We start from the raw sequence: 57671 nt of genomic DNA, 5'->3' as shown, positions 1-57671 counted from the left end.
AATTACCATCCTTGCTAAAAATACAGCCGTTGCCTACAACGGAACTCGTATTAACATCATGGACACACCAGGACACGCGGACTTCGGTGGAGAAGTTGAGCGTATCATGAAAATGGTTGACGGTGTTGTCTTGGTCGTAGATGCCTACGAAGGAACAATGCCACAGACTCGTTTTGTATTGAAAAAAGCCTTGGAACAAGATCTTGTCCCAATCGTGGTTGTTAACAAAATCGATAAACCATCAGCTCGTCCAGCTGAAGTAGTGGACGAAGTCTTGGAACTTTTCATCGAGCTTGGTGCAGATGACGACCAGCTTGATTTCCCAGTGGTTTATGCTTCAGCGATCAACGGAACTTCTTCATTGTCAGATGATCCAGCTGACCAAGAAGCTACTATGGCACCAATCTTTGACACGATTATCGACCATATTCCAGCTCCAGTAGACAACTCAGATGAGCCTTTGCAGTTCCAAGTATCACTTTTGGACTACAATGACTTCGTTGGACGTATCGGTATCGGTCGTGTCTTCCGTGGTACTGTTAAGGTTGGGGACCAAGTTACCCTTTCTAAACTTGACGGTACAACTAAAAACTTCCGTGTTACAAAACTCTTCGGTTTCTTTGGTTTGGAACGTCGTGAAATTCAAGAAGCTAAAGCGGGTGACTTGATTGCCGTTTCAGGTATGGAAGACATCTTTGTCGGCGAAACCATTACTCCGACAGACGCAATCGAAGCTCTTCCAATCCTACACATCGATGAGCCAACTCTTCAAATGACTTTCTTGGTCAACAACTCACCATTTGCTGGTAAAGAAGGTAAATGGGTAACTTCTCGTAAGGTGGAAGAACGCTTGCAGGCAGAATTGCAAACAGACGTTTCCCTTCGTGTTGACCCAACTGATTCACCAGATAAATGGACTGTTTCAGGACGTGGAGAATTGCACTTGTCAATCCTTATCGAAACAATGCGTCGTGAGGGATATGAACTTCAAGTATCTCGTCCAGAAGTTATCGTAAAAGAAATCGACGGTGTCAAATGCGAACCATTTGAACGTGTTCAAATCGACACTCCAGAAGAATACCAAGGATCTGTTATCCAAAGCCTTTCTGAACGTAAGGGTGAAATGTTGGATATGATTTCAACTGGTAACGGTCAAACTCGGTTGGTCTTCCTTGTTCCAGCGCGTGGGTTGATCGGTTACTCAACTGAGTTCTTGTCAATGACTCGTGGTTACGGTATCATGAACCATACCTTCGACCAATACTTGCCATTGATTCCAGGGGAAATTGGTGGTCGTCACCGTGGTGCCCTTGTTTCTATCGATGCTGGTAAGGCTACAACTTACTCAATCATGTCTATCGAAGAACGTGGTACGATCTTTGTCAACCCAGGTACTGAGGTTTATGAAGGAATGATCATCGGTGAAAACTCTCGTGAGAACGACTTGACAGTTAACATCACTAAGGCGAAACAAATGACCAACGTTCGTTCAGCTACTAAGGACCAAACAGCTGTTATCAAGACACCTCGTATCTTGACCCTTGAAGAATCTCTTGAGTTCTTGAACGACGACGAGTACATGGAAGTAACGCCTGAGTCTATCCGTTTGCGTAAACAAATCCTTAACAAAGCAGAGCGTGAGAAAGCTAACAAGAAGAAAAAATCAGCTGAATAAGAGCTAGAAAGAGAGAAAGATGGTCTATTTAGTCCTAGGGATTTTACTGCTCCTACTCTATGTATTTGCGACACCAGAAAGCATTAAAGGGACAGTCAATATCGTCGCTATGGTATGTATTTTAGTGGCACTTTTGGTTTTGTTGGCTCTATCTTTTCTGAAAATTTTTCAATTACCAACAGAAATATTCCTAGCAATAGCCATGTTAATCCTAGCTTACTTTAGTGTGAGAGACATCACACTCATGCCAGTCAAAAAAAGTAAAAGAAGATAAAAAGAGAGTTTCGGCTCTCTTTTTTTGGTAGGGATTTTACAATAGTTTGAATTGTTTTTTTACTATAACATCACCTCTTTTGCTTGGATAATATGAATGGGAAAAACTTGAATAAAATTCGTTAATGACATCTATTTTTAAGGGAACTGTAAAATTCTATTACTAATGATATTTTAGCAAAATATATTGACAGATTATATAGAAAGTGATATATTTACGGTATAAGAAACCGATTTCAAAATAAGAAAGGATTAAATTTATACTCAATGAAAATCAAAGAGCAAACTAGGAAACTAGCCGCAGGTTGCTCAANNGAAGTCAGTCACATATATAATCCAAGGCGACGTTGACGTGGTTTGAAGAGATTTTTGAAGAGTATTGTTGTCTTGTTGTTCAGGGTGTGATTGATTAAACTAGGAAAATAATTCTAAGAATTTATAAAAGATAAAATCTTTTTCTATAGGGTTATTCTCTTATACAAGGAGTCTACTATGAAGAAATTATTCATATTACTATCAACTTTTTTTCTCAGCTTCTTCCTTGCTTGGATTATTGTCTTACGTGCGCCACAATATTTATATGCAAGCTATGATTCCGTCACCTTACTTCGTGTCAAAAAGGATACTCAGGAGTCGACGCGTGAGGTATTTGAACAGGAATTGGAGAATTTTGCAAACTCAGAACAGAGTTTAATAGCTAGAAGAATTGTAGAGCCGAGTAAGGATGGGACGACTCACTTTACTTATGCAACTTATGGTCAGGGAACTTTACCAAAAGAATTCCAAGAAGCTAGCCAAGAAAGTCGTGAACGTAGTGATCCGCTAAATAGTTATCTCCTTTTGTCAGGCTCCTTGACGAAAGAAAAGCTTGCCGATAAATTAGGAGATTTGGGTTATAAAGCAATTGCTGACCGAAAGACACCTCCCTATACTCTTGCTTTTCGAATATTACTAAATCCACTTATTTTAATTAGTTTAGCAATATTTAGCTTATCTTTCTTTGCTTTAGTGATTATCACTCGGATTAAGGAAATGAGAGCAGCAGGTATAAAACTCTTTTCTGGTCAGACTCTCTTATTCATTATGGGGCATTCTTTATCTACTGATATTAAGTGGCTCCTTCTATCAGCCCTCCTTTCCTTCCTAGGTGGGGGAGTCGTTCTTTTTAGTCAAGGTTTGTTTTATCCTATCTTGTTAGCCACCTATGGTTTTGGGATTAGTTTCTATCTGTTGTTTTTATTGGGTATTTCAATTTTACTAATGCTTCTTTATCTAATGAGTTTGAGTTACAAAGCATTAGTTCCTGTTATTAAAGGGAGATTACCCCTTAAACGCCTGATGATTTTAACCCTATTGTGTCAGTTGGTTGCTGTCTTTACAGTGGGATACGCTGTTAAGACAGGTTTGACGTCTTACCAACGATTGAAAGAACTTGAAATTTCAAAACAAGCATGGCAGGACAGAGCAGACTATTACCAGATTTTCTTTGGCTTAGGTGATAGAGTAAAAGATACAGAAAATCAGAATAAGTGGTATGCCTTTGCCAAGGAAGCAATCGAAGAAGAACAGGCTCTATTTGTAAAAGATAATCTCATTCATTTTGCAAATCCTCAAGGAAAAAATGAACAGGGAGAGACACTGGATACCTATAGTCCAGATGCTAATGTTCTCTATGTCAGCCCAAGTTATTTGGACAAGGAAAAGGTCGTGGTAGATGCTGAGACCAAACAGAAGTTAGTCCATCTTCAAAAAGGAGAATTTGGACTCTTACTACCAGAATCTCTTCGTTCACAGGAAGCAGAACTTAAGAAAGCTTTTGAAGAAAGTTTGAACTATTACGGGCAATCAAGTGAGGAGGCAAGTGCTCCTTTAGAGTATGAAATGAGAGCGATTGTTAGCTATCTTCCAACTGGAGAAAAGCGATTTATTTATAATAACGGTGAAAGTCCAGTATCCATCCAGTACTTAACCGACCCGATTTTAGTTGTATTTACTCCAACATCTACAGGTGATAGTTTCATTTCAAAATCTGTTTGGTCTATCAATGCTGGAAAACAACTCTTTATCAAAGGATATGAGAGTGGGCTAGAACTCTTGAAGAAAGCTGGAATTTATGAGCAAGTATCCTATCTTAAAGAAGGAAGAAGTGTTTATCTAACTCGTTATAATGAAGTTCAAACTGAAACAGCAACTTTAATCTTAGGAGCTATTGTGGGGATAGCTAGTTCCTTGTTACTCTTTTATTCTGTCAATCTTCTATATTTCGAGCAATTCCGTCGAGATATCTTGATTAAACGAATTTCAGGTTTACGATTTTTTGAAACACATGCTCAGTATATGGTTAGCCAATTTGCCAGTTTTGTATTTGGTGCTAGTTTCTTTATTTTAAGCAGTCGAGACTTGGTGATTGGCTTGCTCACTTTATTAGTCTTTCTAGCTAGTGCAGTTTTGACGCTTTACCGTCAAGCTCATAAAGAATCTCGTGTTTCTATGACAATTATGAAAGGAAAATAGGATGATTGAACTAAAGAATATATCTAAAAAATTTGGAAGCCGTCAGCTATTTTCAGATACGAATCTTCATTTTGAAGGTGGGAAAATTTATGCCTTAATTGGTACAAGTGGCTGTGGTAAGACAACACTCTTGAATATGATTGGACGATTAGAGCCATATGACAAAGGGCAAATCATCTATGATGGTACTTCTCTTAAGGACATCAAGCCTTCTGTTTTCTTTAGAGATTACTTGGGATACTTATTTCAAGATTTTGGCTTAATTGAAAGCCAAACCGTCAAAGAGAATCTCAATCTGGGTTTAGTTGGTAAAAAGTTGAAAGAAAAAGAGAAAATGTCTTTGATGAAACAAGCTCTAAACCGTGTTAACCTCTCTTATTTAGATTTAAAGCAACCTATCTTTGAATTATCAGGAGGAGAAGCACAACGTGTTGCACTAGCGAAGATAATTTTAAAGGATCCACCTTTGATTCTCGCAGATGAACCAACCGCTTCACTAGACCCCAAAAACTCTGAGGAATTACTTTCTATCCTAGAATCTTTAAAAAATCCGAATCGAACCATTATTATTGCGACCCACAATCCTCTGATTTGGGAGCAAGTGGACCAAGTCATTCGAGTTACCGATTTATCACATAGATGATATGGTAAGATTCATACTCAATGAAAATCAAAAAGCAAACTAGGAAGCTAGCCGCAGGCTGTACTTGAGTACGGCAAGGCGAAGCTGACGTGGTTTGAATTTGATTTTCGAAGAGTATCAGTTAGAAGAAAGAGTCACAAACACACTTTGTGGCTTTTTTATTTCCATAAAAATGGTAAAATAGTAAGAGTAGAAATGGAGTTTGAGACATGAAAGTAATAGATCAATTTAAAAATAAGAAAGTCCTTGTTTTAGGTTTGGCCAAGTCAGGTGAATCTGCAGCTCGTTTGTTGGACAAGCTAGGTGCAATTGTAACAGTAAATGATGGGAAACCTTTCGAGGACAATCCAGCTGCGCAAAGTTTGCTGGAAGAAGGAATCAAGGTCATTACAGGTGGCCATCCTTTGGAACTCTTGGATGAAGAGTTCGCCCTCATGGTAAAAAATCCAGGCATTCCCTACAGCAATCCCATGATTGAAAAAGCTTTGACCAAGGGAATTCCAGTCTTGACTGAGGTGGAATTAGCTTACTTGATTTCAGAAGCACCGATTGTTGGTATCACAGGATCAAATGGAAAAACAACTACAACGACCATGATTGGGGAAGTTTTGACTGCTGCTGGTCAACATGGCCTTTTATCAGGAAATATCGGCTATCCAGCTAGTCAAGTGGCCCAAACTGCGTCAGACAAGGACACGCTTGTCATGGAACTTTCTTCTTTCCAACTCATGGGCGTTCAAGAATTCCATCCTGAGATTGCGGTTATTACCAACCTCATGCCAACTCATATCGACTACCACGGTTCTTTTGAGGAATATGTGGCAGCCAAGTGGAATATCCAGAACAAGATGACAGCGGCTGATTTCCTTGTCTTGAACTTTAACCAAGACTTGGCAAAAGAATTAGCTACTAAAACACAAGCTACAGTTGTACCATTCTCAACACTTGAAAAGGTTGATGGAGCTTATCTGGAAGATGCTCAACTCTACTTCCGTGGGGAAGTTGTCATGACAGCGAGTGAAATCGGAGTTCCAGGTAGCCACAATGTGGAAAATGCCCTTGCGACTATTGCTGTAGCCAAGCTTCGTGGTGTGGATAACCAAACCATCAAAGAAACTCTTTCAGCCTTTGGAGGTGTCAAACACCGTCTCCAATTTGTGGATGAAATCAAGGGTGTCAAATTCTATAATGATAGTAAATCAACCAATATCTTGGCTACCCAAAAAGCCTTGTCAGGATTTGACAACAGCAAGGTCATCTTGATTGCAGGTGGTTTGGACCGTGGTAATGAGTTTGACGAATTGGTTCCAGATATTACTGGACTCAAGAAGATGGTCATCCTGGGTCAGTCTGCAGAACGTGTTAAACGGGCAGCAGACAAGGCTGGTGTGGCATATGTGGATGCGACTGATATTGCAGATGCGACCCGCAAAGCCTATGAACTTGCGACTCAAGGAGATGTAGTCCTTCTCAGTCCTGCCAATGCCAGCTGGGATATGTATGCTAACTTTGAAGTACGTGGCGACCTCTTTATCGACACAGTAGCGGAGTTAAAGGAATAATATGAAAAAAATTGTCTTTACAGGTGGGGGGACGGTTGGACACGTTACCCTCAACCTTTTGTTGATGCCCAAGTTCATCGAAGATGGCTGGGAAGTCCACTATATCGGAGATAAACGTGGCATCGAACACCAAGAAATCCTTAAATCAGGTCTAGATGTAACCTTCCATTCCATTGCGACTGGCAAATTACGTCGTTATTTCTCTTGGCAAAATATGCTGGACGTCTTTAAAGTTGGCTGGGGAATTGTCCAATCTCTCTTTATCATGTTGCGACTTCGTCCACAGGCTCTTTTTTCAAAGGGAGGCTTTGTCTCAGTACCGCCAGTTATTGCTGCGCGTGTGTCAGGAGTACCTGTCTTTATTCACGAATCTGACCTGTCTATGGGCTTGGCCAATAAAATCGCTTATAAATTTGCGACGAAGATGTATTCAACCTTTGAACAAGCTTCAAGTTTGTCTAAGGTCGAGCATGTGGGAGCAGTGACCAAGGTTTCTGACCAAAATACTCCAGAACCAGATGAATTGGTGGATATCCAAACCCACTTTAATTCCAAATTGCCAACTGTATTGTTTGTCGGTGGTTCTGCAGGTGCTCGTGTCTTTAACCAATTGGTGACAGACCATAAGAAAGAGCTGACAGAGCGCTACAATATTATCAATCTAACTGGAGATTCTAGCCTGAATGAGTTGAGCCAAAATCTCTTTCGTGTTGACTATGTGACCAGTCTCTATCAACCCTTGATGGAATTGGCTGATATTGTTGTGACACGTGGTGGTGCCAATACGATTTTTGAGCTCTTGGCCATGGCAAAATTACATGTTATTGTGCCACTTGGTCGTGAAGCTAGTCGTGGAGACCAGATTGAAAATGCAGCCTACTTTGTCAAAAAAGGCTATGCAGAAGAGCTTCAAGAAAGCGATTTGACCTTGGACAGTTTAGAAGAGAAGCTTTCTCACTTACTAAGTCACAAGGAATACTACCAGACTAACATGAAGGCATCTAAGGAATTGAAATCTCTAGCAGATTTTTATCAATTGTTGAAAAAAGATTTATCATAAGGAAAGTAAATGTCAAAAGATAAGAAAAATGAGGGCAAAGAAATCCTCGAAGAATTTAAAGAGTTATCAGAATGGCAGAAACGAAACCAAGAATACCTAAAAAAGAAGGCTGAGGAAGAGGCGGCCCTAGCTGAGGAGAAGGAAAAGGAAAGACAAGCTCGAATGGCTTCAAAATCTGAAAAGTCAGATGCAACCGAGGAGCAAGAGAGTGAATCTGATCCAAAAGACTCAAAATCAGCTAAGGAAGATGCTAAAGAAAAAGTAGAAGAGTCAGAAGACGTCAAAAAAGAAGTACCCAAAGAAGAACCAAAATCCAAAGAGCCAAAGAAACAGAATAAACAGGATAAAAAAATAGAGAAAAAGCCTGTAAAGGAAAAACCGGTCAAACCGAAAATCCCAGGAGTTCATATCTGGCGGGCTATCTCGATTTTGTTTCTCAGTCTGCTTTTATTGGTTGTCTCTGCATACTTGCTCAGCCCTTATGCGACCATGAAGGATATTCGTGTTGAGGGAACAGTGCAAACTACAGATGATGATATTCGACAGGCTTCAGGCATTCAGGATTCGGATTATACGATTAACCTTCTGCTAGACAAGGCAAAATATGAAGAGCAGATCAAGTCTAACTATTGGGTTGAATCAGCTCAGCTTGTCTATCAATTTCCAACCAAGTTTACAATCAAGGTTAAGGAATATGATATTGTGGCCTACTATGTTTCTGGAGAAAGTCATTATCCAATCCTTTCAAGTGGTCAGCTTGAGACCAGTTCGGTGAGCTTGGTGAGTCTGCCAGAAACTTATATATCAGTTTTCTTTAATGACAGCGAACAAATCAAGACCTTTACCTCAGAACTTTCTCAAATTAGCCCCGAACTCAAATCTGCTATCCAAAAGGTGGAACTAGCCCCAAGCAAGGTCACATCAGATTTAATTCGATTGACTATGAATGATTCGGACGAGGTCTTGGTTCCTCTATCTGAAATGAGTAAGAAACTGCCATATTACAGTAAGATTAAGCCACAATTGTCAGAACCGAGTGTGATTGACATGGAAGCTGGAATTTACAGTTACACTGTGGCGGATAAATTAATTATGGAGGCTGAGGAAAAAGCCAAACAAGAGGCTAAGGAAGCTGAGAAGAAACAAAAAGAGGAAGAGAAGAAAAAACTGGAAGAACAGCAAAATAAACTAGAAGAGGAAAGGAAAAAGCTGGAGGAAGAGGGCAATCAAAACCAAACGACCCGGCGTTCATCGCGTCGATAGGTTTAGCTTTTCTCCTATAGCTCTTTAGTGACCAAGTTTTTACTTGACAAGTGTTAGTAGAAATAATAGAATAGTAAAAAACCTTTAAAGCAGTCCAGAGAGGCAGCTAAGGTTAGACGGTGAAAGGGTGGAGACTACCCATTTTTCGTGGAACCTTGCTGTTGGCAGGTTCCTTTTTTCGTGGCTTCTTGTGGCCAGACTCTCTTACTAGCAAAGGTAAAAGGAGAAACCTATGCGAGAACATCGTCCAGTCATTGCTCTTGATTTTCCTAGTTTTAAGGCGGTCAAGGAATTTTTAGCTCTTTTCCCAGCAGAAGAAAGCCTTTATCTAAAGGTAGGGATGGAGCTTTATTACGCAACGGGGCCTGAGATTGTGTCTTACTTGAAAGGCCTGGGGCACAGTGTCTTTTTGGATCTCAAGCTGCATGACATTCCCAATACAGTCAAGTCAGCCATGAAGGTCTTATCTCAGCTTGGTGTGGATATGACTAATGTTCATGCTGCTGGGGGTGTAGAGATGATGAAGGCTGCGCGTGAAGGTCTTGGAAGTCAAGCCAAATTGATCGCAGTCACGCAACTCACATCAACGTCAGAAGCCCAGATGCAGGAGTTCCAAAATATCCAAACCAGTCTGCAAGAGTCTGTGATTCACTATGCCAAGAAGACAGCTGAAGCTGGCTTGGATGGTGTTGTTTGCTCGGCTCAGGAAGTACAAGTCATCAAGCAGGCTACCAATCCAGATTTTATCTGTCTGACACCAGGGATTCGTCCAGCTGGTGTTGCAGTTGGAGATCAAAAACGAGTCATGACACCTGCTGATGCCTATCAAATCGGCAGTGACTATATCGTAGTGGGACGTCCCATTACCCAAGCTGAGGATCCTGTTGCAGCTTATCATGCCATCAAGGATGAATGGACACAGGACTGGAATTAAAGAACTAGCTTAGAAAAATAAAAGGAGAAGACCATGACACTTGCCAAAGATATCGCTAGCCACCTCTTGAAAATCCAAGCCGTTTACCTCAAACCAGAGGAACCCTTCACTTGGGCATCTGGTATCAAGTCACCGATTTACACTGATAATCGTGTGACACTATCCTATCCAGAAACTCGTACCCTAATTGAAAATGGCTTTGTGGAAGCTATCAAAGAAGCCTTTCCTGAGGTAGAAGTCATTGCAGGAACTGCAACAGCAGGGATTCCTCACGGAGCCATCATTGCTGACAAGATGAACCTGCCATTTGCCTACATCCGTAGCAAACCAAAAGACCACGGAGCTGGTAACCAAATCGAAGGTCGCGTAGCTCAAGGTCAAAAAATGGTAGTGGTTGAAGACCTTATTTCAACGGGTGGTTCTGTTCTTGAAGCCGTAGTAGCAGCTAAACGCGAAGGAGCAGATGTACTTGGAGTTGTAGCGATTTTTAGTTACCAATTGCCAAAAGCAGATAAGAACTTTGCAGATGCTGGTGTGAAATTGGTGACGCTTTCTAACTACAGTGAACTCATCCACCTAGCCCAAGAAGAAGGCTATATCACGCCAGAAGGACTCGACCTTCTAAAACGCTTTAAGGAAGACCAAGAGAATTGGCAAGAGGTGTAAAAAATCAAAAGACTAAAAGGTTAAAAATTATACTATTCTGTCATATCAGGTGTATGAATGACAAGATTCAAGTTGTTAATGTTTTTTACGTCAATTGTTTCAGTTTTAGATTTGCTTGGCTTGCTCTTATATAAAAAGTAGCACACGTCATGAAAGTTACAAGGGTTAAAGTATAATCCATAAATATTGTCAGATCCCTTTTCTGATATTTTGGAATTTCTTGCTTATCCCAGTCTTTTCAGTGATTTGGCTCAGTAATCTTAGCGTCAAGTTCTTTTTAGTTTTGAAAGATTATCCGTGAATTTCTTGCTTATTTATGATAAAATGGGAGTATCGCAAAAAATGACTCATCGTATTCAATTTTGAGTAAATCTAGGAGGATCCCATGTCAACAGAACATATGGAAGAACTAAATGACCAGCAGATCGTTCGCCGTGAAAAAATGGCTGCGCTCCGTGAACAAGGAATCGATCCCTTTGGAAAACGCTTTGAACGCACTGCAAATTCACAAGAATTAAAAGATAAATTTGCTGACCTTGATAAAGAACAATTACATGATAAAAACGAAACAGCTACTATCGCAGGACGCTTGGTAACCAAACGTGGTAAAGGTAAAGTAGGTTTTGCCCACCTTCAAGACCGCGAAGGCCAAATCCAGATCTACGTTCGTAAGGATGCTGTCGGTGAAGAAAACTACGAAATCTTCAAAAAAGCAGACCTTGGTGACTTCCTTGGTGTCGAAGGCGAAGTGATGCGTACAGATATGGGAGAACTCTCTATCAAGGCTACTCACATCACACACTTGTCTAAGGCTCTTCGTCCTCTACCAGAGAAATTCCATGGTTTGACAGACGTTGAAACAATTTACCGTAAACGTTACCTTGACTTGATTTCTAACCGTGAAAGCTTTGAACGCTTTGTCACTCGTTCAAAAATCATCTCTGAAATCCGTCGTTACCTTGACCAAAAAGGTTTCCTTGAAGTGGAAACACCTGTTCTTCACAACGAAGCTGGTGGTGCCTCTGCCCGTCCATTTATCACCCACCACAATGCCCAAAACATTGACATGGTGCTTCGTATCGCGACTGAGCTTCACTTGAAACGCCTTATCGTGGGTGGTATGGAACGCGTCTATGAAATTGGCCGTATCTTCCGTAACGAAGGAATGGATGCTACTCACAACCCTGAGTTTACTTCTATCGAAGTCTACCAAGCTTATGCTGACTTCCAAGATATCATGGATTTGACGGAAGGCATTATCCAACATGCTGCTAAATCAGTTAAGGGCGACGGTCCAGTCAACTACCAAGGAACTGAAATAAAAATCAACGAACCATTTAAACGTGTTCACATGGTGGATGCTATCAAAGAAATTACTGGTGTCGATTTCTGGCAAGACATGACTTTGGAAGAAGCTAAAGCTATCGCTGCTGAGAAAAAAGTTCCTGTTGAGAAACACTATACTGAGGTTGGTCACATCATCAATGCCTTTTTTGAAGAGTTTGTTGAAGAAACTTTAATCCAACCAACCTTTGTCTATGGACATCCAGTAGCTGTATCTCCACTGGCTAAGAAAAATCCTGAAGACCAACGCTTTACTGACCGTTTCGAGCTCTTCATCATGACTAAGGAGTACGGTAATGCCTTTACTGAGCTCAACGACCCAATCGATCAGCTTAGCCGTTTTGAAGCCCAAGCTAAAGCTAAAGAACTTGGTGACGATGAAGCGACAGGTATCGACTACGACTACATCGAAGCCCTTGAATATGGTATGCCACCAACAGGTGGTTTGGGAATCGGTATCGACCGTCTCTGCATGCTCCTCACGGATACAACTACTATCCGTGATGTATTGCTCTTCCCAACAATGAAATAAGCTCTTATCCTCTGGTACTTGCCAGGGGATTTTTTGATGAAAAAAGAGACTGAATTTAAGGAGAAAATGAAGTATAGTGTATTGAAGTTGAAATAGTACACTTTGACTTCTAAGACATTGTTAGAAATTGGTTTAAATTCCCTAATCAATTTGCGCATGTTTTATTTCATTTTACGATAGTATGCTGAAACTTTTCAAAAAGTACTAGAAATTGACTTGGATTCTCCAATTGATTTGTTCAGATTCACTATAAATAAAAATTAATAAGTGGGATAGGAAGTTAGCGTCAACTAGGATAGTATCTTGCTTAAACAGTATATATGGGATTGATATAAGTCCCTAGGCCCTATTAGAGGATGTTCTGGTGTCTTATTCACTTGTTTTTTATAGCATTAGTAGATAGAATCAGCAAATAAAAAAGTAGTTCAAATGCCTGGTAGCAAAAGATCTCAACGATTCACTTAATGTAGACTAAAGTTTAGAGTTTAAGGAAAGTAGGGATAGTATATTGTATGAAAAAATAAGATGGTTTTTAAGCAAAACTCTTGAAAATGATTGAAAAAAGAGTTATTATAGTTGTATAGTAAAAAGCAAACGCTTACTTAATCAAGGAGGACAGTTTATGTCATACAAAACAAGCAATGCAGAAGGTCATGTAGATTTCATCAATACCTATGATTTGGAGCCAATGGCGCAACAAGTGATCCCTAAAGCAGCCTTTGGTTATATCGCTAGTGGGGCGGAAGATACTTTCACTTTAAGAGAGAATATCCGCGCCTTTAACCACAAACTCATCGTTCCTCATACACTTTGCAATGTAGAAAATCCAAGTACAGAGATTGAGTTTGCAGGCGAAAAATTGTCTTCACCAATCATTATGGCGCCTGTTGCGGCTCATAAATTAGCGAATGAACAGGGTGAAGTGGCGACTGCGCGTGGTGTGCATGAGTTCGGTTCTCTTTATACAACCAGTTCTTACTCTACTGTTGACCTTCCAGAGATTTCTGAAGCCCTTCAAGGGACACCTCATTGGTTCCAATTTTACTTTAGTAAAGATGATGGCATTAACCGCCACATCATGGATCGTGTGAAGGCTGAAGGTTATAAAGCGATTGTCTTGACAGCAGATGCTACTGTAGGGGGCAATCGTGAGGTGGATAAGCGTAATGGCTTTGTCTTCCCAGTTGGCATGCCGATTGTTGAAGAATACCTGCCAGAAGGTGCTGGTAAATCAATGGACTTTGTTTACAAATCAGCTAAACAACGCTTGTCTCCACGCGATGTAGAATTTATCGCTGAATACTCAGGACTTCCTGTGTATGTCAAGGGACCACAATGCCGTGAGGACGTTGAACGTTCGCTTGCTGCGGGAGCATCTGGTATCTGGGTAACCAACCACGGTGGACGCCAAATCGACGGTGGACCAGCTGCCTTTGACTCACTTCAAGAAGTAGCAGAAGCAGTTGATAAACGTGTGCCAATTGTCTTTGACTCTGGTGTTCGTCGTGGTCAACATGTCTTTAAAGCCTTGGCTTCAGGAGCAGACTTGGTAGCTATTGGTCGCCCGGTTATCTATGGCTTGGCTCTAGGCGGTAGTGTTGGTGTGCGTCAAGTCTTTGAACACTTGAATGCGGAATTGAAGACAGTTATGCAGTTGTCTGGAACTCAGACCATTGAAGATGTTAAACACTTCAAACTCCGTCACAACCCATACAACCCAACTTTCCCAGTTGACCCTCGTGACTTAAAATTGTATTGATAAAAGAGATTGCCTCCACTGAATGTGGAGGTTTTTCTTCGTGTATTGGAAGAATAAATCGCTATCAAAAACTATATAAAGATATTTTTCGGTCAAATATCTTGCTAGAGCTTTCATTTTTTGCTATACTGGTGCAGTAATTAAATAATAGAGACATTTGGGGTGCTTTAAGCTGAGATGATACCCATTGAACCTGATACAGTTAAGACTGGCGAAGGGAAATGTGAAACGTTTTTTCGTATGGCGAAATGAACGATCTAATCTTGTAAGTCAACTCTAATTCTTGATTGTAATTGGAGTTTTTTTGTTTATATAAACTGGATAGGTTTGTTTAGGTAGCTCTCTGCAAATGCCCTCAATGTTCTTTAAAAGGATCAAGTGGAATTAGGATTTTACTTGGTATCTCTTGGTGTTTTATTGATTACTAAGGAGTAAAGAGAGGAAAAAATAAATATGGAAACACAGGTTTATGCATTTGAGCCAGGTTTGACTGTTGGAGAATTATTAAAAAATAGTCAGAAGGATTGGCAGGCTGCAATCAATCATCGTTTTGTCAAGGAACTTTTTGCGGGGACAATTGAGAATAAGGTCTTAAAAGACTACCTGATTCAAGATTATCACTTCTTTGATGCCTTCTTATCTATGCTGGGTTCCTGTGTAGCCTACGCAGACCAGCTTGAATCCAAGCTTCGTTTTGCCAAGCAACTAGGCTTTCTTGAAGCAGATGAAGACGGTTATTTCCAAAAGGCTTTCAAAGAGTTAAAAGTATCTGAGAATGATTATCTGGAAGTGACCTTGCACCCTGTAACAAAAGACTTTCAGCAGCTTATGTATTCTGCTGTGTCTTCATCAGACTATGCCCATCTTTTGATCATGTTGGTCATTGCGGAAGGTCTCTATTTAGACTGGGGTTCTAAAGATTTGGCTCTACCTGAAGCCTATATTCATTCGGAATGGATCAATCTCCACAGAGGTCCTTTCTTTGCAGAGTGGGTTCAATTTCTTATTGACGAACTCAATCGTGTCGGGAAAGGTCGAGAAGATTTGACAGAACTTCAGCAACGCTGGAATCAAGCAGTTGCTTTAGAATTAGCCTTTTTTGATATTGGTTATGACGCCTAGAGAAAGTTTAGGATATTTACAAATTTGATGAGGTAAATCATTCAATGTAAATGAAAAAAATTTCTTAACAAAAGATAGAGATAAATCGAAATCAGTATATCGTATAAAGTGAAAAGGAAGGATTTCAATATGACAAGTTTAAAATTATTAAAAGAAAAAGCACCTTTGGTCATTTGCATAACCAATGATGTAGTAAAAAATTTCACAGCAAATGGATTAGTAGCACTGGGTGCCTCACCAGCTATGAGCGAGTACCCAGCAGACTTAGAAGATCTATTAAAATATGCTGGAGGATTATTGATTAACATTGGGACTTTAACGGATGATAATTGGAAATTATACCAAGCTGCTCTGAAAATTGCCGAGAAATATAATGTCCCAGCAGTTTTAGATCCTGTAGCCTGTGGAGCAGGAGAATATAGAAAAAAAGTAGCAGATGATTTAATCAACAATTACAAACTAGCTGCGATTAGGGGGAATGCTGGAGAGATTGCTTCTTTAGTAGGTATAAATGTGGCATCTAAAGGAGTAGATAGTGCTGGTGTGGATAATATTGATGAGATTGCTCTAGCAGCCAACGCTAAGTTTCATATTCCAATAGTAGTGACTGGAGAAGTTGATGCGATTGCTGTTAATGGAGAAGTGGTAACGATTCATAATGGTAGTGCCATGATGCCAAAAGTTATTGGGACAGGATGCTTATTAGGTGCTGTAATAGCAAGCTTTATCGGACTTGAAAAAGGTCAAGAATTGAAATCATTAGAAACAGCAATGTTGGTTTACAATATCGCTGGAGAAATGGCAGAAAAACGCCCAATGGGCATCTTCCTGGGACATTTAAAGTTGAATTTATAAATGCCTTATATGAGATTACAGATGAAGATGTAAAGGAATTCAAAAGAGTGAAGTAAAATGTTTCATAAAGAATTATTAAAACTATATTTTATTTGTGGAACGACTACTTGCCAAGGTAAAGATCTATATAGAGTTGTTGAGGAAGCCTTAAAAGGTGGTATAACCTTATTTCAATTTCGTGAAAAAGGGGAGGGAGCCCTGGAAGGTAAAGAAAAAGTCGAATTAGCAATTAAACTACAGGATCTTTGTAAAAAATATAATGTTCCATTTATCGTTAATGATGATATCGATTTGGCAATGAAAATTGACGCTGATGGCGTACATGTAGGTCAAGATGATATTGGTGTTGATGAAATTAGAAAATTGATGCCAGATAAAATAATTGGTCTTTCTATAAAGAACGAGAAAGAATTTCAACAGTCAAAAGTTGAATATGTAGATTATGTTGGTGTTGGTCCTGTATTTGATACCCAGTCAAAAGATGATGCTGGTGGCGCTATAGGTTATGAAGGTCTTAAATTGATGAGAAAACTATTGCCACAAATGCCCTTAGTTGCAATTGGTGGGATACAGACGCAACATATTAAAGACATTATGAAGACCAATGTTGACGGTGTTTCAATCATTTCAGCAATATCGTATGCAAAAAATATAGAAAAAACTGTTCGAGAAATGAGTGAACAATAGGTATCTATCCTTGGATTCTAAGTAAGTGGAAGTTTCCCTTTTCTAAAAAGCTATGTCCAAATTCAGCTCAAATGGCTAATCCATCAAACAAGTCATTTGTTTTTTACAAAAGAAAGATCTGCTATCTTTGTGAGTGCAAGGATGTATTTCCAGTTCAATTTCTTGAATTGTAATAAATCATTTGTTATAATAGTTATATAATTAAATAATAAAGACATTTGGGGTGCTTTAGGCTGAGATGATACCCATTGAACCTGATACAGTTAATACTGGCGAAGGGAAATGTGAAAAGTTTTTTTCGTATGTCGAAAAGAACGGTCTAATCTTGTAAGCTGAACTCTAATTCTCGTTTGTAATTGGAGTTTTTTTGTTTATTAAAAGAGGATAGTCTGGACGTTAATACTCAATGAAAATCAAAGAGCAAACTAGGAAACTGGCCGCAGGCTGTACTTGAGTACGGCAAGGCGACGTTGACGTGGTTTGAATTTGATTTTCGAAGAGTATAAGCCTTTTGGCAGCTCACCTTGAGCACCCCACTTTTCTTTAAAAAGGAGTTTTTTATGTTGAAAAAATGGCAGTTAAAAGATGTTATTTTGCTTGCTTTCTTGTCTATCTTTTTTGGTGGGGTTTTCGTTGGTTCAGGATATGTGTATAATATTCTCAGCCTACTCTTAACACCTCTTGGTTTACAGGCTTTTGCCAATGAAATCCTTTTTGGACTCTGGTGTATGGCTGCGCCCATTGCTGCCATCTTTGTTCCGAGAGTCGGAAGTGCAACGATTGGAGAAGTGCTAGCTGCGCTTGCTGAAGTCCTTTATGGTAGCCAATTCGGGCTAGGTGCCCTTTTGTCTGGCTTGGTTCAAGGTTTGGGAAGTGAACTTGGTTTTATCGTAACCAAGAATCGCTATGAAAGTTGGCTCTCTCTAACTGCCAATAGTATTGGGATTACGCTTGTTAGCTTTGTCTATGAATACATTAAGTTAGGTTACTACGCCTTTTCAGTGCCTTTTGTACTTTCCTTGCTAGTGGTACGTTTTATTTCCGTCTTTTTTTTCTGTACCATCTTGGTTCGTGCCATTGTCAAACTTTATCATCAGTTTGCAGCTGGAGGAAAAGCATAGATGGGTCTGGAATTACGGGAGATTCAGTCCCCAATTTTTTCGGAACCGATTGATTTTACTTTTCATGAGCAAGCTTTTACCTTGTTGGTTGGGAGCAGTGGTTCTGGAAAATCGAGTCTCTTTCAAATGATTGCCCAAGTTAGTTCTCTTCCCTATAGCGGTCAAGTACTGATAAATGGGAGCGAGGTCAGTCAGCTTTCTATCATCGAACGTGTCCAGACGGTTGGTATTCTCTTTCAAAATCCTAATCATCAATTTACCATGGAGAGCTTGTTTGAGGAGCTGATTTTTACCTTGGAGAATATCGGCTATCACCTTCAGGAAATTGATTCAAAAATAGCAGAGGTGGTTCGACAATGTCGCTGTGAGAAGATCTTGCACCGTCCCATCCATCACTTATCAGGTGGAGAAAAGCAAAAGGCTGCCTTGGCTGTTCTCTTTGCTATGAATCCTAGGGTCTATCTCTTGGATGAGCCTTTCGCTTCCATTGACCGCAAGAGTAGGATAGAGATATTGGAGATTCTAAAAGAGTTGGTCTCTGATGGGAAGACAGTTATTTTGTGCGACCATGATTTAACGGACTATGAAGCCTATATTGACCATATGGTGGAGCTAAGAGATGGTCAACTAAGGGAAGTGTTTCAAATCCCTACCTCTGAAATGACACAGGTTGCTTCAAAGGAGGTTGCTTCTAGCCCAGAACTATTCCATATGGACAAAACAACTTGTGAGCTGAATAATCGCCCCCTCTTTTCGATTGCAGATTTCACATTCTACCAAGGAATTTCCTGTATCTTGGGTGATAATGGTGTCGGGAAATCAACCCTCTTTCGCTCCATTCTTCAATTTCAAAAGTATAAGGGGCGCATTACCTGGAAGGGGACAGTTCTGAAAAAGAAAAAGAGTTTGTATCATGACCTGACGGGTGTGGTTCAGGAAGCTGAGAAGCAGTTTATTCGATCCAGTCTGCGAGAGGAACTTCAATTAGATGGACCTGATTCTGAAAGAAATCAGCGTATTCTTCAAGCCTTACGATATTTTGATCTGGAGAAGGAACTTGATAAGAGTCCCTATCAATTAAGTGGTGGTCAGCAAAAGATTCTTCAGCTCTTGACCATCTTGACCAGCAAGGCTTCTGTGATTTTACTAGATGAACCTTTTGCAGGTTTGGATGATAGAGCTTGTCATTATTTTTGTCAGTGGATTGTGGAGGAGAGAAATCAAGGAAGAAGTTTTCTGATCATTAGCCATCGTTTGGATCCCTTGATCTCTGTGGTTGATTATTGGATTGAGATGACTAGTCAGGGTCTCAGTCATGTGAAAGCAGTGACAATTACCAAACCACTCACATCTCAGAGTAGCAATACCCAAGGGGAGGTGAGATAGTATGGTCAAAGTAGCAACCCAGACACCGATTATCAGTCTCTTTTTGCTGATTTTATCCTTGGAAACATCTTTCATTCCTTCGATTGCTCTTAATCTCTCGGTAGTTGCATTTTGTATTCTCTTTATGCTCTATTACCGTAGATTTAAAGTATTGGCTTGGATGATTCTGCTTGCCATTTTGCCATCCTTTGCCAACTACTGGGCAGTTCAGTTACATGGAGATGCTTCGCAGGCAGTCATACTTGGAACGAGGGCCTTTGTTACCGTTTGTATTGGTCTTGTCTTTGTTTCCTCTATTTCCCTAAAAGAGCTTCTTTTATACTTGGCTCAAAAGGGGCTATCACGGTCTTGGGCTTATGCCTTGATTGTGGTATTCAATTCCTTCCCCCTCATTCAGCAAGAAATCAAGTCCCTAAAAGAAGCTTGCCTATTACGTGGTCAAGAACTGCATTTTTGGTCGCCCTTGATTTACAGCAAGGTTCTGATGACAGTCTTTAGGTGGCGCCATCTTTACCTGAGAGCCCTGTCGGCGCATGGATATGACGAACATGCACAGGTGGAGGATCGCTATCGGACTTTTTATATTCCTCAAAGGACACTATTCATCTACCTGCTGTTCTTTTTATTGCTTCAAACCAGTCTATTTTTATAAAGGAGTTATTATGGAATTTACAGATATTGCGATGGAATTATCAAAGGAAGCTTGGCAGGCTTCCTTTCATCACCCCTTTGTATTACAGTTACAAGAGGGAAATTTAGACCCTGCCATTTTCCGCTATTACCTGATTCAGGATGCCTACTATCTGAAGGCCTTCTCAGAAGCCTATCACCTCTTGGCTGATAAGACTTCAAACCAAGAGATGAAAAGACTCTTGAAACAAAATGCTCAGAGTCTAGTGGAGGGTGAGTTATTTATCCGCCAACAATTTTTCAAGGAATTGGAAATCAGCGATCAGGAAATGGAGCAACATCCAATCGCTCCAACCTGTTATCATTACATTTCTCATATTTATCGGCAATTTGCAGAGCCAAACTTGGGCATTGCTTTTGCGAGCTTGCTGCCTTGTCCTTGGCTATATCATGATATAGGCAAATCACTTAATCTTAAACCATCACCAAATCCTCTCTACCAACAATGGATTGAAACTTATATTACGGATGAGTTAGAGCAGCAGATCAGAGAGGAGGGAGCATTGGTCAATCAGCTCTATCGCGAAAGTGATGATACAGACAAGCAAAAAATGTTAGATGCCTTCCACATCAGTGTTCACATGGAAGCTAAGTTTTGGGAAATGGCTTACCAACACCAGACATGGAAGAGCGATTTACAGTCTTTAGAAACAGGAGAAGAATAGAAACATGAGAAAGCACCAATTACAAGTTCACAAATTAACCATTTTATCCATGATGATTGCCCTTGATGTAGTCCTTACGCCTATCTTTCGGATTGAGGGAATGGCACCGATGTCCAGTGTAGTCAATATTCTAGCAGGAATCATGATGGGACCTGTTTATGCCTTGGCCATGGCTACAGTCACAGCCTTTATCCGTATGACGACTCAAGGGATTCCTCCTTTAGCTCTCACAGGAGCGACTTTTGGAGCCCTCCTTGCAGGTCTCTTTTATAAGTATGGTCGAAAATTTTATTTTTCTGCCTTGGGAGAAATTTTGGGAACAGGTATTATTGGTTCTATTGTTTCCTATCCTGTTATGGTACTCTTTACAGGATCAGCTGCAAAGCTTAGCTGGTTTATCTATACTCCTCGATTTTTCGGAGCAACCTTGATTGGTACAGCGATTTCCTTTATTGCCTTTCGATTTTTAATCAAGCAGGAATTCTTTAAAAAAGTGCAAGGATATTTCTTTGGTGAAAGGATAGACTGATGCAGGCATTGACAAATCCTTTTCCTCTGGAAACGACTTCCCTAATTCACTGTATTACCAATGAGATTTCTTGTGAGATGCTAGCAAATGGGATTTTGGCTTTGGGATGTAAACCAGTTATGGCAGATGATTCCCGTGAGGTTCTTGATTTTACTAAGCAAAGCCAGGCACTCTTCATCAATTTGGGGCATTTGTCAGCTGAGAAGGAAAAAGCAATCCGTATGGCAGCTTCTTATGCAGCTCAAGTTTGTCTCCCAATGGTAGTAGATGCGGTTGGCGTAACAGCTTCAGTCATTCGTAAGAGCTTAGTTAAAGACCTTTTAGACAATAGCCCTACGGTCCTTAAAGGAAATATGTCAGAAATTCGAAGTCTTGTTGGCTTAAAACACCACGGCGTTGGGGTCGATGCGAGTGCTAAAGACCAAGAAACTGAGGATTTACTTCAAGTCTTGAAAGACTGGTGTCAGCTTTATCCTGGTATGTCATTCTTAGTTACTGGCCCCAAGGATCTCATCGTTTCGAAGAATCAAGTTGCTGTATTGGAGAATGGCTGTGCAGAATTAGACTGGATAACAGGGACAGGAGATTTGGTTGGAGCCTTAACAGCCGTTTTTCTCAGCCAAGGAAAGACTGGTTTTGAAGCTTCTTGCCTAGCAGTCTCTTATCTCAATATTGCTGCTGAGAGAATAGTTGTTCAAGGAATGGGATTGGAAGAATTTCGTTACCAAGTACTCAATCAGCTTTCGCTTCTAAGAAGAGATGAAAACTGGCTAGATGCCATCAAAGGAGATATTTATGAATAGAGAAGCACTTAGACTATATCTGGTAACCAATCGCTACCAAGATTCTGTGGAAAGCTTTCTTGAAAAGGTTGAGACGGCTTGCCGTTCAGGGGTTACCATAGTCCAATTGCGAGAAAAAAATCTCACAACCAAACAATATTATCAACTGGCAAAACAAGTCAAGGAAATAACAGATGGCTATCAGGTACCCTTGATAATCGATGATCGGTTGGATGTTTGTCTTGCGGTTGATGCAGCAGGTCTGCATATCGGAGACGATGAATTACCCGTTTCGGTTGCCCGACAAGTCTTGGGTCCTGAAAAAATCCTTGGTGTCACCGCTAAAACAATAAAAAGAGCTCTGGAAGCGGAGAAATCAGGTGCAGATTACTTGGGGACAGGAGCCATTTTCCCAACCACCACCAAGGAAAATGCGCCCATCACTCTGATATCGACCTTGAAAACAATTTGCCAAACGGTTGCCATTCCAGTAGTTGCTATTGGCGGCTTGACTTCAGAGAACATTGACCAGCTTATGGGCACTGGCATAGTTGGAGTAGCTGTAGTGCGTGATTTGATGCAGGCAGAAGATATTGAGGCAAAAACGCAAGCCTTTTTAACAAAGTTGCATGACATTATTTCCTAACTAATACTCAATGAAAATCAAAGAGGAAGTTAGCCTCAGGTTGCTCAAAGCCCTGCCTTGAGGTTTTAGATAAGACTGACGAAGTCAGCTCAAAACAGTATTTTGAGGTTGCAGATGGAAGCTGACGTAGTTTGAAGAGATTTTCGAAGAGTATAAAAACTCTCTAATTCCCTTAAAGTGGGAACTAGAGAGTTTTTTTCTTAATCTTTAAAAGTTGTATGGTTGACTGGGCCAGAACCATGACCAAGTTGAGGAGCGTCTTGAATAGCTTTTGTGATAAAGGCCTTGGCCTTATCAACTGCCTGATAAAGGCTTTTTCCCTTGGCTAGTTCAGCCGTAATCACTGCAGCAAAGGTACATCCAGTACCATGGGTGTGACAGGTTTGAATTCTTGGACTTTCCCAGACAAATTGCTCATCCTTGGTAAAGAGGAAGTCTTTGGCACCGCCTTCGAGATGACCACCTTTGATGACTACAGACTGAGGACCAAATTCTTTTAAAATCAGGCGACCAGCACGCTGCATGTCTTCAGGATCATGGATTGAAAAACCAACAATCTCTTCTGCCTCAGGAAGATTTGGCGTAATAATCGTTGCTAGAGGTAGTAAGTTTGTTTTGAGATAGTCTCTAGCAACTGAGTCGATCAAGGCATCTCCACTTGTAGCAACCATAACAGGATCAAGGACATAGGGACAATCCAGTTTTTTAAGATAGGGTTGGATGATTTCCATGATTTCAGTAGTTGCCAACATTCCAGTTTTTACAGCCTGAGGTGGAATATCCGAAAAGACACTGTCCAATTGGGCTTTCAACATTTGAGGAGAAACGTGCTCAATCAATTGAACGCCTCTGGTATTTTGAGCAACAAGGCTAGTCACAACGGCCATTCCATAGACATCTCTCGCTTGGAACGACTTTAAATCAGCCATAATGCCAGCACCACCACTAGGGTCAGTCCCTGCAATGGTCAGAGCAACGGGTAAATAAGTCATCTAAAACCTCCCAACCAACTGAAGTTTGTATTCTTAAGAACAAGCTAATCTGTTTCAGGAAGGCAATAGAAGACTGCTAGTCCCCATTATCATTTCCACTTCCATCAGCTAGCATTACCTAGATTGAGTCAAAGGGATCTAACAGTCGTTAATCTCAGCTTTACGCACCCCTAGTGGTTGTTTTCTTTTTTTCTTTAGTATAGCATATTTTTATTGTTTATATAGTAATATTTGACTGCAAATCGTTTTTCAAATGATTAAAATTCTATTTTTCAAAGAAAAGATTGATTTTATAATTGACAAATGTAGATTTTGAGAGTATACTAATAACTGTAATCGACAAATGTAGATTTAGGAGGTGTGATTATGCAGATTTCAGATGCAGAATGGCAGGTCATGAAGATTATTTGGATGCAAGGAGAGCAGACCAGTACGGATTTGATCAGGGTTCTGGCGGAGCGGTTCGACTGGTCCAAGTCAACCATTCAAACTCTTTTGGCTCGTTTGGTTGAGAAAGAGTGCCTGACTCGGAAAAAAGAAGGCAAGTCCTTTGTCTATTCAGCCCTTTTAACTTTGGACCAAAGTCGAGACTTGCTTGTCCAAGATATTAAAGATAAAGTTTGTTCCCGTAGGATTAAGAACTTGTTGGCTGATTTGATTGCTGAATGTGATTTTACTCAGGCTGACTTAGAAGACTTGGAAGCTGTGATTTCAGAGAAGAAATCAAGCGCTGTAACAGAAGTAAAATGTAATTGTATGTAAAGGAGACGTCATGTTAAATAGTATTGTAACCATTATTTGTATTGCCCTTATCGCGTTTATCTTGTTTTGGTTTTTCAAAAAGCCTGAAAAATCTGGACAAAAGGCCCAGCAAAAAAACGGCTACCAAGAGATTCGAGTGGAGGTCATGGGGGGCTATACGCCTGAGTTGATTATCCTCAAGAAATCAGTGCCAGCCCGCATTGTCTTTGACCGTAAGGACCCTTCACCCTGTCTGGACCAAATTGTTTTTCCAGATTTTGGTGTACATGCGGACCTGCCTATGGGGGAAGAGTATGTAGTGGAAATCACGCCTGAGCAGGCTGGAGAGTATGGTTTCTCTTGTGGCATGAATATGATGCACGGTAAGATGATTGTAGAATAGGAGAATGATATGACTGAAATTGTAAAAGCAAGTCTTGAAAATGGTGTTCAAAAAATCCGTATCACGGCAGACAAAGGCTACCATCCAGCCCACATTCAACTGCAAAAAGGAGTTCCTGCTGAGATCACCTTTCACCGTGTGACACCTTCAAACTGTTATAAGGAAATTCTGTTTGAAGAAGAAGACATCTTGGAACCAATCGGCGTAGACGAAGAGAAAACAATTCGTTTTACCCCTCAAGAAATAGGTCAACATGAATTTTCTTGTGGCATGAAGATGCAAAAGGGGAGTTATACCGTGGTTGAGAAGACTCGAAAATCTCTATCACTTTTACAGCGTTTTTGGATTACTAGTATCTTTACTGTGCCTCTTGTGATTCTCATGATTGGGATGTCGACAGGAGGAATTAGTCATCAAGTCATGCGTTGGGGAAGCTTTTTAGCGACAACACCGATTATGCTAGTAGCAGGTGGTCCTTATATCCAAAGTGCTTGGGCTAGTTTTAAAAAGCACAATGCCAACATGGATACCTTGGTTGCTCTTGGAACCCTAGTGGCCTATTTCTATAGCTTAGTTGCCCTCTTCGCTGGTCTCCCCGTTTACTTTGAAAGTGCTGCCTTTATCTTCTTCTTCGTTCTTATGGGAGCCGTTTTTGAGGAGAAAATGCGGAAAAATACGTCCCAAGCTGTGGAGAAATTACTGGACTTGCAGGCTAAAACTGCAGAAGTCTTGCGTGAGGATCACTATGTTCAAGTTCCTTTGGAACAAGTCAAGGTAGGTGACCTGATTCGAGTGCGTCCCGGTGAAAAGATTGCGGTTGATGGGGTTGTAGTCGAAGGTGTGTCCAGTATTGATGAGTCTATGGTGACAGGTGAGAGTCTGCCTGTGGACAAGACAGTTGGAGATACTGTCATTGGCTCAACCATCAATAATAGCGGAACACTTGTTTTTAGAGCAGAAAAAGTTGGTTCAGAAACTGTTTTGGCTCAGATTGTCGATTTTGTGAAGAAAGCTCAGACAAGTCGTGCGCCGATTCAGGACTTGACGGATAAAATTTCAGGCATTTTTGTCCCAGCAGTTGTCATTTTAGGAATCGTGACCTTTTGGGTTTGGTTCGTCTTGCTCAGGGATAGTGTAGTCGTGCTTGGAGCGAGTTTTGTGTCTTCTCTTCTCTATGGGGTGGCGGTTTTGATTATCGCCTGTCCTTGTGCCTTGGGACTGGCAACACCGACAGCCCTTATGGTAGGGACAGGACGCAGTGCCAAGATGGGAGTTCTTCTCAAAAATGGAATGGTTCTACAGGAAATCCAGAAAGTTCAAACGATTGTCTTTGATAAGACTGGGACTTTGACGGAAGGGAAGCCTGTGGTAACAGATATCATCGGCGACGAAGTAGAAGTGCTTGGATTGGCAGCTTCCTTGGAAGAAGCTTCTCAACACCCACTGGCTGAGGCCATTGTCCAGCGAGCGACTGAAATTGGACTTGAGCTTCATACTGTGGAAAATTTCCAAGCCTTGCACGGAAAAGGTGTCTCAGGGCAAATCAATGGAAAACAAGTTCTGCTTGGAAATGCTAAAATGCTGGATGGTCTGAACATTTCAAGCACTTATCAGGAAAAACTAGAAGAACTGGAAAAAGAAGCTAAGACAGTTGTGTTCTTGGCTGTGGACAATGAAATCAAAGGCTTGCTTGCTCTGCAAGATATTCCCAAGGAAAATGCCAAGCTAGCCATCAGTCAGTTGAAAAAACGTGGTCTTAAAACAGTCATGCTGACAGGAGACAATGCAGGTGTGGCGCGTGCTATTGCGGATCAGATCGGAATCGAAGAGGTCATTGCAGGTGTATTACCAGAAGAAAAAGCCCATGAAATCCATAAACTACAAGCGACTGGAAAAGTAGCCTTTGTTGGTGACGGTATCAATGACGCTCCTGCCCTCAGTGTAGCGGATGTGGGGATTGCCATGGGAGCTGGAACAGATATCGCCATCGAGTCAGCGGATTTGGTGTTGACAACCAATAACCTCTTAGGAGTGGTTCGTGCCTTTGACATGAGTAAGAAAACCTTTCATCGAATTCTGCTCAATCTTTTCTGGGCTTTTATCTACAATGTTGTCGGAATTCCGATTGCAGCAGGAATCTTTTCAGGTGTTGGACTGGCTCTCAATCCAGAATTGGCAGGTCTAGCCATGGCCTTTAGTTCTGTATCCGTTCTGACCAGTTCCCTTCTCTTAAACTTTAGTAAAATAGACTAAAAGTAATGACTAGATTTCTTTGTTATAAAACAGGAATGGCAGCATTTTCAAAACTGTATTAGAATAGAGAATAGAGAGTTTTGAGCAGATTTTTAGAAAAGTCAGCATAAATATGATACAGTGGAATAGTAAAAGTTTGGAGAACGTTTCCAATTCTATGTAATCGTATTCTCCAAGTCTAAAAAAATTGAAGGAGAGTTATCACTATGACTCAAGGGAAAATTACTGCATCTGCAGCAATGCTTAACGTATTGAAAACATGGGGCGTAGACACAATCTACGGTATCCCATCAGGAACACTCAGCTCATTGATGGACGCTTTGGCTGAAGAAAAAGATATCCGCTTCTTGCAAGTTCGCCACGAAGAAACAGGTGCTCTTGCAGCGGTTATGCAAGCTAAATTCGGTGGCTCAATCGGGGTTGCAGTTGGTTCAGGTGGTCCAGGTGCGACTCACTTGATTAACGGTGTTTACGATGCAGCTATGGATAACACTCCATTCCTAGCAATCCTTGGATCACGTCCAGTTAACGAACTCAACATGGATGCTTTCCAAGAATTGAACCAAAACCCAATGTACAACGGTATCGCTGTTTACAACAAACGTGTAGCTTACGCTGAGCAATTGCCAAAAGTAATCGACGAAGCTTGCCGTGCTGCAGTTTCTAAAAAAGGTCCAGCTGTTGTTGAAATCCCAGTAAACTTCGGTTTCCAAGAAATCGACGAAAACTCATACTATGGATCAGGTTCATACGAGCGTTCATTTATCGCTCCTGCTTTGAACGAAGTTGAAATCGACAAAGCTGTTGAAATCTTGAACAATGCTGAACGTCCAGTTATCTATGCTGGTTACGGTGGTGTTAAAGCTGGTGAAGTGATTACTGAATTGTCACGTAAAATCAAAGCACCAATCATCACAACTGGTAAAAACTTTGAAGCTTTCGAATGGAACTATGAAGGTTTGACAGGTTCTGCTTACCGTGTTGGTTGGAAACCAGCCAACGAAGTGGTCTTTGAAGCAGACACAGTTCTTTTCCTTGGTTCAAACTTCCCATTTGCTGAAGTTTACGAAGCATTCAAGAACACTGAAAAATTCATCCAAGTCGATATTGACCCTTACAAACTTGGTAAACGTCACGCCCTTGACGCTTCAATCCTTGGTGATGCAGGCCAAGCAGCCAAAGCTATCCTTGACAAAGTGAACCCAGTTGAATCTACTCCATGGTGGCGTGCAAACGTTAAGAACAACCAAAACTGGCGTGATTACATGAACAAACTCGAAGGTAAAACTGAGGGTGAATTGCAATTGTATCAAGTTTACAATGCAATCAACAAACATGCTGATCAAGACGCTATCTACTCAATCGACGTAGGTGACACTACTCAAACATCTACTCGTCACCTTCACATGACACCTAAGAACATGTGGCGTACATCTCCACTCTTTGCGACAATGGGTATTGCCCTTCCTGGTGGTATCGCTGCTAAGAAAGACAATCCAGATCGCCAAGTATGGAACATCATGGGTGACGGTGCATTCAACATGTGCTACCCAGACGTTATCACAAACGTTCAATACGACCTTCCAGTTATCAACGTTGTCTTCTCAAATGGTAAATATGCCTTCATCAAGGACAAATACGAAGACACAAACAAACACTTGTTTGGTTGTGACTTCTCTAATGCTGACTATGCGAAAATCGCTGAAGCGCAAGGTGCTGTAGGATTTACAGTTGACCGTATCGAAGACATCGATGCAGTTGTCGCAGAAGCTGTTAAATTGAACAAAGAAGGTAAAACTGTTGTGATCGATGCTCGCATCACTCCACACCGTCCACTTCCAGTAGAAGTACTTGAATTGGATCCAAAACTTCACTCAGAAGAAGCTATCAAAGCCTTCAAGGAAAAATACGAAGCAGAAGAACTCGTACCATTCCGTCTCTTCTTGGAAGAAGAAGGATTGCAATCACGCGCAATTAAATAATTCCTCTCGTCGAAAATCAAAGATAAATTTATAGACTTCTTTATTAGCTTACTGCCGACGATTCCATCATTGAAACCATAAATTTCAATGATGGAATCTAGTGTGGAGCCTAGAAAAAGTCCCAAAGGATTTTTCGTAGTTTGATGAGCAAATATTTGCCATCAAACTTGGTTTCACCTTGTTTATTCTTTGATTTTCATAGAGCAGAACTTGAAAAGATCGGAGAAATCCGGTCTTTTTATGGAGGATAGTAAATGAATTTAAATCAATTAGATATTATCGTTTCAGATGTTCCTCAAGTTTGTGCTGACTTGGAGCGTATTTTGGATAAAAAGTCCGATTATGCTGATGATGGTTTTGCTCAGTTTACGATTGGCAGTCACTGTCTGATGTTGTCACAAAATCATTTGATTCCTTTGGAAGATTTTCAGTCAGGAATCATTCTTCATATCGAGGTTGAGGATGTAGACCAGAACTACAAACGGTTGAACGAGCTTGGTATCCAGGTTTTAAACGGTCCAACTGTAACCGATTGGGGAACAGAGTCCTTATTAGTTAAAGGTCCTGCTGGTCTAGTGATTGATTTTTATCGTATGAAATAAGGGGCTTAGTTATTTGAAGATAACCTTAATTATTCTTAAAACAGAATGTGAGAATATGAACTATTGAAAGATCGGAGCAATCCGGTCTTTTTAATATAAAGAAATTGCATATAAATAGTTGACAGCGCTTTCCTAAAATCTTATAATAAAAATATAACAGTAGAAAATGAAACTGATATGGAAAGGAGAAATATGATTAAACAGCAGTAGTAAGTGGATTTTCTTATTTCATTGGAACTTGGGATTGAAATATCTCCATGAATAGATAGTAGGAGGAAAGAGATGCAAAAAAAGGATATTTATCTAATCTGTGTGACCATGATTATCTGTTCAGTTATTATAGGACTGATTATAGGAAGTTTTATTTTGCATGGTCTTGAAGATATTGCAGCAATCATTAACCACGGCTTACTGACAATCAATCAGTCCATCCATTGATTGACAATAGCTATTCATTTTTACATTTTATGGATCAAACAGATCGGAGCAATCCGGTCTGTTTCTTATTACAAGACTGTGATAGTTTACATTTTTATAATAAAAGTCTTAAAGTCTTGCTTATTTTTGTATTAAATTATAAAATAGAAAGTATAAAAGAATAAAAGAGGTTTTGAAAATGTCTGAAAAACAAATGAAAGTGTTGGGCTGGGTAGCGACCTTTATGTCTGTTATGATGTATGTGTCATATTTCCCACAAATCATGAATAATCTTGCAGGTCAAAAAGGCAACTTCATTCAACCCCTAGTCGCAGCTATCAACTGTAGTCTCTGGGTTTACTATGGTCTTTTCAAGAAGGAAAGAGATATTCCACTTGCAGCTGCTAATGCACCAGGTATCGTTTTTGGTTTAGTAACGGCTATCACAGCTTTGATTTAAAAAGGAGACTGCTTTCAGTCTTTTTATTTTATGAAAATAGATGCTTCATTAAAGTAATTTTTGAATGAGAGTTGAGGGAACAAGTCCAGTTACAGCTAGCTTTACGAGAGTCTTTTATGTTCGTCTCTATCAAAGAAAAAAGTATATCGTTACTATTTTTATAAAATCTTCTCCCTACTTTATAAGATGTTAAAAAGAGTTCAATTCGAACTCTTTTTTTGCTATAATGAGGGGAGAAAAATCAGACAGGAGATCAAGATGTCAGAACCATTATTTTTACAATCAGTTATGCAAGAAAAAATCTGGGGTGGAACCAAGCTACGTGATGAGTTTGGATACGACATCCCAAGTGAAAAAATCGGAGAATATTGGGCCATCTCAGCCCATCCAAATGGAGTCTCTAAAGTTGCCAATGGTCGCTTTGAAGGAACAGATCTAGCTACTTTATATGCAGAGCACCGTGAATTGTTTGGCAATCGTCCAGAACCTGTATTTCCACTGTTGACCAAAATCCTCGATGCCAACGACTGGCTCAGCGTCCAAGTTCACCCAGACGATGCTTACGGACTCGAGCATGAAGGCGAACTCGGAAAAACAGAATGCTGGTACATCATCGCTGCGGATGAAGGTTCAGAGATTATCTACGGTCACAATGCCAAGTCGAAAGAAGAACTTCGTCAGCAAATTGAGGACAAGAATTGGGATGCTTTGTTGACAAAAGTACCAGTTAAAGCTGGAGATTTCTTCTATGTGCCAAGTGGCACCATGCATGCTATTGGTGCGGGCATCTTGATTCTTGAAACCCAGCAGTCTAGTGACACCACCTATCGTGTCTATGACTTTGACCGTAAGGATGATAATGGTAACTTGCGTGAACTTCACCTTGAAAAATCCATTGATGTCTTGAACATTGGTGAGCCAGCAAATAGCCGTCCTGTGACTGTCAAAGCTGATGATTTGCGTTCCACTCTCCTTGTATCCAATGATTTCTTTGCAGTTTACAAGTGGGAAATTACTGGAAAAGTTGACTTCGAAAAGACAGCTGACTACAGCTTATTGAGTGTCTTAGCTGGTCAAGGTCAGCTAACTGTTGATGGAAAAAACTATTCAATTCAAAAAGGTAGCCACTTTATCCTACCTAGTGATGTTGAGGCTTGGACTCTGGAAGGGCAAGGTTTAGAATTGATTGTTAGCCATCCATAAAAAAGAAAGGGCCTGAGTTTACTACTCAAGTCCTTTTTGATTACATAAATTGGGCGATGAAGACCACGATGATGATGATTGGAATGATGAAACGAAGAAGGAAGAGCCAGACTTGGAAAAGTCCTTGTTTCCATGCTCTTTCATCAAGATGGAGTTCCTCCATTGCAAGAGCCTTTTTAAAGATATAGCCTGTAAAAAGTGAAAGGCAGAGAGCTCCAAATGGCATGAGGAGATTGGAAACCAAGAAGTCCATAGCGTCAAAGAAGGTCTTCCCAAAGATGTGAGCATCCGCCATAACACCGTAAGATAGGGCTGAAGGAATTCCAAAGACAAAGGTCAAAATTCCTAAAATAACACTCCATTTAGCACGCTTGCTGTTGTCCTGATTGGTGATATTGCCCACATTGATTTCCAGCATAACAACGGAAGAAGTGACCGTCGCAAAGAGGAAGAGCAAGAGGAAGAGGATGTAGAAAATGGTTCCAAAAGGCATCTTGTCAAAGAGTTGAGGCAAGACGATAAAGAGTAAGCTAGGCCCCCCTTCAGACTGGATATTGAAGGCTGACATGGCTGGGAAAATGGCTAGTCCTGCCATGATGGATACTGAGATATTCATGGCAACGATAGAAATCCCTGATTGAACTAGATTGGTTTTCTTGTCCAAGTAGGACGCATAAGTCAGCATGGCTGTAACCCCTAGTGAGAGGGCAAAGAAAGATTGTCCCAGAGCATAGAGGAGACCAGCGCTGGTCAGTTTTGAAAAGTCTGGTTTGAGGAAGTAAAGAACCCCTTCCATGGCATTTGGCAAACTGAGAGAGCGCCCGATGATGACAACAAAGATGATAAAGAGCAGGGGCATCATAACCTTAGAAGCTCTTTCAATCCCTTTTTGAACCCCACGTGATACAATAAAGATATTCAATAAGATAAAGGCTGCTTGAGCTCCAAGCGCAATGGCTGGATTGGAAATAATATCGGTAAAGAGCTGAGCATAGTCATTGGTAATGCCTAGGTGGAGAGCTTTACCGATAGCGATACCTAAATAAATGAAGACCCATCCTCCAATAACACTGTAGAAAGATAAGAGGATAAAGAGGGCAAAGGCACCAATCCAACCGATAAAGTTGTACTTACTATTCTTGCCTAGTTTTCCAAAGGTTTTGATAGCTGAGACACCAGCACTTCGGCCGAGAGCAAATTCAGCCAGCAATAGGGGGAAACCGATTAAAATAGTGGAAATGAGAAAGACTAGTAAAAAGCCTCCTCCACCGTTAGCAGCAGTCATGTAGGGGAATTTCCAAACGGCTCCAAGTCCGATGGCTGAACTAGCAGATGCTAGGATAAAGCCCAGTTTAGAACCCCATTGCGATTTTTCAGACATAGTTAAACTCCTAAAATTAGTGTTACAAAAGAAAAAGCTACTGCCCTTGGCAAATAGCCTCGTAAGTACTTAAAGTGAGCGTTTCTTTTGATTGATAGACTTGACTATCCTATCATGTTTTCTAAGGTCTGTCAAGAAAACCATTTTCATGTTATGATAAAGTAAAAAATTTCGCAAAATCGCTTGACTCTGACCTAGGGGGAGGGGTTATACTATCATTGTAAGGAGGAAATCATGTACCATATCAAAGAAGCTGCCCAGCTTTCGAGTGTCTCTGTCAAGACCCTGCACCACTACGATAAGATAGGACTTTTGGTTCCTTTAAAGTCTGAAAACGGCTATCGAACCTACAGTCAAGAGGATTTGGAACGCCTTCAGGTTATTCTTTATTACAAATATCTAGGTTTTTCTTTAGAAAAAATAGCAGAGCTGTTAAAGGAAGAGAGGTCAGATCTGTTGCCTCACTTGACCAGACAGTTGGATTATCTAACTCGAGAAAGGCAACATCTGGATAGCTTGATTTCCACCTTGCAAAAAACCATTCAAGAACAAAAAGGAGAAAGAGAAATGAGCATTGAAGAAAAATTCGCTGGATTTAACTACCAAGACCATCAAAAATACCACCAAGAGGCGGTAGAGAAATATGGACAAGAAGTCATGGACCAAGCGATCGAGCGCCAAAAAGGTCACGAAGACGAAGTTACGGCTGCCTTCAACCAGGTTTTTCGAGCCTTGTCACAAAATCTTCAAGCTGAACTGTCTGTAACAGCAACAGAAAACCAAGAAGAAGCTGCTAAACTCTTGCAAGCCATCCGTACTTATGGATTTGACTGCTCTATTGAGGTATTCGGTCATATCGGTAAAGGCTACGTCTACAACCCAGAATTTAAGGAAAACATTGACAAATTTGGAACTGGAACAGCCCAGTACACATCAGATGTGATTGCCCACTATGTCCAAACTCAGACAAAATAAAATCGGAGGAGTATTCTTCCGATTTTTACTAAATTCAAGCACTACTTGCTTAATAATTTTTCTACTACATTTAGTTTTCGCATTGTCAAATCTACATTAAAAAGCTTTTCAAGATAGTTGGTATGGAGTTTCTTTTGTTTTGCAGTTCTAGGGAGATAGAGGTAAAGACAATGGTTACCGATACAAATTTCTTCTTCACCGTAATCAATTTTCAATTTTTCTAAAGGGAGACTTTGAATAGATTCTTGATAAAAAATCACGTGTATACGGTCATAAAGATAGTGTTCTCCAAACGGGTTTTCTTGGACAATTTTTTTAAAATCACTTTTGTTCTTGATTACCATTTTTAAGTCAGCACCAATATTTTCATTTATTAGAGTATGGACACGTTCTCGTATTTTTTCTAAATCTAAGTCACTTTCAAGAATGATATTCCCACTTTGAATATAGGTTCGAACTTGTTGAAAACCAGCTTCTGTCAAGATATCTACTAGATAAGACATTTTAGGGATAGCATTTTTTCCATTAGGAGTAACTCCCCTTAACAAGATAATATGTTCCAAAGGACTTCCTTTCTTTTGGGGTAGATTGTTCCATTGAGTAATGTATATTTAGATTGGGTTTGATCCCGCCACCCAGCCAGTACAGAGGGCAGAAGTGATGTTAAAGCCACCTGTGTGGGCGTTAATATCCATGACCTCGCCTGCAAAGTGGAGGCCAGGTATCAGCTTACTTTCCAGAGTTTTAGGATTGATTTCCTTGAGACTGACACCTCCTTTGGTAACAAAGGATTTAGCAAGAGACATTTTACCAGTTACAGGAATTTTAAGTTCCTTGATGGACTGGAGAAGTTGATCGCGTTCTTTTTCAGTCAACTGTTTGACTTTTTCAGGATAGCCTTGCACAAAAAATTCTGCCAAACGCTCAGGTAATAAAGTTCTTAAAGCGTTTTTCAAGGATTTTTCCCGATTTTCTTCTAAAAATACAACCAAGTCCTTTTCAGAAAGTTGGGGCAAAACATCCAGTGAGAGAATTTCCCCACCCTTGACAAAACTAGACATACGCAGGGCAGCAGGGCCAGACAAACCAAAGTGGGTAAAGAGCAGATCGTGAGTGATGACATGCTTGCCATAACTTAAGGTCACATCGTCCAATGAAATTCCTTGCAAGGCCTTGTGTGGAAAATCTGTCAACAAAGGACTTTCAGCAGCTTCAAGCTCGGTGATGGTATGTTTGAAATGGCGGGCAATCTCGTGACCAAAACCAGTCGAACCAGTAGAAGGATAGGATTTCCCACCAGTTGTGACAATGAGTTTATTACAAGTGAAGCTTTGGTCTGCGGACTTAAGGATAAACTGATCATCTACTTTTTTAACAGAAACGATTTCTATTTGAGTAGCAACTTGGCCGCCTAGCTCAGTGATTTTCTTTTCCAAGGCCTCGATAATGGTTCGAGATTTGTCACTAGCAGGAAAGACGCGTCCGTGGTCCTCGACTTTAAGTTTAACCCCATTTTCCGTAAAAAAGTTAATGATATCATGGTTATCAAACTGGGAGAAGACACTGTATAAAAAGCGTCCATTTCCAGGAATTCCAGCTAGCAGGTCATCCAAACTACCATTGTTGGTTACATTGCAACGACCACCACCAGTACCAGCTAATTTTTTTCCGAGTTTCCGATTTTTTTCGATGAGGAGGGTTTTCTGACCATAAAAACTACTGGAAATTGTAGCCATCATGCCAGCAGGTCCCCCACCGATGACAATAGTATCAAAATGTTTCATAGCTCTATTGTACCACAAAAAAACAAGAGATGAAGTCACCTCTTGTTAAGAATGCAATTAATCAATTTCATATCCCATCAGCAAACCACCATCTTCTGCATAAAAACTGCAGAGACCAGATGTTGGGAGAATTTTAATATCCGCCTGTGGGAAATTTTCACGGATTCGGTCTGAAAGCTGTTGGCAACATTTCTCGTTATTGCGTTGGGCCATGACAATACGACCACCAGCATATCCAGCTTTTATCAACTCTTCATAGGTTGCCTGAATCGATTTCTTTGTTCCTCTTGCTTTTTGTAGCAATTCGAGGGTTCCAGTTTCACTAGCTTCCCCAACCATACGGATATTGAGAAGGCCAACGACCGTACCGATAAGTTTGCTCAAACGGCCGTTCTTCACCAAGTTATCGACTTTGGCTAGGACAAAGAGCAACTTGGTTTTTTCTTGATAGGCAGTGATAGCTTTAACCACTTCTTCAAAAGATAAGCCCTGGTCAATCAAGTCATTTAATTTTTCTACAAGCAAGTCAACTTCCCCGCCAGCAGACAAACTATCAATTACATGAATCTTAGTGTCAGGATGGTCTTCCAGATAAATATTCTTGGCTAGTTGAGCACTATTGTGACTGCCAGAAAGAGTACCTGTGATGGTTACTAGGAAAATGTTTTTGGCTCCTTCAAATGCTCGCAAATAATCATCTGGGCTTGGACAAGCTGATTTTGAAGCTTCTGCAGTTGCATACATGGTTTCCATCATTTGGTCAATATCAAGACTGGCATCATCAACAAAGACCTGATCAGCTACTTGAATGGTTAAGGGAACACTTACAAAGGTCGTGTCAATAGCTGGTGTCTCCAGCTGACGATAATCACAACCAGAGTCAGCAATAATCTTCCAAGTCATAGAAATTCTCCATCTTTGTCAGTTATACATTGACAAAGGTTCTGTCTTTTTTTACAATTATATCATGAAAACCCTTGAAACAAAAGCCTCATCCGTCTGTTGTGACAAGTAGAAAGAAAATGTTATGTCTGAACGTAGAATCTCTGAAAAGTCTCTTGAAAATCTCAGAAAATCAAACCAAGAATCCAATTTATTAACTAGAGAAGCTATCGAAACAGCCCTCTTGCAACTCTTGGAAAAAAAGGACTTGACCAAGATTAGTATTTCTGAATTGGTCAAACGGGCAGGCGTTTCGCGTGCGGCCTTTTACCGTAATTATGATTCCAAAGAGGAGATTTTAGAAAGCGTCTTTAAACGAACTGTCCACAATATTATGGAACAGATGCATCATTATGATTTAAAGACAGACCTTTATCTGGTCTGGGTTCACCTTTTCCGAGAAGCAAGAAAGGAAGCCAGAGTGATTCAGCTAGCCTTGGATTACCATCTGGAAAAAATCTTTGTCCAAGCCATGCAGGAATTTCTAGAAAAATACCATGGAAAATCAAAAGGTGTCAGCTCTTATCTTCATTCCTTTTGGAGTTCGGCCATCGTCTCTGTCCTTCTAAAATGGATCAAGGATGGCATGAAGGTACCTGCTGAAAAGATTGCGGATTTACGGTTACCATTTTTTAAAAAATAGAGAAAAAGGAGAAGAGAGATGACTGAAAAAAGACTAGCCTGGGATGAGTATTTTGCAGCCCAAGCATTACTAATTGCCAATCGTTCCACTTGTAAACGTGCCAAAGTGGGCGCGATTCTGGTAAAAGATAATAAGGTTATTTCCACTGGTTACAATGGTTCGGTGTCAGGAACCGAGCATTGTATTGACCACGAATGTCTGGTCATTGAAGGACACTGTGTTCGCACCCTTCACGCTGAGGTCAATGCTATCCTTCAAGGTGCAGAACGTGGTGTTCCTAAAGGCTTTACAGCTTATGTGACCCATTTTCCTTGTCTGAACTGTACAAAACAATTACTGCAGGTCGGTTGCAAGCGCGTGGTTTATATTAACCAGTACCGAATGGACGACTATGCCCAATACCTTTATCAAGAAAAAGGGACAGAATTGACCCATTTACCACTTGAGACAGTACAGACAGCTCTTAAAGAGGCTGATCTAATGTAAAAATTATCAAAAATAAATGGTTTAGAAAGATTTTTAAACCGTTTTTTGGTATAATAAGAAGAATAAATTGAAAGAAGGAATTCCAAAAATGGGAAAAATTGAAGTTATTAATCACCCGCTGATTCAACACAAATTGTCAATCTTGCGTCGTACAGATACTTCTACAAAAGCTTTTCGTGAGCTAGTAGATGAGATTGCAATGTTGATGGGGTATGAAGTACTTCGTGATCTTCCACTAGAAGATGTGGAAATCGAAACACCAATTACAAAAACAGTTCAAAAACAATTGGCAGGTAAGAAATTGGCCATCGTTCCAATCTTGCGTGCAGGTATCGGGATGGTTGATGGGCTCTTGAGCTTGGTTCCAGCTGCTAAAGTTGGCCATATCGGTATGTACCGTGATGAAGAAACACTTCAACCAGTTGAATACTTGGTGAAATTGCCTGAGGACATTGACCAACGTCAAATTTTTGTCGTAGACCCAATGTTGGCAACAGGTGGTTCAGCAATCTTGGCTGTTGATTCTCTTAAAAAACGTGGCGCATCAAATATCAAATTTGTCTGCCTTGTATCTGCTCCAGAAGGTGTAAAAGCTCTGCAAGAAGCTCATCCAGATGTAGAAATCTTTACAGCAGCCTTGGATGAACGTTTGAACGAACACGGTTATATCGTTCCAGGTCTTGGAGATGCTGGGGACCGCTTGTTCGGTACGAAATAAAATTAAAAGAAGATTGACTTGGGAAAGAAGTTCCAATCACGAAAGGAGGTTGAATTTTTGTTTCTGTCTAATGAAAACAGAGCAAAAATTTGACCTTTTTTGACCTAGATATTATAATAGTCTTATCTTCAGTCATTTGACCAACAAAATTAAAACTCAAAAGGAGAAATAAATGATTCCTGTAGTTATTGAACAAACAAGCCGTGGAGAACGTTCATACGATATTTACTCACGTCTTCTCAAAGACCGCATCATTATGCTGACAGGTCCAGTTGAAGACAATATGGCTAACTCTGTTATTGCCCAATTGCTTTTCTTGGATGCCCAAGATAGTACAAAAGATATTTACCTTTATGTCAATACACCTGGTGGTTCCGTTTCAGCTGGTTTGGCAATCGTTGATACCATGAACTTTATTAAGGCAGATGTCCAAACTATCGTTATGGGTATGGCAGCATCTATGGGAACAGTCATCGCATCAAGTGGAGCAAAAGGCAAACGTTTCATGCTTCCAAATGCAGAGTATATGATCCACCAACCAATGGGCGGTACAGGTGGAGGTACCCAACAAACCGATATGGCGATCGCTGCAGAACACTTGCTTAAAACTCGTAATACCTTGGAAAAAATCTTGGCTGAAAATTCAGGTCAGTCAATCGAAAAAATCCATGCAGATGCAGAACGCGATAACTGGATGAGTGCTCAAGAAACACTTGAATATGGCTTTATTGATGAAATCATGGCCAACAATTCATTGAACTAATGTTGATAGAAGGCAAACTCGACTGGGTTTGCTTTTTTTGGTATAATAGGGAGAGATTTCTTAGAAAGAGGATTTATCATGTTTGAAAAAGTCAATCGATCTGGCTTGATTATCTATCTTTACTATAATCGTGATGCCAAAAAACTGCAGGATTATGGAGATATTACCTATCATTCCAAGAAACATCGTTACTTGCAACTTTATGTTCCAACTCAAGAAGTGGAGCAATTGGTCGGGCGCTTGAGCAAGGAAAAGTTTATAAAAAAAGTCAGAATTTGTCATATCCAAGAGCTGGAAACACCCTTTGTTGGCAACCTTTACCGAGAGGAAAACGTTATCAGATAAAATTTTAAAGAAAAGTGTTGACAATTTTCTGATAATTCGGTATATTCTTAACAGACTATTTAAGAAATAAGGAGACAAAAAAGATGAAGAAAAAATTTGCCCTATCCTTTGTGGCGCTTGCAAGTGTAGCACTTCTTGCAGCCTGTGGAGAAGTAAAGTCTGGAGCAGTCAACACTGCTGGTAACTCAGTAGAGGAAAAGACAATCAAAATCGGATTTAACTTCGAGGAAACTGGTGCCGTAGCAGCCTACGGAACATCTGAACAAAAAGGTGCTCAACTTGCTGTTGATGAAATCAATGCAGCAGGTGGTATCGACGGAAAACAAATCGAAGTAGTTGATAAAGATAACAAGTCTGAAACAGCTGAGGCGGCTTCAGTAACAACTAACCTTGTAACCCAATCTAAAGTATCAGCAATCGTAGGACCTGCGACATCTGGTGCAACTGCAGCTGCGGTAGCGAACGCTACAAAAGCAGGTGTTCCATTGATTTCGCCAAGTGCGACTCAAGATGGATTGACTAAAGGTCAAGATTACCTCTTTATCGGAACTTTCCAAGATAGCTTCCAAGGAAAAATTATCTCAAACTATGTTTCTGAAAAATTAAACGCTAAGAAAGTTGTTCTTTACACTGACAATGCCAGTGACTATGCTAAAGGTATTGCTAAATCTTTCCGCGAATCATACAAGGGTGAAATCGTTGCAGATGAAACTTTCGTAGCAGGTGACACAGACTTCCAAGCAGCCCTTACAAAAATGAAAGGAAAAGACTTTGATGCCATCGTTGTTCCTGGTTACTACACTGAAGCTGGAAAAATTGTAAACCAAGCGCGTGGTATGGGAATTGACAAACCAATCGTTGGTGGTGATGGATTTAACGGAGAAGAGTTTGTGCAACAAGCAACTGCTGAAAAAGCATCAAACATCTACTTTATCTCAGGTTTCTCAACTACTGTAGAAGTTTCAGCTAAAGCAAAAGCCTTCCTTGACGCTTACCGTGCTAAGTACAATGAAGAGCCTTCAACATTTGCAGCCTTGGCTTATGATTCAGTTCACCTTGTAGCAAACGCAGCAAAAGGTGCTAAAAACTCAGGTGAAATCAAGGATAATCTTGCTAAAACAAAAGACTTTGAAGGTGTAACTGGTCAAACAAGCTTCGATGCAGACCATAACACAGTCAAAACAGCTTACATGATGACCATGAACAATGGTAAGGTTGAAGCAGCAGAAGTTGTAAAACCATAATAGAAAAATGTTGAAATAGGGAATGAGCCTCGGACTCACTCCCTGTTTCGATGTTTAAGAACCTATCAAAAAGTGAGGGGAAACCCTCAAAATTATAAATAGAAAGAGTGAATCTTATGCTCCAACAACTAGTAAATGGTTTGATTCTAGGTAGTGTTTATGCGCTGTTAGCCCTAGGATATACCATGGTTTACGGAATTATCAAGCTCATCAACTTCGCCCACGGTGATATTTATATGATGGGAGCCTTTATCGGTTATTTCTTGATTAATTCTTTCCAAATGAATTTCTTTGTAGCGCTTATTGTAGCTATGCTAGCGACGGCTATTCTTGGTGTCGTGATTGAGTTCCTTGCTTACCGACCTTTACGTCACTCTACTCGTATTGCTGTTTTGATTACAGCTATTGGGGTTTCCTTCCTATTGGAGTATGGCATGGTCTATCTGGTTGGTGCCAATACCCGTGCCTTCCCTCAAGCGATTCAAACAGTTCGCTATGATTTGGGACCGGTTAGCCTAACAAACGTGCAGTTAATGATTTTGGCCATTTCCTTGATTTTGATGATTTTGTTACAAGTCATTGTCCAAAAGACTAAGATGGGGAAAGCCATGCGTGCGGTATCCGTAGATAGCGATGCAGCGCAATTGATGGGGATTAATGTAAACCGTACTATCAGCTTTACCTTCGCTTTGGGTTCAGCTCTTGCGGGTGCGGCTGGTGTTCTGATTGCCCTCTATTATAACTCTCTTGAACCTTTGATGGGGGTTACTCCAGGTCTTAAGTCTTTCGTTGCCGCAGTACTTGGTGGTATCGGAATTATTCCTGGTGCGGCGCTTGGTGGTTTTGTGATTGGTCTATTGGAAACCTTTGCGACAGCCTTTGGGATGTCAGACTTCCGTGATGCCATTGTTTATGGAATCTTGTTGTTGATCTTGATTGTCCGCCCAGCAGGTATCCTTGGTAAAAATGTGAAAGAGAAGGTGTAAACGATGAAAGAAAATTTAAAAGTTAATATTCTATGGTTACTCCTTTTGTTAGCTGGCTATGGCTTGATTAGTGTATTGGTTTCAGTTGGAGTACTCAACCTATTCTATGTACAGATTTTACAACAAATCGGAATCAATATTATTCTGGCTGTTGGTCTCAACTTAATCGTTGGTTTTTCAGGACAATTTTCACTTGGTCATGCTGGTTTCATGGCGATTGGTGCCTATGCAGCAGCTATTATTGGTTCTAAATCACCAACCTACGGTGCCTTCTTTGGAGCCATGCTGGTAGGAGCTTTGCTTTCAGGAGCAGTTGCCTTGCTTGTCGGAATTCCAACCTTGCGCTTGAAGGGGGACTATCTTGCGGTAGCAACTCTCGGTGTATCTGAAATTATCCGTATCTTTATCATCAATGGCGGAAGCCTTACAAATGGTGCGGCAGGTATCTTGGGAATTCCAAACTTTACAACTTGGCAAATGGTATACTTCTTTGTCGTGATTACAACCATTGCAACCTTGAATTTCTTGCGTAGTCCAATTGGTCGTTCAACCCTCTCTGTTCGTGAGGATGAAATCGCTGCTGAGTCAGTTGGGGTTAATACGACTAAAATTAAAATCATCGCTTTTGTCTTTGGTGCCATTACTGCAAGTATTGCAGGGTCACTTCAGGCAGGATTTATCGGTTCAGTTGTACCGAAAGATTACACCTTCATCAACTCAATCAACGTTTTGATTATTGTTGTATTTGGTGGACTTGGTTCCATTACAGGTGCCATTGTTTCAGCTATTGTTCTGGGGATTTTGAATATGCTTCTCCAAGACGTTGCCAGCGTGCGTATGATTATCTACGCTTTGGCCTTGGTATTGGTAATGATTTTCAGACCAGGTGGACTCCTTGGAACATGGGAATTGAGCCTATCACGTTTCTTTAAAAAATCTAAGAAGGAGGAACAAAACTAATGGCATTACTTGAAGTAAAACAGTTAACCAAACATTTTGGCGGTCTAACAGCTGTTGGAGATGTGACTCTTGAATTGAACGAAGGGGAACTGGTTGGACTAATCGGACCAAACGGAGCTGGGAAAACCACTCTTTTCAACCTCTTGACGGGTGTTTATGAACCAAGTGAGGGAACAGTAACACTAGATGGTCACCTTTTGAATGGAAAGGCACCTTATAAGATTGCTTCTTTGGGACTTGGACGTACATTCCAAAATATCCGTCTCTTTAAAGATTTAACAGTTTTGGACAATGTTTTGATTGCTTTTGGAAACCATCACAAACAACATGTTTTTGCTAGTTTTTTGCGCTTACCAGCTTTTTACAAGAGTGAAAAAGAATTAAAGGCTAAGGCTTTGGAATTGTTGAAAATCTTTGATTTAGATGGTGATGCAGAAACTCTTGCTAAAAATCTTGCCTACGGACAACAACGTCGTTTGGAAATTGTTCGTGCCCTCGCTACGGAACCTAAAATTCTCTTCTTAGATGAACCAGCAGCAGGTATGAACCCGCAGGAAACAGCGGAATTGACTGAGTTAATTCGTCGCATCAAAGATGAATTTAAAATTACGATCATGCTGATTGAACACGATATGAATCTGGTCATGGAAGTAACAGAACGCATCTACGTACTCGAATACGGTCGTTTGATTGCTCAGGGAACTCCAGAAGAAATTAAGACCAATAAACGCGTTATCGAAGCTTATCTAGGAGGTGAAGCCTAATGTCTATGTTAAAAGTTGATAATCTTTCTGTGCATTACGGCATGATCCAAGCAGTCCGTGATGTAAGCTTTGAAGTGAATGAAGGAGAAGTTGTTTCCCTTATCGGTGCCAATGGTGCAGGTAAGACAACCATTCTCCGTACCTTGTCTGGTTTGGTACGACCAAGTTCAGGAAAGATTGAATTTTTAGGTCAAGAAATCCAAAAAATGCCAGCTCAAAAAATCGTGGCAGGTGGTCTTTCACAAGTACCAGAAGGACGCCACGTTTTCCCTGGCTTGACTGTTATGGAAAATCTTGAAATGGGAGCTTTCTTAAAGAAAAACCGTGAAGAAAATCAAGCTAACTTGAAGAGGGTTTTCTCACGTTTCCCACGTCTTGAAGAACGCAAGAACCAGGACGCAGCCACTCTTTCAGGAGGAGAACAACAAATGCTTGCCATGGGACGCGCTCTTATGTCAACACCAAAACTTCTTCTTTTAGATGAACCATCAATGGGACTTGCACCAATCTTTATCCAAGAGATTTTTGATATCATTCAAGATATTCAGAAGCAAGGAACAACCGTCCTCTTGATTGAACAAAATGCCAATAAAGCACTCGCAATCTCTGACCGAGGCTATGTGCTGGAAACAGGAAAAATCGTCCTATCAGGAACAGGAAAAGAACTCGCCTCATCAGAAGAAGTCAGAAAAGCATACCTAGGTGGCTAAAACAATCCAGTGGATTGTTTTAGTCGGTGGATAAGGATTACGAAGTAATCTTCGCATAGTCTGGGAGACTAGTTTAGGTTGCGGATAGAGATTGCAAAGCAATCTTTATCTACATTGAAAAGTTAATTTCTAATAATTGAAAAAATCGAATGAAAGGTATCTTACCTTCATTCACAGAGCTCGATTTTAGAGCTCTTTTTGCTAGCTTATTCATACTTTTCTGAATTTTGAAAAAGAAATGTAAGCGTTTGATAGATTTACAAAAAGATTGTATAATAGGGATAAGAATAGAAAAGGAGAAGTCTCATGGCAGTTAAAGATTTTATGACCCGCAAGGTAGTTTATATTAGTCCAGATACAACAGTATCTCATGCAGCAGATTTGATGAGAGAGCAAGGGTTGCACCGCTTGCCTGTTATCGAAAATGATCAATTGGTTGGTTTGGTAACTGAGGGAACCATTGCCCAAGCTAGCCCATCAAAAGCAACCAGTCTTTCTATCTATGAGATGAATTATCTTCTAAATAAGACAAAAGTAAAAGATGTCATGATTCGCGATGTTGTCACTGTTTCAGGCTATGCGAGTCTAGAAGATGCAACTTATCTGATGTTGAAAAACAAGATTGGTATTCTTCCTGTCGTAGATAATCATCAAGTATACGGAGTTATTACGGACCGTGACGTTTTCCAAGCCTTTCTTGAAATTGCTGGTTATGGTGAAGAAGGAATTCGTGTGCGCTTTGTTACAGAAGATGAAGTCGGTGTCCTTGGTAAGATTGTTTCTCTAATCGTTGAAGAAAATTTGAATATCTCCCATACAGTCAATATTCCGCGTAAGGATGGTAAGGTCATTATCGAAGTGCAAATCGATGGATCAATTGATTTACCAGCCTTGAAAGAAAAATTTGAAGCAAATGGTATTCAAGTGGAAGAAATCACTCGCACTTCAGCAAAAGTCTTGTAAGAAGGGAAGCCCAAAGGCTTCTTTTTTCATAGGTTCTTTTTTCATAAAAAAGGGATTATAGCAAAAGATGGAAAGAAATGATAAAATATGCTATAATGAAATGATGTAAAAAAGGAGTATTTATGGACATTTCAGTAATCCGTCAGAAAATTGACGCAAATCGTGAAAAATTAGCTTCTTTCAGGGGGTCTCTTTGACCTAGAAGGTCTAGAGGAAGAGATTGCCATCTTGGAAAACAAGATGACAGAACCTGATTTTTGGAACGATAATATCGCGGCCCAAAAAACGTCGCAAGAATTAAATGAATTAAAAAACACCTATAACACTTTCCACAAAATGGAAGAGTTGCAGGATGAAGTCGAAATTTTATTGGACTTTTTAGCAGAAGACGATTCAGTGCATGATGAACTGGTCGAACAGTTATCAGAACTTGATAAGATGATGACCAGCTACGAGATGACGCTTCTCTTGTCAGAACCTTATGACCACAACAATGCCATCTTGGAAATTCATCCAGGATCTGGTGGTACTGAGGCGCAGGACTGGGGCGATATGTTGCTGCGTATGTATACTCGTTACGGTAATGCTAAAGGCTTTAAAGTGGAAGTATTGGATTACCAAGCAGGGGATGAAGCTGGTATCAAGTCAGTAACTTTATCATTTGAAGGGCCTAATGCCTATGGCCTTCTCAAGTCAGAAATGGGTGTGCACCGTTTGGTGCGAATTTCGCCGTTCGACTCTGCCAAACGTCGCCATACCTCTTTCACATCTGTAGAAGTGATGCCTGAGTTGGACGACACTATTGAAGTGGAAATCCGTGAAGATGACATCAAGATGGATACCTTCCGTTCAGGTGGTGCCGGTGGACAAAACGTCAATAAGGTTTCAACAGGTGTACGTTTAACCCACATTCCAACTGGAATTGTTGTCCAATCAACGGTCGATCGTACCCAGTATGGAAATAGAGATCGTGCCATGAAGATGTTGCAGGCTAAGCTCTATCAAATGGAGCAAGAGAAGAAGGCTGCGGAGGTAGATTCTCTCAAAGGTGAGAAAAAGGAAATCACATGGGGAAGCCAAATCCGTTCTTATGTCTTCACACCTTATACTATGGTAAAAGATCACCGAACTAGCTTTGAGGTTGCTCAGGTAGATAAGGTTATGGATGGTGACCTAGATGGTTTTATCGATGCCTATCTCAAGTGGCGAATTAGCTAATATAGAAAGGAAGTCACATGTCAATCATTGAAATGAGAGATGTCGTCAAAAAATACGACAATGGAACGACTGCCCTACGCGGTGTTTCGGTCAGCGTTCAACCGGGGGAATTTGCTTACATCGTAGGACCTTCAGGAGCAGGGAAGTCAACTTTTATTCGTTCTCTATATCGTGAAGTAAAAATCGATAAAGGAAGCCTATCAGTTGCTGGTTTTAATCTGGTTAAGATCAAAAAGAAAGACGTCCCGCTTCTACGTCGTAGTGTTGGGGTTGTCTTCCAGGATTATAAACTCTTGCCAAAGAAAACGGTCTATGAAAATATTGCTTACGCTATGGAAGTAATCGGGGAAAATCGCCGTAATATCAAAAAACGTGTGATGGAAGTTTTAGACTTGGTTGGCTTGAAGCACAAGGTTCGTTCTTTCCCCAATGAGCTCTCAGGTGGAGAGCAACAGCGGATTGCGATTGCACGTGCCATTGTAAATAATCCCAAAGTATTGATAGCCGATGAACCAACAGGAAACTTGGATCCTGATAATTCATGGGAAATTATGAATCTCTTGGAACGGATTAACCTACAAGGGACAACTATTTTGATGGCGACTCATAATAGCCAGATTGTAAATACCTTGCGCCACCGTGTCATTGCCATTGAAAATGGCCGTGTCGTTCGTGACGAATCAAAAGGAGAGTATGGATACGATGATTAGTAGATTTTTTCGCCATTTATTTGAAGCCTTAAAAAGTTTGAAACGAAATGGTTGGATGACAGTAGCTGCTGTCAGTTCAGTCATGATTACTTTGACCTTGGTGGCAATATTTGCTTCTGTTATTTTCAATACAGCGAAACTAGCTACAGATATTGAAAATAATGTCCGTGTAGTAGTTTATATCCGAAAGGATGTGGAAGATAACAGTCAGACAATTGAAAAAGAAGGTCAAACTGTTACAAATAATGACTACCACAAGGTATATGATTCTTTGAAGAACATGTCTACTGTTAAGAGTGTTACCTTTTCAAGTAAAGAAGAACAATATGAAAAGTTAACCGAGACAATGGGAGATAACTGGAAAATCTTTGAAGGAGATGCCAATCCTCTCTATGATGCCTATATTGTAGAGGCAAATACTCCAAATGATGTAAAAACTATAGCCGAAGGTGCTAAAAAAATTGAAGGTGTCTCTGAGGTTCAAGATGGCGGTGCCAATACAGAAAGACTCTTCAAGTTAGCCTCATTTATCCGTGTTTGGGGACTAGGGATTGCAGCTTTGTTAATTTTTGTCGCAGTTTTCTTGATTTCAAATACCATTCGTATTACCATTATTTCCCGCAGTCGCGAAATTCAAATCATGCGCTTGGTCGGAGCTAAAAACAGTTATATCCGTGGACCGTTCTTGTTAGAAGGAGCCTTTATCGGTTTATTGGGAGCTATCACACCATCTGTTTTAGTCTTTATTGTTTATCAAATGGTTTACCAATCTGTCAACAAATCGTTGGTAGGGCAAAATCTATCCATGATTAGTCCAGATTTATTTAGTCCTTTGATGATTGCCCTACTATTTGTGATTGGAATTTTCATTGGTTCACTGGGCTCAGGAATTTCCATGCGCAGATTTTTGAAGATTTAGGTAAAATAATTACTTTTATGAGGAGGTTGTAAAATCTCCTTTTTTGCTACAAAAATTTTAGAAAAGGGACTTCTAATACTCAATGAAAATCAAAGAGCAAACTAGGTAGCTCGCCACAGGATGCTCAAAATACTGTTTTGAGGTTTGTAGATAAGACTGACGAAGTCAGTCACATATATACGGTAAGACGACGCTGACGTGGTTTGAAGAGATTTTCGAAGAGTATAAAGAAGTTCCCCAGAGAAGACTTTTTGATGGCTAATTTGAACTTGAAATTTGGCACTAGAAATTTTTTTGAAAAAAGTGTAATTTTTTTTGTAAAAGCCTTTACAAAAAAAATTAAAGTGGTATAATTAAATCATAAAAGGTGCAAACGTTTTCGTAAAACGTTTGCCTAAATAAAAATAAAGGAGATTTGAATGATGAAAGATACATTCAAAAATGTCTTGTCTTTCGAATTTTGGCAAAAATTCGGTAAGGCTTTGATGGTGGTTATCGCGGTTATGCCGGCTGCTGGTTTGATGATTTCAATCGGTAAGTCTATCGTGATGATTAACCCTAACTTTGCTCCACTCGTTATTACTGGTGGTGTCCTAGAGCAAATCGGTTGGGGAGTTATCGGTAACCTTCACATTTTGTTTGCCCTAGCCATTGGAGGAAGCTGGGCTAAAGAACGTGCTGGTGGTGCGTTTGCGGCAGGTCTTGCCTTCATCTTGATTAACCGTATCACTGGTACAATCTTTGGTGTATCAGGCGATATGTTGAAAAATCCAGATGCTATGGTAACTACTTTCTTTGGTGGTTCAATCAAAGTTGCTGATTACTTTATCAGTGTTCTTGAAGCTCCAGCCTTGAACATGGGTGTATTCGTAGGGATTATCTCAGGTTTTGTAGGGGCAACTGCTTACAACAAATACTACAACTTCCGTAAACTTCCTGATGCACTTTCATTCTTCAACGGAAAACGTTTCGTACCATTTGTAGTTATTCTTCGTTCAGCAATCGCTGCAATTCTACTTGCTGCTTTCTGGCCAGTAGTTCAAACAGGTATCAATAGCTTTGGTATCTGGATTGCCAACTCACAAGAAACTGCACCAATCCTTGCACCATTCTTGTATGGTACTTTGGAACGCTTGCTCTTGCCATTTGGTCTTCACCACATGTTGACTATCCCAATGAACTATACAGCTCTTGGTGGTACTTATGACATTTTAACTGGTGCAGCTAAAGGTACTCAAGTATTTGGTCAAGACCCACTATGGCTTGCATGGGTAACAGACCTTGTTAACCTTAAAGGTACAGATGCAAGTCATTACCAACAATTGTTAGATACTGTTCACCCAGCTCGTTTCAAAGTTGGACAAATGATCGGTTCATTCGGTATCTTGATGGGTGTGATCGTGGCTATCTACCGTAATGTCGATGCTGATAAGAAACATCAATATAAAGGTATGATGATTGCGACAGCTCTTGCAACATTCTTGACAGGGGTTACTGAACCAATCGAATACATGTTCATGTTTGTAGCAACACCTATGTATCTTGTTTACTCACTTGTTCAAGGTGCTGCCTTCGCTATGGCTGACGTAGTAAACCTACGTGTCCACTCATTCGGTTCAATCGAGTTCTTGACTCGTACACCACTAGCAATTAATGCTGGTATTGGTATGGATATCGTTAACTTTATCTGGGTAACTGTTCTCTTTGCTGTAATCATGTACTTTATCGCAAACTTCATGATTCAAAAATTCAACTACGCAACTCCAGGACGTAACGGAAACTACGAAACTGCTGAAGGTTCAGAAGAATCTAGCAGCGAAGTGAAAGTTGCAGCAGGTTCTCAAGCTGTAAATATTATCAACCTTCTTGGTGGACGTGCAAACATCGTTGATGTTGACGCATGTATGACTCGTCTTCGTGTAACTGTTAAAGATGCAGATAAAGTAGGAAATGCAGAGCAATGGAAAGCAGAAGGAGCTATGGGTCTTGTCATGAAAGGACAAGGGGTTCAAGCTATCTACGGACCAAAAGCTGACGTATTGAAATCTGATATCCAAGATATCCTTGATTCAGGTGAAATCATTCCTGAAACTCTTCCAAGCCAAATGACTGAAGCACAACAAAACACTGTTCACTTCAAAGGTCTTACTGAGGAAGTTTACTCAGTAGCAGACGGTCAAGTTGTTGCTTTGGAACAAGTAAAAGATCCAGTATTTGCTCAAAAAATGATGGGTGATGGATTTGCAGTAGAACCTGCAAATGGAAACATTGTATCTCCAGTTTCAGGTACTGTATCAAGCATCTTCCCAACAAAACATGCTCTTGGTATTGTGACTGAAGCAGGTCTTGAAGTATTGGTTCACATTGGTTTGGACACAGTAAGTCTTGAAGGTAAACCATTTACAGTTCATGTTGCTGAAGGACAAAAAGTTGTAGCAGGTGATCTCCTTGTCACAGCTGACTTGGATGCTATCCGTGCAGCAGGACGTGAAACTTCAACAGTAGTTGTCTTCACAAATGGTGATGCAATTAAATCAGTTAAATTAGAAAAAACAGGTTCTCTTGCAGCTAAAACAGCAGTTGCTAAAGTAGAATTGTAATATACTTGAGGTTGGAAGCTGTATTCCAACCTCTTATTTTGGGAGAAAAGCATGAAATTTTTAACACTCAATACTCACAGTTGGATGGAGAAAGAAGCAGAGGAAAAATTCCAGATTTTGCTTGAGGATATTCTTGAAAAGGACTATGATTTGATTTGTTTCCAAGAAATCAATCAGGAGATCACATCTCCAGAGGTGGAGGTCAATGATCTTTATCAAGCTTTGCCAGCAGCTGAGCCTATTCACCAAGATCACTATGTTAGACTCTTGGTTGAAAAGTTGTCTGAGCAAGGGAAAAATTACTACTGGACTTGGGCCTATAACCATATCGGTTATGATCGCTACCACGAAGGTGTGGCTATCTTGTCTAAAACACCTATTGAAGCCAGAGAAATTTTAGTTTCAGATGTGGATGATCCAACAGACTATCATACTCGCCGTATTGCCTTGGCTGAAACTGTAGTTGATGGTAAGGAGCTTGCAGTTGCAAGTGTCCACCTTTCATGGTGGGATAAAGGTTTCCAAGAAGAATGGGCACGATTTGAGGCTGTCTTGAAAGAATTGAACAAGCCGCTTTTGCTAGCTGGAGATTTCAACAACCCAGCCGGTAAGGAAGGCTACCAAGCTATTTTAGCTAGTCCATTGGGCTTACAAGACGCTTTTGAAGTTAGTCAAGAGAAAAGTGGTAGCTATACTGTTCCACCAGAAATAGATGGATGGAAAGGGAACACTGAACCCCTTCGAATCGACTATGTTTTTACTACCAAAGAGTTAGAGGTAGAAAATTTACATGTTGTATTTGATGGTAACAATAGTCCGCAAGTCAGTGATCACTATGGCTTGAGTGCTATTTTAAACTGGAAATAATAACTGATACTCTTCGAAAATCAAATTCAAACCACGTCAACGTCGCCTTGCCGTACTCAAGTACAGCCTGAGGCTAGTTTCCTAGTTTGCTCTTTGATTTTCATTGAGTATGAAAAGAGGTTGGGATTATAAAATTCCAGCCTTTTTCTGATTAGAAAAGCTACTGGAAATAGCCTAATACTCTTCGAAAATCAAATTCAAACCACGTCAGCTTCACCTTGCCGTACTCAAGTACAGCCTGCGGCTAGCTTCCTAGTTTGCTCTTTGATTTTCATTGAGTATAAATAAGTGAGACTACTGAAATGGAATAAAATGTGGTATAATTGATAAGATAGATAGAATCGAGGATAGTATGTCATTTACGAAATTTCAATTTAAAAATTATATTAGAGAAGCCTTGGAGGAGTTAAAATTTACAACTCCAACAGAGGTGCAAGATAAGTTGATTCCCATTGTTTTGGCAGGTCGTGACCTAGTAGGAGAATCAAAAACAGGTTCGGGTAAGACTCACACTTTCCTATTGCCGATTTTCCAGCAATTAGATGAAATCAGCGATAGTGTTCAAGCAGTCATTACTGCACCGAGCCGTGAATTAGCTACTCAAATTTACCAAGCAGCTCGTCAGATTGCAGCCCACTCAGAAGTGGAAGTTCGTGTGGTTAATTATGTAGGAGGGACAGATAAGGCTCGCCAAATTGACAAATTGGCAAGTAATCAGCCTCATATTGTTATCGGAACGCCTGGCCGTATTTATGACTTAGTTAAGTCTGGTAACCTAGCTATTCACAAGGCTAAGACCTTTGTGGTCGATGAGGCAGATATGACCTTGGATATGGGATTCTTAGAAACTGTTGATAAAATTGCTGGAAACCTTCCAAAAGACCTGCAATTCATGGTCTTCTCAGCGACTATTCCACAAAAATTGCAACCATTCTTGAAAAAATACTTGTCAAATCCAGTTATGGAGAAAATCAAGACCAAAACGGTCATTTCTGACACTATTGATAATTGGTTGATTTCGACCAAGGGCCGAGATAAGAATGCTCAAATTTACCAGTTAACTCAGTTGATGCAACCGTATTTGGCAATGATTTTTGTTAACACTAAGACACGTGCTGATGAATTGCATTCATATTTGACTGCTCAAGGCTTGAAGGTTGCGAAAATCCATGGGGATATTGCCCCTCGTGAGCGTAAACGTATCATGAACCAGGTTAAAAATTTGGATTTTGAGTACATTGTCGCAACAGATTTGGCGGCGCGTGGAATTGATATTGAAGGTGTCAGCCATGTTATCAATGATGCCATTCCGCAAGATTTGTCCTTCTTTGTCCACCGTGTTGGTCGTACCGGACGCAATGGCCTACCAGGTACAGCTATTACCCTTTACCAGCCAAGTGATGACTCGGATATCCGTGAGTTGGAGAAATTGGGAATCAAGTTTACTCCTAAGATGGTCAAAGACGGAGAATTTCAAGATACTTATGACCGTGACCGTCGTGCCAACCGTGAGAAAAAACAAGATAAACTTGATATTGAAATGATTGGTTTGGTTAAAAAGAAAAAGAAAAAAGTCAAACCAGGTTATAAGAAGAAGATTCAATGGGCGGTTGATGAAAAACGTCGGAAAAACAAGCGCGCTGAAAATCGCGCTCGCGGTCGTGCAGAGCGTAAAGCAAAACGTCAAACATTTTAATAGCAATTGTTGGAGTACTGAGCTCCAACTTTTTGCTTTATGAGAACGAACTATCTATACAGAAACACTACATTATAGACTGCAAATTGCGTTTAAAAATGGTATAATGGTAAAGTTATATAGTCCCGATAAGATGGTAGAAATTTCTATTTTTTCTTTCGAGTCGCAACTCGCAAAGAATGACGGCTCCAAAGTCGTTCGTCATTCTACGGTTGTCGCTATAGGGTGGTCACCCTATGCGCCTTACTAGCTTCAGAAATAAAAAAGTGTCGTTTTTATTTCTTTCGAGTCGCAACTCGTGGATGATAGGGATTTCTATCAGTACTTTGTAACTCTATAACACTATTTTTAAGGGGGGACATTTTTATGTCAGAACGTAAATTATTCACGTCTGAGTCTGTATCTGAGGGGCATCCAGATAAGATTGCAGACCAAATTTCAGATGCGATTTTGGATGCTATTTTAGCAGAGGATCCAGAAGCGCACGTTGCTGCTGAGACAGCTGTATATACTGGTTCCGTCCACGTTTTTGGTGAAATTTCTACAAATGCCTATGTGGATATTAACCGTGTGGTTCGTGATACCATTGCAGAGATTGGCTACACCAATACAGAATATGGTTTTTCTGCTGAGACAGTGGGAGTCCATCCGTCACTTGTTGAGCAATCACCTGATATTGCTCAAGGTGTTAACGAAGCCTTGGAGGTTCGTGGAAATGCAGACCAAGATCCACTTGATTTGATTGGTGCTGGAGACCAAGGGCTTATGTTTGGATTTGCAGTGGATGAAACAGAAGAGCTCATGCCATTGCCAATTTCACTCAGTCATAAGTTGGTTCGTCGTCTGGCAGAACTTCGTAAGTATGGGGAAATTAGCTATCTTCGCCCAGATGCTAAATCACAAGTTACAGTTGAGTATGATGAAAATGACCGTCCAGTACGTGTGGACACAGTTGTTATTTCAACTCAGCACGATCCAGAAGTCAGCAACGAACAAATTCACAATGATGTCATTAACAAGGTTATCAAAGAGGTTATTCCAGCCTCTTACTTGGATGAGCAAACCAAATTCTTCATCAACCCAACTGGTCGCTTTGTAATCGGTGGACCTCAAGGAGACTCAGGCTTGACTGGTCGTAAGATTATCGTGGATACCTATGGTGGCTACTCTCGTCACGGTGGTGGTGCCTTCTCTGGTAAAGATGCGACTAAGGTGGACCGTTCAGCTTCTTATGCGGCTCGTTATATTGCCAAGAATATCGTTGCAGCAGGTCTTGCTAAGAAGGCAGAAGTGCAATTGGCCTATGCTATCGGTGTTGCCCAGCCTGTTTCTGTTCGTATCGATACCTTCGGTACAGGAACAGTAGCTGAAAGCAAGCTTGAAAAAGCAGCGCGTCAAATCTTTGACCTTCGCCCTGCAGGAATTATCCAAATGCTGGAACTTAAGCGTCCAATTTACCGTCAAACAGCAGCTTATGGACACATGGGACGTACAGATATTGATCTTCCATGGGAACGTTTGGACAAGGTAGATGCTTTAAAAGAAGCAGTCAAATAAAATCTTAAGAGGGGAACTTCCTCTCTTTTTTATAGTTTTTAACTATACTGGGATACTGTTCTGAAAATCCATTTTGCGAAAGTAGAGATTTACATGTATTTCTTTAAAAATGATAAAGGTTGAGATTTCTCCTTGTAATAGATAATCATGGGGATATTTCAATCCAAAGTTTTATTCGTTATCACTTGACTATTGCAAGGTTTTCTATAGCAACAGAGTCATGGAATGGACTCATGGTTGAGATTTCTCCTTGTTGCTTGGACTTCATTCAAAAGTCTGTTACCCAAGCCTTGTTCAAACTTCCAATACACTAGCTGTTTCCATAGCATGACTTCTGCACTAGACTTTCTTTTCCGAATAAATAGATAGAACCATAGAATCTAGTAAACCTAGAATTAAAACTGTGGTATAATATTAGCAATAAAAGGAATCTGGAGGATTAGAATCATGGTATCAACAAAATCACAAATTGCTGGTTTTGAGTTTGACAATTGCTTGATGAATGCAGCAGGTGTGGCTTGTATGACGATAGAGGAGTTAGAAGGAGTTAAAAACTCAGCGGCAGGAACCTTTGTCACTAAGACAGCGACCTTGGAATTTCGTCAGGGAAATCCTGAGCCACGCTATCAAGATGTCCCACTTGGTTCTATCAACTCTATGGGCTTGCCGAATAAGGGCTTAGACTATTATTTGGACTATCTTTTGGACTTGCAGGAAAAAGAGTCAAACAGAACTTTCTTTTTATCTCTAGTTGGCATGTCTCCAGAGGAAACCCATACTATCTTGAAAAAAGTCCAAGAGAGTGAGTTTCGTGGTCTGACTGAGCTAAATCTCTCCTGCCCAAATGTTCCAGGTAAACCTCAGATTGCCTATGATTTTGAGACAACAGACCGGATTTTGGCAGAGGTGTTTGCCTACTTCACCAAACCTCTTGGAATTAAATTGCCACCATATTTTGATATTGTTCACTTTGACCAAGCGGCAGCTATTTTCAACAAGTATCCTCTCAAGTTTGTCAACTGCGTCAACTCTATCGGAAACGGCCTTTATATAGAAGATGAGTCTGTCGTTATTCGTCCTAAAAATGGTTTCGGTGGGATTGGGGGAGAGTACATCAAACCGACTGCTCTAGCCAATGTTCATGCTTTCTACCAACGCTTAAATCCTCAAATCCAAATTATCGGAACAGGTGGCGTTCTGACTGGTCGAGATGCCTTTGAACATATCCTCTGTGGAGCCAGTATGGTGCAGGTGGGAACCACCCTTCACAAAGAAGGAGTTGGTGCTTTTGACCGCATTACCAATGAACTAAAAGCTATCATGGTGGAAAAAGGGTACGAGAGCCTAGAAGATTTCCGTGGGAAATTGCGCTATATTGATTAAATTAAATCTAAAAATCAGAAGAAAGGAGAGAAGATGCTAGCCATTGAAGAAAGCCAGAAGTTGACTTTATCAAATTTACCGAGCCTGAGCCTGTTTACAGGCATAGACCAGGGTCAGTTTGAAGTGATGAAGAGTCAAGTATTGAAACAGATTGGCTATGATTCTGCTGACCTCAACTTTGCCTACTTTGATATGAAAGAAGTGGTTTACAAGGATGTTGAACTGGAGTTGGTCAGCCTTCCTTTCTTTGCCGATGAAAAAATCGTGATATTAGACCATTTTGTCGATATGACAACAGGCAAGAAACGCTTTTTAACAGATGATGAACTTAAGTCGTTTGAGGAATACCTTGACAATCCTTCGCCAACAACCAAGTTGGTAATCTTTGCGGAAGGAAAGCTGGATAGCAAAAGACGGTTGGTTAAATTACTGAAGCGTGATGCCAAGGTCTTTGATGCAGTAGAAGCCAAAGAACAAGAATTGCGTCAGTATTTCCAAAAGTGGAGTCAGAAACAAGGTCTGCAGTTTACCAATCATTCTTTTGAAAATCTCCTCATCAAGTCGGGTTTTCAATTTAGTGAAATTCAGAAAAATCTCCTCTTTTTACAGTCCTATAAAGAAGACTCTGTTATCGAGGAAGAGGATATTGTTAACGCAATTCCCAAGACCTTGCAGGACAATATTTTTGATTTAACTCAGTTTATTCTGACTAAAAAGATGGACCAGGCGCGTGACTTGGTTAGAGATTTGACCTTGCAAGGGGAAGATGAAATTAAGTTGATTGCCGTTATGCTAGGACAATTTCGGACTTTTACTCAGGTGAAGATTTTGGCGGAGTCTGGGCAAGCAGAATCGCAGATTGCAAGTGGTTTAGGTAGTTATCTCGGACGTAATCCTAATCCCTATCAAATCAAGTTTGCGTTGAGAGATGCGCGAGGACTTTCCTTGAGCTTTTTGAAGCAAGCTATTTCTTATTTGATTGAGACAGACTATCAGATTAAGACAGGTCTTTATGAAAAGAGTTTCCTTTTTGAAAAGGTACTCCTACAGATTGCTAGTCAGGTCAATTGATATTTTTTGAAACTATAACCCGCGTCAACATTATCTTGTCGTGGGTTTCTTGCTGATTTGCTTGTTTTATACTCAATGAAAATCAAAGAGCAAACTAGGAAACTAGCCGCAGGTTGCTTAAAGCACTGCTTTGAGGTTGTAGATAAGATTGACGAAGTCAGTAACCATACCTACGGCAAGGCGACATTGACGTGGTTTGAAGAGATTTTCGAAGAGAATGAGTTT

At 40.4% G+C, this 57671-nt stretch carries 54 protein-coding genes, 1 pseudogene and 3 riboswitches (1 of these 58 running past the window's edge); of the genes and pseudogenes, 50 read left to right on the top strand and 5 right to left on the bottom strand.

All coding sequences use genetic code 11. From position 1 onward, the window contains the following. The 21 genes and pseudogenes from typA to thiE (HT711_RS07795) all read left to right on the top strand — a co-directional run. Nucleotides 1-1675, top strand: the 3' portion of a protein-coding gene (typA, locus tag HT711_RS07895; RefSeq protein ID WP_000164108.1) for a translational GTPase TypA. It extends 167 nt beyond the left edge of the window; only the last 1675 of its 1842 coding nucleotides appear in the window; its start codon lies off the left edge, out of view; its stop codon occupies nucleotides 1673-1675. A 19-nt stretch (nucleotides 1676-1694) separates the two neighbouring features. Then, nucleotides 1695-1949 carry a DUF3165 family protein gene (locus tag HT711_RS07890; RefSeq protein WP_000262803.1) on the top strand — a complete coding sequence of 85 codons (255 nt, stop codon included), beginning with the start codon at nucleotides 1695-1697 and terminating at the stop codon, nucleotides 1947-1949. A 491-nt stretch (nucleotides 1950-2440) separates the two neighbouring features. Next, on the top strand, nucleotides 2441-4462 hold the full coding sequence (locus tag HT711_RS07885) for a bacteriocin-associated integral membrane family protein (protein WP_173233676.1): 2022 nt from the start codon (nucleotides 2441-2443) through the stop codon (nucleotides 4460-4462). 1 nt (nucleotide 4463) lies between these two features. Beyond that, nucleotides 4464-5105 (top strand): ABC transporter ATP-binding protein, encoded by a 642-nt coding sequence (locus tag HT711_RS07880; protein ID WP_000571287.1) that lies wholly within the window; start codon nucleotides 4464-4466, stop codon nucleotides 5103-5105. 209 nt (nucleotides 5106-5314) lie between these two features. Then, entirely contained in the window at nucleotides 5315-6667 is a 1353-nt protein-coding gene (gene murD, locus HT711_RS07875) for a UDP-N-acetylmuramoyl-L-alanine--D-glutamate ligase (RefSeq protein ID WP_173249973.1), read from the top strand. Between the two features lies 1 nt (nucleotide 6668). Continuing rightward, nucleotides 6669-7727 carry a UDP-N-acetylglucosamine--N-acetylmuramyl-(pentapeptide) pyrophosphoryl-undecaprenol N-acetylglucosamine transferase gene (locus tag HT711_RS07870; protein WP_173249971.1) on the top strand — a complete coding sequence of 353 codons (1059 nt, stop codon included), beginning with the start codon at nucleotides 6669-6671 and terminating at the stop codon, nucleotides 7725-7727. Between the two features lie 9 nt (nucleotides 7728-7736). Beyond that, on the top strand, nucleotides 7737-8990 hold the full coding sequence (locus tag HT711_RS07865; protein ID WP_173249969.1) for a cell division protein FtsQ/DivIB: 1254 nt from the start codon (nucleotides 7737-7739) through the stop codon (nucleotides 8988-8990). Between the two features lie 232 nt (nucleotides 8991-9222). Next, nucleotides 9223-9924, top strand: a complete 702-nt coding sequence (pyrF, locus tag HT711_RS07860; protein WP_173249968.1) for an orotidine-5'-phosphate decarboxylase — start codon at nucleotides 9223-9225, stop codon at nucleotides 9922-9924. A 33-nt stretch (nucleotides 9925-9957) separates the two neighbouring features. Next, the gene (gene pyrE / locus HT711_RS07855) at nucleotides 9958-10590 is read left to right on the top strand and encodes an orotate phosphoribosyltransferase (RefSeq protein WP_023935748.1); all 633 of its coding nucleotides are present in this window, start codon (nucleotides 9958-9960) and stop codon (nucleotides 10588-10590) included. 385 nt (nucleotides 10591-10975) lie between these two features. Continuing rightward, nucleotides 10976-12466: a lysine--tRNA ligase gene (gene lysS, locus HT711_RS07850; protein ID WP_050207953.1), complete on the top strand. Its 1491-nt coding sequence runs from the start codon at nucleotides 10976-10978 to the stop codon at nucleotides 12464-12466. 622 nt (nucleotides 12467-13088) lie between these two features. Beyond that, nucleotides 13089-14225 (top strand): L-lactate oxidase, encoded by a 1137-nt coding sequence (lctO, locus tag HT711_RS07845; RefSeq protein WP_049531486.1) that lies wholly within the window; start codon nucleotides 13089-13091, stop codon nucleotides 14223-14225. A gap of 148 nt (nucleotides 14226-14373) precedes the next feature. After that, nucleotides 14374-14462: riboswitch (TPP riboswitch) on the top strand. A gap of 216 nt (nucleotides 14463-14678) precedes the next feature. Then, entirely contained in the window at nucleotides 14679-15347 is a 669-nt protein-coding gene (locus HT711_RS07840) for a TenA family protein (protein ID WP_173249966.1), read from the top strand. A 129-nt stretch (nucleotides 15348-15476) separates the two neighbouring features. Next, nucleotides 15477-16258, top strand: a pseudogene (gene thiM, locus HT711_RS07835) (hydroxyethylthiazole kinase). Nucleotide 16259: 1 nt separating this feature from the next. Further along, a complete protein-coding gene (thiE, locus tag HT711_RS07830) occupies nucleotides 16260-16889 on the top strand; it encodes a thiamine phosphate synthase (protein ID WP_173233682.1) in 630 nt (209 codons plus the stop codon). Nucleotides 16890-17098: 209 nt separating this feature from the next. Beyond that, nucleotides 17099-17187: riboswitch (TPP riboswitch) on the top strand. A 262-nt stretch (nucleotides 17188-17449) separates the two neighbouring features. Beyond that, on the top strand, nucleotides 17450-18010 hold the full coding sequence (locus HT711_RS07825; protein WP_173233684.1) for an ECF transporter S component: 561 nt from the start codon (nucleotides 17450-17452) through the stop codon (nucleotides 18008-18010). Further along, nucleotides 18011-19396: an ABC transporter ATP-binding protein gene (locus HT711_RS07820; RefSeq protein ID WP_173233687.1), complete on the top strand. Its 1386-nt coding sequence runs from the start codon at nucleotides 18011-18013 to the stop codon at nucleotides 19394-19396. Between the two features lies 1 nt (nucleotide 19397). Next, nucleotides 19398-20048 (top strand): energy-coupling factor transporter transmembrane component T, encoded by a 651-nt coding sequence (locus HT711_RS07815; protein ID WP_164226382.1) that lies wholly within the window; start codon nucleotides 19398-19400, stop codon nucleotides 20046-20048. Between the two features lie 10 nt (nucleotides 20049-20058). After that, nucleotides 20059-20751, top strand: a complete 693-nt coding sequence (gene tenA / locus HT711_RS07810; protein ID WP_173233689.1) for a thiaminase II — start codon at nucleotides 20059-20061, stop codon at nucleotides 20749-20751. 4 nt (nucleotides 20752-20755) lie between these two features. After that, nucleotides 20756-21280, top strand: coding sequence for an energy coupling factor transporter S component ThiW (gene thiW, locus HT711_RS07805; protein ID WP_033685230.1), 525 nt, complete (start codon nucleotides 20756-20758; stop codon nucleotides 21278-21280). After that, entirely contained in the window at nucleotides 21280-22083 is an 804-nt protein-coding gene (locus HT711_RS07800; protein WP_173233691.1) for a hydroxyethylthiazole kinase, read from the top strand. Before thiW ends, HT711_RS07800 begins: the two co-directional genes overlap by 1 nt. Continuing rightward, nucleotides 22076-22708, top strand: a complete 633-nt coding sequence (gene thiE / locus HT711_RS07795) for a thiamine phosphate synthase (protein WP_173233693.1) — start codon at nucleotides 22076-22078, stop codon at nucleotides 22706-22708. The genes HT711_RS07800 and thiE (HT711_RS07795) overlap by 8 nt, the downstream gene beginning before the upstream one ends. 200 nt (nucleotides 22709-22908) lie before the next feature. On the opposite strand, the gene thiD is transcribed toward thiE (HT711_RS07795), so the two are convergent. Beyond that, nucleotides 22909-23700: a bifunctional hydroxymethylpyrimidine kinase/phosphomethylpyrimidine kinase gene (gene thiD / locus HT711_RS07790; RefSeq protein WP_112443463.1), complete on the bottom strand. Its 792-nt coding sequence runs from the start codon at nucleotides 23698-23700 to the stop codon at nucleotides 22909-22911. A gap of 83 nt (nucleotides 23701-23783) precedes the next feature. After that, nucleotides 23784-23882, bottom strand: a riboswitch (TPP riboswitch). Between the two features lie 184 nt (nucleotides 23883-24066). Between thiD and HT711_RS07785 the strand changes: the two genes are divergently transcribed. The 8 genes from HT711_RS07785 (at nucleotide 24067) to manA (ending at nucleotide 31761) form a co-directional block, all read left to right on the top strand. Further along, entirely contained in the window at nucleotides 24067-24462 is a 396-nt protein-coding gene (locus HT711_RS07785) for a CopY/TcrY family copper transport repressor (protein WP_001167204.1), read from the top strand. 10 nt (nucleotides 24463-24472) lie between these two features. Then, nucleotides 24473-24844 carry a cupredoxin domain-containing protein gene (locus HT711_RS07780; protein WP_000935061.1) on the top strand — a complete coding sequence of 124 codons (372 nt, stop codon included), beginning with the start codon at nucleotides 24473-24475 and terminating at the stop codon, nucleotides 24842-24844. 9 nt (nucleotides 24845-24853) lie between these two features. Next, entirely contained in the window at nucleotides 24854-27097 is a 2244-nt protein-coding gene (locus tag HT711_RS07775; protein WP_173233695.1) for a heavy metal translocating P-type ATPase, read from the top strand. Nucleotides 27098-27303: 206 nt separating this feature from the next. Then, nucleotides 27304-29079 (top strand): pyruvate oxidase, encoded by a 1776-nt coding sequence (spxB, locus tag HT711_RS07770; RefSeq protein ID WP_050390073.1) that lies wholly within the window; start codon nucleotides 27304-27306, stop codon nucleotides 29077-29079. 254 nt (nucleotides 29080-29333) lie between these two features. Beyond that, nucleotides 29334-29681, top strand: a complete 348-nt coding sequence (locus HT711_RS07765) for a VOC family protein (RefSeq protein ID WP_173233697.1) — start codon at nucleotides 29334-29336, stop codon at nucleotides 29679-29681. Between the two features lie 282 nt (nucleotides 29682-29963). Beyond that, the gene (locus HT711_RS07760; RefSeq protein ID WP_173233699.1) at nucleotides 29964-30119 is read left to right on the top strand and encodes a hypothetical protein; all 156 of its coding nucleotides are present in this window, start codon (nucleotides 29964-29966) and stop codon (nucleotides 30117-30119) included. A gap of 178 nt (nucleotides 30120-30297) precedes the next feature. Further along, nucleotides 30298-30558 (top strand): SemiSWEET family transporter, encoded by a 261-nt coding sequence (locus HT711_RS07755; protein ID WP_001291476.1) that lies wholly within the window; start codon nucleotides 30298-30300, stop codon nucleotides 30556-30558. A 258-nt stretch (nucleotides 30559-30816) separates the two neighbouring features. Beyond that, nucleotides 30817-31761: a mannose-6-phosphate isomerase, class I gene (manA, locus tag HT711_RS07750; protein WP_173249964.1), complete on the top strand. Its 945-nt coding sequence runs from the start codon at nucleotides 30817-30819 to the stop codon at nucleotides 31759-31761. A gap of 40 nt (nucleotides 31762-31801) precedes the next feature. Here the strand turns inward: manA and HT711_RS07745 are convergent, their stop codons facing one another. Next, a complete protein-coding gene (locus HT711_RS07745; RefSeq protein ID WP_173249963.1) occupies nucleotides 31802-33142 on the bottom strand; it encodes a sodium-dependent transporter in 1341 nt (446 codons plus the stop codon). A 234-nt stretch (nucleotides 33143-33376) separates the two neighbouring features. On the opposite strand from HT711_RS07745, the gene HT711_RS07740 reads away from it, so the two are divergent. Then, nucleotides 33377-34117, top strand: a complete 741-nt coding sequence (locus HT711_RS07740; RefSeq protein WP_173249961.1) for a MerR family transcriptional regulator — start codon at nucleotides 33377-33379, stop codon at nucleotides 34115-34117. A gap of 41 nt (nucleotides 34118-34158) precedes the next feature. On the opposite strand, the gene HT711_RS07735 is transcribed toward HT711_RS07740, so the two are convergent. Genes HT711_RS07735 through HT711_RS07725 form a run of 3 tightly spaced genes read right to left on the bottom strand, consistent with a single transcriptional unit; the run spans nucleotide 34159 to nucleotide 36804 of the window. Then, entirely contained in the window at nucleotides 34159-34680 is a 522-nt protein-coding gene (locus HT711_RS07735; RefSeq protein ID WP_000400051.1) for a DUF1697 domain-containing protein, read from the bottom strand. A gap of 48 nt (nucleotides 34681-34728) precedes the next feature. Then, a complete protein-coding gene (locus HT711_RS07730) occupies nucleotides 34729-35901 on the bottom strand; it encodes an NAD(P)/FAD-dependent oxidoreductase (RefSeq protein WP_173249959.1) in 1173 nt (390 codons plus the stop codon). Between the two features lie 57 nt (nucleotides 35902-35958). Further along, nucleotides 35959-36804, bottom strand: a complete 846-nt coding sequence (locus tag HT711_RS07725) for a DegV family protein (RefSeq protein ID WP_173249956.1) — start codon at nucleotides 36802-36804, stop codon at nucleotides 35959-35961. Between the two features lie 124 nt (nucleotides 36805-36928). On the opposite strand from HT711_RS07725, the gene HT711_RS07720 reads away from it, so the two are divergent. The 20 genes from HT711_RS07720 to holA all read left to right on the top strand — a co-directional run bounded on the left by HT711_RS07720 (nucleotide 36929) and on the right by holA (nucleotide 57446). After that, nucleotides 36929-37486, top strand: a complete 558-nt coding sequence (locus HT711_RS07720) for a TetR/AcrR family transcriptional regulator (RefSeq protein WP_173249954.1) — start codon at nucleotides 36929-36931, stop codon at nucleotides 37484-37486. 18 nt (nucleotides 37487-37504) lie between these two features. Beyond that, complete coding sequence (locus HT711_RS07715) at nucleotides 37505-37972, top strand: cytidine/deoxycytidylate deaminase family protein (protein ID WP_000136976.1); 468 nt, start codon at nucleotides 37505-37507, stop codon at nucleotides 37970-37972. A gap of 88 nt (nucleotides 37973-38060) precedes the next feature. Continuing rightward, nucleotides 38061-38690, top strand: a complete 630-nt coding sequence (gene upp / locus HT711_RS07710) for a uracil phosphoribosyltransferase (protein ID WP_000515974.1) — start codon at nucleotides 38061-38063, stop codon at nucleotides 38688-38690. A 172-nt stretch (nucleotides 38691-38862) separates the two neighbouring features. After that, complete coding sequence (clpP, locus tag HT711_RS07705; RefSeq protein ID WP_138700163.1) at nucleotides 38863-39453, top strand: ATP-dependent Clp protease proteolytic subunit ClpP; 591 nt, start codon at nucleotides 38863-38865, stop codon at nucleotides 39451-39453. A 78-nt stretch (nucleotides 39454-39531) separates the two neighbouring features. Further along, nucleotides 39532-39798: a YlbG family protein gene (locus tag HT711_RS07700; RefSeq protein ID WP_050390054.1), complete on the top strand. Its 267-nt coding sequence runs from the start codon at nucleotides 39532-39534 to the stop codon at nucleotides 39796-39798. Nucleotides 39799-39881: 83 nt separating this feature from the next. Continuing rightward, nucleotides 39882-41042 (top strand): ABC transporter substrate-binding protein, encoded by a 1161-nt coding sequence (locus HT711_RS07695; RefSeq protein WP_173249952.1) that lies wholly within the window; start codon nucleotides 39882-39884, stop codon nucleotides 41040-41042. A 116-nt stretch (nucleotides 41043-41158) separates the two neighbouring features. Further along, nucleotides 41159-42028, top strand: coding sequence for a branched-chain amino acid ABC transporter permease (locus tag HT711_RS07690; protein ID WP_000941427.1), 870 nt, complete (start codon nucleotides 41159-41161; stop codon nucleotides 42026-42028). A 3-nt stretch (nucleotides 42029-42031) separates the two neighbouring features. Then, a complete protein-coding gene (locus HT711_RS07685) occupies nucleotides 42032-42988 on the top strand; it encodes a branched-chain amino acid ABC transporter permease (protein ID WP_000662290.1) in 957 nt (318 codons plus the stop codon). After that, a complete protein-coding gene (locus HT711_RS07680) occupies nucleotides 42988-43752 on the top strand; it encodes an ABC transporter ATP-binding protein (protein ID WP_049486982.1) in 765 nt (254 codons plus the stop codon). The genes HT711_RS07685 and HT711_RS07680 overlap by 1 nt, the downstream gene beginning before the upstream one ends. Continuing rightward, the gene (locus HT711_RS07675; RefSeq protein ID WP_173249950.1) at nucleotides 43752-44462 is read left to right on the top strand and encodes an ABC transporter ATP-binding protein; all 711 of its coding nucleotides are present in this window, start codon (nucleotides 43752-43754) and stop codon (nucleotides 44460-44462) included. Before HT711_RS07680 ends, HT711_RS07675 begins: the two co-directional genes overlap by 1 nt. A 306-nt stretch (nucleotides 44463-44768) precedes the next feature. Beyond that, nucleotides 44769-45425: a CBS domain-containing protein gene (locus HT711_RS07670; RefSeq protein ID WP_000268665.1), complete on the top strand. Its 657-nt coding sequence runs from the start codon at nucleotides 44769-44771 to the stop codon at nucleotides 45423-45425. Between the two features lie 122 nt (nucleotides 45426-45547). After that, nucleotides 45548-46643 (top strand): peptide chain release factor 2 gene (prfB, locus tag HT711_RS07665; protein ID WP_112443476.1). Its coding sequence is split into 2 segments (ribosomal slippage): nucleotides 45548-45619 and nucleotides 45621-46643, totalling 1095 coding nucleotides; the frame shifts between segments, so codons are not numbered across the junction. A gap of 17 nt (nucleotides 46644-46660) precedes the next feature. Beyond that, nucleotides 46661-47353, top strand: a complete 693-nt coding sequence (ftsE, locus tag HT711_RS07660; RefSeq protein WP_000022265.1) for a cell division ATP-binding protein FtsE — start codon at nucleotides 46661-46663, stop codon at nucleotides 47351-47353. After that, nucleotides 47346-48272 carry a permease-like cell division protein FtsX gene (gene ftsX, locus HT711_RS07655; protein ID WP_166732319.1) on the top strand — a complete coding sequence of 309 codons (927 nt, stop codon included), beginning with the start codon at nucleotides 47346-47348 and terminating at the stop codon, nucleotides 48270-48272. The genes ftsE and ftsX overlap by 8 nt, the downstream gene beginning before the upstream one ends. A gap of 419 nt (nucleotides 48273-48691) precedes the next feature. Further along, entirely contained in the window at nucleotides 48692-50872 is a 2181-nt protein-coding gene (locus tag HT711_RS07650; protein WP_173249947.1) for a PTS transporter subunit IIBC, read from the top strand. A 51-nt stretch (nucleotides 50873-50923) separates the two neighbouring features. Then, complete coding sequence (locus HT711_RS07645; RefSeq protein ID WP_173249945.1) at nucleotides 50924-51739, top strand: endonuclease/exonuclease/phosphatase family protein; 816 nt, start codon at nucleotides 50924-50926, stop codon at nucleotides 51737-51739. Between the two features lie 352 nt (nucleotides 51740-52091). Then, nucleotides 52092-53435, top strand: coding sequence for a DEAD/DEAH box helicase (locus tag HT711_RS07640; RefSeq protein ID WP_173233728.1), 1344 nt, complete (start codon nucleotides 52092-52094; stop codon nucleotides 53433-53435). A gap of 366 nt (nucleotides 53436-53801) precedes the next feature. Continuing rightward, entirely contained in the window at nucleotides 53802-54992 is a 1191-nt protein-coding gene (gene metK, locus HT711_RS07635; RefSeq protein WP_173217650.1) for a methionine adenosyltransferase, read from the top strand. A gap of 447 nt (nucleotides 54993-55439) precedes the next feature. Continuing rightward, a complete protein-coding gene (locus HT711_RS07630) occupies nucleotides 55440-56375 on the top strand; it encodes a dihydroorotate oxidase (RefSeq protein WP_173217648.1) in 936 nt (311 codons plus the stop codon). A gap of 33 nt (nucleotides 56376-56408) precedes the next feature. After that, a complete protein-coding gene (gene holA / locus HT711_RS07625) occupies nucleotides 56409-57446 on the top strand; it encodes a DNA polymerase III subunit delta (RefSeq protein WP_173233730.1) in 1038 nt (345 codons plus the stop codon). Nucleotides 57447-57671: the final 225 nt, after the last annotated feature.

It is taken from the genome of Streptococcus sp. 1032, assembly GCF_013277015.1.
Taxonomy (GTDB): domain Bacteria; phylum Bacillota; class Bacilli; order Lactobacillales; family Streptococcaceae; genus Streptococcus.
This window is presented reverse-complemented; position numbering and strand designations above follow the sequence as displayed.

Bases quoted from the DNA above. Each gene is read 5' to 3' on its own strand.
- HT711_RS07890 (WP_000262803.1), top strand. From the start codon at position 1,695: ATGGTCTATTTAGTCCTAGGGATTTTACTGCTCCTACTCTATGTATTT.
- HT711_RS07885 (WP_173233676.1), top strand. From the start codon at position 2,441: ATGAAGAAATTATTCATATTACTATCAACTTTTTTTCTCAGCTTCTTC.
- HT711_RS07880 (WP_000571287.1), top strand. From the start codon at position 4,464: ATGATTGAACTAAAGAATATATCTAAAAAATTTGGAAGCCGTCAGCTA.
- murD (WP_173249973.1), top strand. From the start codon at position 5,315: ATGAAAGTAATAGATCAATTTAAAAATAAGAAAGTCCTTGTTTTAGGT.
- HT711_RS07870 (WP_173249971.1), top strand. From the start codon at position 6,669: ATGAAAAAAATTGTCTTTACAGGTGGGGGGACGGTTGGACACGTTACC.
- HT711_RS07865 (WP_173249969.1), top strand. From the start codon at position 7,737: ATGTCAAAAGATAAGAAAAATGAGGGCAAAGAAATCCTCGAAGAATTT.
- pyrF (WP_173249968.1), top strand. From the start codon at position 9,223: ATGCGAGAACATCGTCCAGTCATTGCTCTTGATTTTCCTAGTTTTAAG.
- pyrE (WP_023935748.1), top strand. From the start codon at position 9,958: ATGACACTTGCCAAAGATATCGCTAGCCACCTCTTGAAAATCCAAGCC.
- lysS (WP_050207953.1), top strand. From the start codon at position 10,976: ATGTCAACAGAACATATGGAAGAACTAAATGACCAGCAGATCGTTCGC.
- lctO (WP_049531486.1), top strand. From the start codon at position 13,089: ATGTCATACAAAACAAGCAATGCAGAAGGTCATGTAGATTTCATCAAT.
- HT711_RS07840 (WP_173249966.1), top strand. From the start codon at position 14,679: ATGGAAACACAGGTTTATGCATTTGAGCCAGGTTTGACTGTTGGAGAA.
- thiE (WP_173233682.1), top strand. From the start codon at position 16,260: ATGTTTCATAAAGAATTATTAAAACTATATTTTATTTGTGGAACGACT.
- HT711_RS07825 (WP_173233684.1), top strand. From the start codon at position 17,450: ATGTTGAAAAAATGGCAGTTAAAAGATGTTATTTTGCTTGCTTTCTTG.
- HT711_RS07820 (WP_173233687.1), top strand. From the start codon at position 18,011: ATGGGTCTGGAATTACGGGAGATTCAGTCCCCAATTTTTTCGGAACCG.
- HT711_RS07815 (WP_164226382.1), top strand. From the start codon at position 19,398: ATGGTCAAAGTAGCAACCCAGACACCGATTATCAGTCTCTTTTTGCTG.
- tenA (WP_173233689.1), top strand. From the start codon at position 20,059: ATGGAATTTACAGATATTGCGATGGAATTATCAAAGGAAGCTTGGCAG.
- thiW (WP_033685230.1), top strand. From the start codon at position 20,756: ATGAGAAAGCACCAATTACAAGTTCACAAATTAACCATTTTATCCATG.
- HT711_RS07800 (WP_173233691.1), top strand. From the start codon at position 21,280: ATGCAGGCATTGACAAATCCTTTTCCTCTGGAAACGACTTCCCTAATT.
- thiE (WP_173233693.1), top strand. From the start codon at position 22,076: ATGAATAGAGAAGCACTTAGACTATATCTGGTAACCAATCGCTACCAA.
- thiD (WP_112443463.1), bottom strand. From the start codon at position 23,700: ATGACTTATTTACCCGTTGCTCTGACCATTGCAGGGACTGACCCTAGT.
- HT711_RS07785 (WP_001167204.1), top strand. From the start codon at position 24,067: ATGCAGATTTCAGATGCAGAATGGCAGGTCATGAAGATTATTTGGATG.
- HT711_RS07780 (WP_000935061.1), top strand. From the start codon at position 24,473: ATGTTAAATAGTATTGTAACCATTATTTGTATTGCCCTTATCGCGTTT.
- HT711_RS07775 (WP_173233695.1), top strand. From the start codon at position 24,854: ATGACTGAAATTGTAAAAGCAAGTCTTGAAAATGGTGTTCAAAAAATC.
- spxB (WP_050390073.1), top strand. From the start codon at position 27,304: ATGACTCAAGGGAAAATTACTGCATCTGCAGCAATGCTTAACGTATTG.
- HT711_RS07765 (WP_173233697.1), top strand. From the start codon at position 29,334: ATGAATTTAAATCAATTAGATATTATCGTTTCAGATGTTCCTCAAGTT.
- HT711_RS07760 (WP_173233699.1), top strand. From the start codon at position 29,964: ATGCAAAAAAAGGATATTTATCTAATCTGTGTGACCATGATTATCTGT.
- HT711_RS07755 (WP_001291476.1), top strand. From the start codon at position 30,298: ATGTCTGAAAAACAAATGAAAGTGTTGGGCTGGGTAGCGACCTTTATG.
- manA (WP_173249964.1), top strand. From the start codon at position 30,817: ATGTCAGAACCATTATTTTTACAATCAGTTATGCAAGAAAAAATCTGG.
- HT711_RS07745 (WP_173249963.1), bottom strand. From the start codon at position 33,142: ATGTCTGAAAAATCGCAATGGGGTTCTAAACTGGGCTTTATCCTAGCA.
- HT711_RS07740 (WP_173249961.1), top strand. From the start codon at position 33,377: ATGTACCATATCAAAGAAGCTGCCCAGCTTTCGAGTGTCTCTGTCAAG.
- HT711_RS07730 (WP_173249959.1), bottom strand. From the start codon at position 35,901: ATGAAACATTTTGATACTATTGTCATCGGTGGGGGACCTGCTGGCATG.
- HT711_RS07725 (WP_173249956.1), bottom strand. From the start codon at position 36,804: ATGACTTGGAAGATTATTGCTGACTCTGGTTGTGATTATCGTCAGCTG.
- HT711_RS07720 (WP_173249954.1), top strand. From the start codon at position 36,929: ATGTCTGAACGTAGAATCTCTGAAAAGTCTCTTGAAAATCTCAGAAAA.
- HT711_RS07715 (WP_000136976.1), top strand. From the start codon at position 37,505: ATGACTGAAAAAAGACTAGCCTGGGATGAGTATTTTGCAGCCCAAGCA.
- upp (WP_000515974.1), top strand. From the start codon at position 38,061: ATGGGAAAAATTGAAGTTATTAATCACCCGCTGATTCAACACAAATTG.
- clpP (WP_138700163.1), top strand. From the start codon at position 38,863: ATGATTCCTGTAGTTATTGAACAAACAAGCCGTGGAGAACGTTCATAC.
- HT711_RS07700 (WP_050390054.1), top strand. From the start codon at position 39,532: ATGTTTGAAAAAGTCAATCGATCTGGCTTGATTATCTATCTTTACTAT.
- HT711_RS07695 (WP_173249952.1), top strand. From the start codon at position 39,882: ATGAAGAAAAAATTTGCCCTATCCTTTGTGGCGCTTGCAAGTGTAGCA.
- HT711_RS07690 (WP_000941427.1), top strand. From the start codon at position 41,159: ATGCTCCAACAACTAGTAAATGGTTTGATTCTAGGTAGTGTTTATGCG.
- HT711_RS07685 (WP_000662290.1), top strand. From the start codon at position 42,032: ATGAAAGAAAATTTAAAAGTTAATATTCTATGGTTACTCCTTTTGTTA.
- HT711_RS07680 (WP_049486982.1), top strand. From the start codon at position 42,988: ATGGCATTACTTGAAGTAAAACAGTTAACCAAACATTTTGGCGGTCTA.
- HT711_RS07675 (WP_173249950.1), top strand. From the start codon at position 43,752: ATGTCTATGTTAAAAGTTGATAATCTTTCTGTGCATTACGGCATGATC.
- HT711_RS07670 (WP_000268665.1), top strand. From the start codon at position 44,769: ATGGCAGTTAAAGATTTTATGACCCGCAAGGTAGTTTATATTAGTCCA.
- ftsE (WP_000022265.1), top strand. From the start codon at position 46,661: ATGTCAATCATTGAAATGAGAGATGTCGTCAAAAAATACGACAATGGA.
- ftsX (WP_166732319.1), top strand. From the start codon at position 47,346: ATGATTAGTAGATTTTTTCGCCATTTATTTGAAGCCTTAAAAAGTTTG.
- HT711_RS07650 (WP_173249947.1), top strand. From the start codon at position 48,692: ATGATGAAAGATACATTCAAAAATGTCTTGTCTTTCGAATTTTGGCAA.
- HT711_RS07645 (WP_173249945.1), top strand. From the start codon at position 50,924: ATGAAATTTTTAACACTCAATACTCACAGTTGGATGGAGAAAGAAGCA.
- HT711_RS07640 (WP_173233728.1), top strand. From the start codon at position 52,092: ATGTCATTTACGAAATTTCAATTTAAAAATTATATTAGAGAAGCCTTG.
- metK (WP_173217650.1), top strand. From the start codon at position 53,802: ATGTCAGAACGTAAATTATTCACGTCTGAGTCTGTATCTGAGGGGCAT.
- HT711_RS07630 (WP_173217648.1), top strand. From the start codon at position 55,440: ATGGTATCAACAAAATCACAAATTGCTGGTTTTGAGTTTGACAATTGC.
- holA (WP_173233730.1), top strand. From the start codon at position 56,409: ATGCTAGCCATTGAAGAAAGCCAGAAGTTGACTTTATCAAATTTACCG.